We start from the raw sequence: 56,239 nt of genomic DNA, 5'->3' as shown, positions 1-56,239 counted from the left end.
TTGCCTATCACCAAAAGTAATGCAGAAACCAGAAGCACGGTCAGACCGAAGACAAAACGGTCACCCAGCTTGAGGATCGCTGCCAGACGCTCGACCCAGACTAGATCAAGTTGCGCCTGTTGTACCTTGGGCAATTCGGAAAGTTGTTGTCGTAATGCTTCAAGCGCGGGCTTGTCCACCTCGTTCGGGGTCACCAGCACCACGCCGGGCAGCGGGTTTTCCGGCAGCTCCTTCAAGGCATCGCCCAACCCGGACTGCTGCTGGAATTCTTCCAGCGCCTGATCGCGGCCGACATACTCGGCATCAGCGACACCCGGCAGACGCTTGATCTGCTCGCGCAACGACTCGCCTTGCGCCGGGCTGGCATCGAGTTCCAGATACAGGGAAATCTGCGCCGCACGCTGCCAGGAGCCGCCGAGACGCTCGACATTACTTAGCAAAAGTGACAGGCCCATGGGCAAGCTCAGGGCCACCGCCATCACCATGCAGGTGAAGAAACTGCCGATCGGCTGCTTGCCCAGACGGCGCAGGCTGTCCAGCAAGCTGGCGCGATGGCTTTCAATCCAGGCGGCGAACAGCGTAGCGAAATCCGGGCCGTCGTCATCGTCGCGTTTTTTCTTTTGCGGTTGCGGATCGGCGGCTTTTGGCGCCACGCGCTCGGAAACCTTGGGGCTACGTGTCGCGCTCATACGCCGGCCTCCCCGTCACCGATCAATCGACCGCGTTGCAGCGTCAACATGCGGTGGCGCATGCGGGCGATCAAAGCCAGGTCGTGGCTGGCGATCAGCACGCTGGTGCCCAGGCGATTGATGTCTTCGAACACACCCATGATTTCCGCCGCCAGACGCGGGTCGAGGTTACCGGTCGGTTCGTCCGCCAGCAGCAACGCCGGGCGGTGAACGATGGCGCGGGCAATGCCAACGCGTTGTTGCTGGCCGGTGGACAAGTCGCCGGGGTACAGATCGGCTTTATCCGACAGCGCCACGCGTTCCAGAGCCGAATCCACGCGCTTGGCGACTTCGACCTTGGAAAGCCCGAGAATCTGCAACGGCAGCGCAACGTTGTTGAACACGGTGCGATCGAACAGCAGCTGGTGATTCTGGAACACCACACCAATCTGCCGACGCAAGAACGGAATCTGCGCGTTGCTGATGGTGCCGAGGTCCTGGCCCGCCAGCAGCAGCTTGCCACTGGTTGGGCGCTCCATTGCCAGCAGCAGGCGCAACAGCGTGCTTTTACCGGCGCCGGAATGGCCGGTCACAAACAGGAACTCGCCGCGACGGACCCGAAAGCTCAGTTCATGCAAGCCGACGTGACCGTTCGGGTAGCGCTTACCGACCTGTTCGAAACGAATCATGAACGCTCCCGCTCGGCAAACAGTGCCTGGACAAAGGGTTCTGCTTCAAAGGTGCGCAAGTCGTCGATGCCTTCACCGACGCCGATGTAGCGAATCGGCAAACCGAACTGCTTGGCCAGGGCGAAGATCACCCCGCCCTTGGCGGTGCCGTCCAGCTTGGTCAGCGCCAGGCCTGTCAGTTCGACGGTCTGATTGAATTGTTTCGCCTGGTTGATGGCGTTTTGGCCGGTCCCGGCGTCGAGCACCAGCAGCACTTCGTGCGGTGCGTCGGCATCAAGTTTGCCGATAACCCGACGAACCTTCTTCAGTTCTTCCATCAGGTTGTCTTTGGTGTGCAGGCGACCGGCGGTGTCGGCGATCAGCACATCGATGCCACGGGCCTTGGCGGCCTGGACGGCGTCAAAAATGACTGAAGCGGAGTCGGCCCCCGTGTGCTGGGCGATTACCGGAATCTTGTTGCGCTCCCCCCAGACCTGCAACTGCTCGACGGCGGCGGCACGGAAGGTATCGCCGGCGGCGAGCATGACCTTCTTGCCTTCGAGCTGCAGTTTCTTCGCCAACTTGCCAATCGTGGTGGTCTTGCCAGCGCCGTTGACGCCCACCACCAAAATGACGAATGGCTTATTCTGCGAGGTGATCTTCAGTGGCTGCTCGACCGGCTTGAGCATGGCTGCCAGTTCGGCTTGCAGGGATTTGTAGAGTGCGTCGGCATCCGCCAGCTCCTTGCGCGCAACCTTTTGCGTCAGGTGCTGAATGATCACTGACGTGGCCTCGACGCCGACGTCGGCGGTCAGCAAGCGGGTCTCGATGTCGTCGAGCAACTCGTCATCGATGATCTTCTTGCCGAGAAACAGGCTGGCCATGCCTTCGCCGATGCTGGCGCTGGTCTTGGACAGGCCCTGCTTGAGGCGGGCGAAGAAGCCGGCTTTATTTTCTTCGGTGCGCACAGGCTCGACGGCAGCCTCGACCGGCACGGCGAGCGCCGGTGTTGCAACATCAGGCGCGGGAACGGCCGCAGGGGCCTCAGGCTCCGGAACAACGGCCGCCGCCTCGACCACCACAGGTGGCACTTCAACAGGCTCGGGGGCAAACGGTCCGGGCGCCGGGATCGCAGGCGTCACGTGCGGCGCCAGGTCATCCTCGACCAGCGCGACCGGTTCTTCCGCCACGGGCAATGTCAGCCAAGGCTCATCGGCGGGCGTCAGCGGTTGTTCGGCAACGGTTTCAGGCTCGACGACCGGCTGCAGCACAGGTTCGGCATTCGCCAGCACGATCGGCGCAGGCTCTTGCGCGACCGGCTCAGGCGCTGGTTCAGGAAGTGGCTGTGACTGTTCGACGACGGTTTCCTGCGGCTTTTTGCGCAGCCATCCGAACAGGCCTTTCTTTTCACCAGCCGCGGCTGGGGCTTTCTTGTCGTCGTTGGAACCAAACATGGAGGACGGCTATCTCACGGTAGCGACGCGCCAAAGGGCGCCCCGGCAATTGAACATTCGATGCAGAACAGACTGCGATTGACCCAGCTTGTTCACGCGCAACATTTTGTCGAGGTGCAAAAAGCGCCTCAAACGTCGATTAATACGATGGACTGGAACGGCATCGTCGGCGAAAACGCAGAGTTTAGCTGACAAACTCACAGTTTCCGGCAAAAACCTAAACAACCTGCCGACCGATCAAAGGCCGGATAGGCGTGGCCGCCAGTAAAACGGATCAGTATCCTAGCACCCTCTCGCCCGCTGACGCTAAGAACAAGCGGGCAGCCCAACAGGTTTAAAAACGAATGAATGCTCTAGCCCGCCGCGCTGCAGGCCTGCTGCTCAGCACAGTTTGTCTGCCCTTTACAGCCCTTGCTGCCGACCCGCAACCGACCCATGAGTTCACCCTCGACAACGGCCTGAAAGTCGTCGTGCGCGAAGACCATCGCGCGCCGGTGGTGGTCTCGCAGGTCTGGTACAAAGTCGGTTCCAGCTACGAGACCCCGGGCCAGACCGGTTTGTCCCACGCTCTGGAACACATGATGTTCAAGGGCAGCGAGAAAGTCGGCCCGGGCGAGGCATCGCTGATCCTGCGCGATCTGGGTGCCGAAGAAAACGCCTTCACCAGCGACGACTTCACCGCCTATTACCAGGTCCTGGCCCGCGATCGCCTGGGCGTGGCCTTCGAACTGGAAGCCGACCGCATGGCGAGCCTGCGCTTGCCGGCCGACGAGTTCGCCCGCGAAATCGAAGTCATCAAGGAAGAGCGCCGTCTGCGTACCGATGACAAGCCGATGTCCAAGGCCTACGAGCGCTTCAAGGCCATGGCCTACCCGGCCAGCGGTTACCACACGCCGACCATCGGCTGGATGGCTGACCTGGACCGCATGAAAGTGGAGGAACTGCGCCATTGGTATCAATCCTGGTACGTACCGAACAACGCCACGCTGGTCGTGGTCGGCGACGTCACCCCGGATGAAGTCAAAACCCTGGCCCAGCGTTACTTTGGCCCGATCGCCAGACGTGACGTGCCACCCGCGAAAATTCCGCTGGAACTGGCCGAACCTGGCGAACGCCAGATCACCCTGCACGTACAGACGCAGTTGCCGAGCCTGATGCTGGGTTTCAACGTGCCGAGCATTGCCACCGCCGAAGACAAACGTTCGGTCAACGCCTTGCGACTGATCTCGGCCCTGCTGGACGGCGGCTACAGCGGACGCATCCCGACCCAACTGGAGCGCGGAGAAGAACTGGTGTCCGGCGGCTCGTCGAATTACGACGCCTACACCCGAGGCGACAGCCTGTTCACCCTGTCGGCAACGCCGAACACGCAGAAAAACAAAACCATCGCCCAGACCGACGCCGGTCTGTGGAAGCTGCTCGATCAGTTGAAAACCATCGCACCGTCCGCCGAAGAGCTTGAACGCGTGCGGGCGCAGGTCATCGCCGGCCTGGTCTACGAGCGCGACTCGATCACAAGCCAGGCCACGGCCATCGGCCAATTGGAAACCGTCGGCCTGTCGTGGAAATTGATGGACACCGAACTCGCCGACCTGGAAAGCGTTACCCCACAAGACATCCAGAACGCCGCCAAGCTGTATTTCACCCGCGAACGTCTCAGCGTCGCCCATGTCCTGCCTCTGGAGACGACTCATGAGTGAGCGTAAGAAATCACCCTTGTTGCTGGTTGCCTTGGTGGCCGTCGCGGCCATCGGCTGCGCAGCGTTTTACTTCACCCAAACCCGCGAGACTGTCGCCAGCGAGGCCCTCGACAACGCCAAGTCCAGCCAAAAGCTGCAGTCGCTAGCCGAACTCGACGGCAAGGCACCAAGCCGTCGCACCCTGAACGTGCAATCGTGGAACACCGCCGAAGGCACCAAGGTGCTGTTTGTCGAAGCCCGCGAACTGCCAATGTTCGACATGCGCCTGATCTTCGCCGCCGGCAGCAGCCAGGACGGCGACGCACCCGGCCTGGCGGTGCTGACCAACGCAATGCTCAACGAAGGCGTGGCGGGCAAGGATGTGAGCGCCATTGCCCAGGGCTTCGAAGGCCTGGGCGCAGACTTCAGCAACGGCGCGTTCAAAGACATGGCATTGGCTTCCCTGCGCAGCCTCAGCGCCCCGGACAAACGCGAACCGGCGCTGAAACTGTTCTGCGAAGTGGTCGGCCAGCCGACCTTCCCTGCCGATTCGTTCGCGCGCATCAAGAACCAGATGCTCGCCGGCTTTGAATATCAAAAGCAGAACCCCGGAAAACTGGCCAGCATCGAGTTGATGAAGCGGCTGTACGGCGACCACCCTTACGCGCACAGCAGCGATGGCACGGCGCAAACCGTGCCAGCCATTACCCTGGCGCAGTTGAAAGCGTTCCACCAAAAAGCCTACGCGGCGGGCAACGTGGTGATTGCGCTGGTGGGCGACCTGTCCCGTGCCGAAGCCGAAGCCATTGCCGCCCAGGTATCCAGCTCGCTGCCAAAAGGTCCGGCGCTGGCGAAGTTGGCGGCCCCGGTCGAGCCCAAGGCCAGCAACGGCCACATCGAGTTTCCGTCCAAGCAAACCAACCTGATGCTCGCGCAGCTGGGCATCGACCGTGACGACCCGGATTACGCCGCCCTGTCCATGGGTAACCAGATCCTTGGCGGCGGTGGTTTCGGAACCCGCCTGATGAGCGAAGTGCGCGAGAAGCGCGGCCTGACGTATGGCGTGTATTCGGGCTTCACCCCGATGCAGGCTCGCGGCCCGTTCATGATCAACCTGCAGACCCGCGCCGAGATGAGCGAAGGCACATTGAAGCTGGTGCAGGAGGTGCTTGCCGACTACCTCAAGACCGGTCCGACCCAGAAGGAGCTCGACGACGCCAAGCGCGAACTGGCGGGCAGTTTCCCGCTGTCCACCGCCAGTAACGCCGATATTGTCGGCCAGCTCGGCGCCATGGGCTTTTATAATCTGCCGCTCAGCTACCTGGAAGACTTCATGCAGCAGTCTCAGAGCCTGACGGTTGAGCAAGTCAAGACCGCACTGAACAAACACCTGAGCACGGATAAGATGGTCATCGTCACCGCTGGCCCGACCGTACCGCAAAAGCCGTTGCCGGCCCCTACTGACAAACCTGCCGAGCAACCGCTCGGGGTTCCGGAGCATTGATGGCTACCCGTCCCAAGAAACCTGCACAAAACGTGCACAACGGCGTGAATCAGTTGCGCATCATCGGCGGCGAATGGCGCAGCCGGAAGCTGAGCTTCCCCGATGCGCCGGGCCTGCGTCCCACTCCGGATCGGGTGCGTGAAACCCTGTTCAACTGGCTTGCGCCTTATGTGCCAGGTGCCAAGGTCCTTGACCCGTTCGCCGGCAGCGGCGCGCTGTTTCTCGAAGCCCTGTCCCGTGGCGCCGCCAGCGGGCAAGCGCTGGATGCCAGCCATGTCGCGGTGTCCAGCCTGAAAGAACACCTGGGTACGCTGCGCTGCACCAACGGCCAGGTTCAGACCGCTGATGCCTTGCGTTACCTGGAAACGCAGCCTGCAATGGCGTACGACCTGGTGTTCCTCGACCCGCCATTCAACCAGAACCTGTTGCCGGCCGTGTGCACCCTGCTGGAAGAGCGCCAATGGCTGGCGGCCGACGCCTGGATCTACACCGAAAGCGAAAGCGCACCCTCGACGCTGGGTTTGCCGGGCAACTGGCGCCTGCACCGAGAGCAAAAATCCGGGCGCGTTTACTACTCGTTGTGGCAACGTATGGCAGAGATTGTCGGTTAATCGACCGGCCTGAAAGGTGCGCACAGGTTGCGCACCGCTGCATCGAGAACAATCGTGAACCCTGCGTCAGAACGTTTCATCCCCGCCTTCGGCCTCGGCAATCCACACTTGCAGACCTTGTGGGGGCCGCTTTGGCGCAAAACCACCCACATTGAACGTGAACGCGAGCGCTTGTGGCTGGATGATGGCGACTTTCTCGACCTGGACTGGCACGGCCCTCATAACGCCGACACGCCACTGGTGCTGCTACTGCACGGACTGACGGGCTCCTCCAACTCGCCCTACGTGGCCGGCATGCAAAAGGCACTGGGTGACCAAGGCTGGGCCAGCGTTGCGCTGAACTGGCGGGGGTGCTCGGGCGAACCGAATTTGTTGCCGCGCAGTTACCATTCCGGCGCCAGCGAAGACCTGGCCGAAGCCATCCAGCACCTGCGGGCCAAGCGCCCACTGGCGCCTTTGTATGCTGTCGGTTATTCCCTGGGTGGCAATGTCCTGCTCAAACATCTCGGCGAGACCGGCAGCGACAGTGGCGTACTCGGCGCGGTGGCGGTGTCGGTGCCGTTCAGACTGGATCAGTGTGCCGACCGGATAGGCCAGGGGTTTTCCCGGGTCTATCAAGCGCACTTCTTGCGCGAGATGGTCGCCTACGTTAAAAACAAACAGCGGCAATTCCAGCATGACGGGCGCGAGGATGGCCTGGCGAAACTGGCGGCCCTGGGCTCACTCGAAAACATGCGCACCTTTTGGGATTTCGATGGCCGCATCACCGCGCCGTTGCACGGCTACACCGATGCCCAGGATTATTACCGTCGCGCCTCCAGTCGCTACTTCCTCGGCGAGATTCGCACGCCGACCCTGATCATCCAGGCCGCCGACGATCCGTTCGTCTTCCCCCACAGCCTGCCGCAGGCTGACGAACTGTCCGCCTGCACTCAATTCGAGCTGCAAGCCAAGGGCGGGCATGTCGGCTTCGTCGATGGCTCATTCCGCCAACCGGGTTATTACCTGGAGCGGCGTATCCCGCAGTGGCTGTCCGCTGTGGGCCCTGAGTAAGGCGATGGACAGCAGCGCAGAATCGATCCGCTTCTGGCAAACCGCGCCGCTGCCCGGGGTCGAGTTGCTGTCTGCGCGCTACATCGAGCATCGTTTCGCCCCGCATGTGCATGATGGATTCGTGATCGGCATGATCATGGCCGGCGCCCAGCGGTATCGATATCGCGGCGCCGAACACCTGGCCGGCAGTGGCACACTGGTCTTGATCAACCCGGATGAAGTCCACACCGGCCACAAGGGCACGGAAGACGGCTGGCTATACCGAGCGTTTTATCCCGACACCGGAAAAATTCTCTCGCTGTTGAGCGAGCTGGAGTTGCCGACTCACGCCTTGCCCGCGTTTGGCGCCACGCTGTATCGCGATCCGGATCTGGTCACAGGATTCTGCCAACTGCATCGCCTGCTGGAGAGCCCGACGACAGCCCTGCAACAGCAAACCGCATGGCGGGAACTGATGCTCTCGCTGCTGCAACGTCACGCCGCCGTGCCGGACGCTGGTAAACCCGGCAAGGAACACCGGGCCGTGACGCGGGCCAAGGAGCTGCTGCATGAGCGGTTGGCGGCGCCTCCGTCCTTGGAGGAGCTCGCGCAAGCGGTGAACCTGTCACCCTTCCACTTCGCCCGGGTGTTCCGCCACGCCACCGGCATCCCGCCGCACACCTGGCTGATGCAGCAGCGCATCGCCCGGGCGCGGATGTTGTTGCAGGGCGGGTGCCTGCCGTTGGAAGTGGCCACGCAACTGGGATTTGCCGACCAGAGCCATTTGAGCCGGCAGTTCAAGCAGGTTTATGGGGTGGGGCCTGGGGCGTACCGCAGGGCCCGGCAGTTGCCGGGATTCTGATCGCAAAGTTGACCACTGTAGGAGCGGGCTTGCCCGCGATTGCGGAGTGTCAAACAACCTATTGATTGACTGACACAACGCCATCGCGGGCAAGCCCGCTCCTACAGGGATCGGCGGCGGGCCTACTCGCCGCTCGCGATACCCCGCGCCGGATCATTGATCCACTCACTCCATGACCCGGCATACAGCGCACCCAATGGATATCCTGCCAGGCACAGGGCAAACAGGTTATGACACGCCGTCACACCGGAGCCGCAATACGCCACCAGATCGGAAGGCGAGCGGTTGCCCAGTTTCGCCGCAAATCGCTGCTTGAGCTGATCGACCGGGAGGAAACGCCCGTCGCTGCCCAGGTTGTCGGTGAACGCCGCACATTGCGCGCCGGGAATGTGGCCGGCAATCGGGTCGATGGGTTCAACTTCACCCTTGAAGCGCGGCAAGGCGCGGGCATCGAGCAGAGTCATCTCAGGCTGCCCCAGGCGCTGCTGAAGCTGTTCGGCGTTGAGGAGCAGCGACTTGTCCGGCGTGCCGACGAAGCTGCCGCGCTGGATATCCGGCGCGTCCAGGCTCAGTGGCAAGCCCGCCGCATGCCAGGCTTTGAGCCCGCCATCGAGAATGAACACGCCATCACGTTTGCCGAGCCAGGCCAGCAACCACCAGGCTCGCGCCGCGAAAGCCCCCGGACCGTCGTCATAAAGCACCACTTCGCTGTCGGCATTGATGCCCCAGGCCTGTAGACGAGCGATCAACGCGTCAGGGTCCGGCAAGGGGTGCCGGCCGGTCACGCCCTTGGTCACAGCCCCACTCAAGTCGCGCTCGAGGTCGGCAAAGCTCGCCCCGTCAATGTGCCCTTCGGCGTAGCTGCGCTGGCCGTAGTCCGGGTCTTCGAGGGCGAAACGACAGTCCAGGATCACCAGCCCCGGCTGCTCCTTCTTCAGGTCCAACGCTTGCGGGCTGATCAATTGCGCAATGGGCATAACGGGGCTCCAGTCAGGGTCGTTATCGAATCCTACCCCAGTTCCCTAACCCACTTCCTCCAGCGCCTGAGCGAGCGGTACATAAAACTCTTCAAACAGCGCATTGACCTCGGCCCGGGACTGATCCGTGACAAACCCCGCCTCCAGCACCAGCACCTGATAAACCCCGCGCTTGATGGCCTGCTCGCTCAAGTGATTGGAGTTTTCCCGCGTGGTGCACAGGAAACGTACCCATGAAGTGAGGATGATCCAGGCGTTGATGGTCAGGGATTCGATTTGCACCCGATCCATCTTCAGGATGCCAGCCTCCACGAAGCCTTTGTAGATCGCTGAACCCTGAATCACGCAGCGCTGGGAAAAGCGTCGGTAGCGCGCGGCCAGCTCCGGATCGCTGTCGAGCAGGTGCTCAAGGTCACGATGCAAAAAGCGGTAGCGCCACATGGCCGCGAGCAATTCCTTGAGGTAGTAGCGCTTGTCCTCGACCGTGGCGGCGCGCCCCTGGGGCGGGCGTAGAAAACTGTCCACCAGGCTTTCGTACTCACTGAACAACACGGCGATGATCGCCTGCTTGTTGGGGAAGTGGTAGTACAGGTTGCCCGGGGAAATTTCCATATGGGCCGCAATGTGGTTGGTGCTGATGCTGCGCTCGCCCTGCTGGTTGAACAGCTCCAGGCTGTTCTGCACGATGCGCTCGCTGGTTTTTATTCGTGGGGCCATGACTTGAGCTTTAATCCAGAGTGCGTTGACGGGCATCTTACGACCTATCCGCGAGTGGATAAAACAGAGCCGTGTCGGGATGTGATTTGACTTAATAGAGTATAGACTCTAAAAATCTCCTCACCACACTAAAACAAGAGAGAACACCATGACGGCTGACATTGCCTACCTGCAAAACCTGCAGCAGCCTCTGGAAGAACTTCAAAACCTTTTCAACGCCCAGCGCGCTGCCTATGCGGCCAACCCGATGCCGCCCGCAGCGCAGCGCCAGCAATGGCTCAAAGCGCTGCGCGAACTGCTGAGCGCCGAGCGTCAAGCCCTGATCGAGGCGATCAGCCAGGACTTCAGCCACCGCAGCGCCGATGAGACCCTGCTCGCCGAACTGATGCCCAGCCTGCACGGCATTCACTACGCCAGCCGTCACCTCAACGGCTGGATGAAACCTTCGCGGCGCAAGGTCGGCGTGGCTTTCCAGCCTGCAGCGGCCAAGGTTGTTTACCAACCACTGGGCGTGGTCGGTGTGATTGTGCCGTGGAATTACCCGCTGTACCTGGCCATCGGACCTTTGGTCGGCGCACTGGCGGCGGGCAATCGCGTCATGCTCAAGCTTAGCGAGTCCACTCCCGCCACCGGCCTGCTGCTCAAGGAATTGCTGGGGCGGATCTTTCCCGAAGACCTGGTGGGCGTGGTGCTCGGTGAAGCCGATATTGGCGTGGCGTTCTCACGCCTGCGCTTCGACCACCTGCTGTTTACCGGCGCGACCAGCATCGGCAAGCATGTGATGCGCGCCGCCGCCGAGAACCTGACACCGGTCACCCTGGAGTTGGGCGGCAAGTCCCCCGCCATCGTTTCGCGAGACGTACCACTCAAAGACGCAGCCGAACGCATCGCCTTTGGCAAGACACTCAATGCCGGACAAACCTGTGTGGCCCCGGACTATGTGCTGGTGCCGGAGGACCGCGTTGGCGCCTTCGTCGAGGCCTATCGCCACGCCGTTCGTGGGTTTTATCCGACGCTGACGGACAACCCGGACTACACCGCCATTATCAACGACCGGCAACTGGCCCGGCTCAGCGGCTACATCGACGATGCCACCAGCAAAGGTGCGTTGCTGATTCCGATGTTCGATCAAGGGCAGGGTCGCCGCATGAATCACAGCCTGTTGCTCAACGTCAGCGACGACATGGTGGTGATGCAGGACGAGATCTTCGGCCCGTTGCTACCGATCGTCCCATACACCGATCTGGACGAAGCATTTGCCTACATCAACCAGCGGCCGCGCCCGCTGGCGCTGTACTACTTCGGCTACGACAAGCGCGAACAAAACCGCGTGCTGCATGAAACCCACTCCGGCGGCGTATGCCTGAACGACACGTTGCTGCACGTCGCCCAGGACGACATGCCATTCGGTGGCATCGGCGCCTCGGGCATGGGCCATTACCACGGCCACGAAGGCTTCCTGACGTTCAGCAAAGCCAAGGGCGTGCTGATCAAACAGCGCTTCAATGCGGCGAAGCTGGTTTACCCGCCGTATGGCAAATCCATTCAGAAATTGATCCAGAAGCTGTTCATTCGCTAACGATCCGCTGCTCGGGTAATAACAACAATGAACCCAGGCCTGTCCGCAAACCCCGCGCTGTCACGGCGCGGCCTGCTGCAATTGAGTCTCGGCGCGACGGCCTTCCTCGCCACAGCCGGGGTGGGCGCAACCCTGAGTGGATGTTCGTCGGGTATCGCGGCCGACGGTTTTTCGGTGCTGCGCAGCGCCGACCTGCTGTTTTTGCGAGCGCTGGTGCCGGTGATGCTCGACGGCGCCGTGGTTGCCGAAAAAATGCCGGATGCCGTCGAAGGCACGCTCAAAACCCTGGATAACAGCCTCGATCACCTGTCGCCAGAAATGCTCAAGCTGACCCGGCAACTGTTCGATGTGCTGGCCATGTCGGTGACCCGCGGGCCATTGACCGGCATCTGGGGCAGTTGGGAAAACGCCAGCCGGGATGAGATGAGGCACTTCCTCGACCGCTGGGAACACAGCTCGCTGAGCCTGTTGCGCATGGGGCACAGCTCGTTGCAGCAGATGGTGCTCATGGCCTGGTATGGCCGGCGCGAATCCTGGGCGCATTGCGGGTATCCGGGGCCGCCGGTGGTCTGAAAGACCAAGTCGACCCCATCGCGGGCAAGCCCGCTCCCACAATGGCGCTGTGTTCACAAATCCTGTGGGAGCGGGCTTGCCCGCGATGAGGCCCTGATGAACACCACATCCCCAAACTATAAAAACAAGAGAACCCCCAAATGCCCGTACCCGACCCGTTCCGCGAAGGCATGGCCCGTGGCTGGAAAACTCGCAACGCCTCGCAACTCACCGAAGACCTGACGCTGGAAGCCGACGTGGCGATCATCGGCAGCGGCGCAGGAGGTGGCACCACGGCCGAGATTCTCAGCGCGGCCGGTTACAAGGTGTTGTTGATCGAAGAAGGCCCACTCAAGACCAGCAGCGACTTCAAACTGCTCGAAGATCAGGCCTACACCCAGCTCTATCAAGAAGGCATCGGCCGCATGAGCAAGGACGGCGCCATCACCATCCTGCAAGGCCGCGCCGTGGGTGGCTCCACCCTGATTAATTGGGCGTCGAGTTTCCGCACCCCGGACCCGACTCTCGAGCACTGGGCCCGCGAGCACAACGTCAAAGGCCATAGCCCGGTTGAGATGGCGCCGTGGTTCCAAGCCATGGAGCAACGCCTGGGCGTATCGCCGTGGCTGGTTCCGCCCAACGCCAACAACGACGTGATCCGCCAGGGTTGCGAGAGGCTCGGTTACGCTTGGCACGTCATCCCGCGCAACGTACGCGGCTGCTGGAACCTGGGTTATTGCGGCATGGGCTGCGCGGTCAACGCCAAGCAATCGATGCTGGTGACAACGATTCCGGCGACCCTGGAAAAAGGTGGCGAACTGCTCTATCTCGCTCGCGCCGAAAAACTGCAGATCAACGGTGAACAGGTCACGGGCCTGGAATGCGTGGCAATGGACGAGCGCTGTGTGGCCCCCACAGGCAAAATCATTACGGTCAGGGCACGGCATTACGTAATGGCGGGCGGCGGCATCAACAGCCCTGCGCTGTTGTTGCGATCGGGCGCGCCAGACCCACACAAACGCCTGGGCAAACGCACTTTTCTGCATCTGGTGAACATGTCCGCCGCGCTGTTTGATGAAGTGATCAACCCGTTTTACGGTGCCCCGCAGTCAATTTACTCCGACCATTTCCAGTGGCGGGACGGCACTGGCGGAAAAATGGGCTACAAACTCGAAGTACCGCCGTTGCACCCGGCGCTGGCAGCCACGCTGCTCGGTGGTTTTGGCCAGGACAATGCGCAACGCATGGCCCAGCTGCCCCACACGCACGCCATGCTGGCGCTGCTCAGGGACGGCTTTCATCCGGACAGCCCCGGCGGAAGTGTCGAATTGCGTGGCGACAACACGCCGGTGCTCGACTACCAGGTGTCGCCCTACGCCTGGGATGGCGTGCGCCGGGCCTTTCACAGCATGGCCGAGATCCAGTTCGCCGGCGGCGCCAAGGCCGTGATGCCGATGCATGCCGACGCTCGGTATGTGAAAACCCTCGCCGAAGCCCGCCACCTGATCGACAGCTTGAGCCTTGAGTTGTACCGCACTCGCCTGGGCAGCGCTCATGTGATGGGTGGTTGTGCCATGGGTGAAGAGCCAAAAAACGCCGTCACCGACAGCCTCGGCCGGCACCATCAGTTGCGCAACCTGTCGGTCCACGATGGTTCGCTGTTCCCCACCAGCATTGGCGCAAACCCGCAATTGTCGGTCTATGGACTGACCGCGCAACTGGCGACTTCCCTCGCCGAACGTTTAAAAACACCCTGAAAAGAGCGAATATTCCCATGGTCTATAGTGCTTTCTTACCGATCATGCGGCTTGGCCGACCGGGACGGCTGCGATACCATCCGACTCCCCAACGGACTCCCGCCAGGACGACGCGATGAACCGAGTGTTGTACCCAGGTACCTTCGACCCTATTACCAAGGGCCATGGCGATCTGGTCGAACGCGCCTCGCGCCTGTTCGATCATGTGATCATCGCCGTCGCCGCCAGCCCGAAGAAAAACCCGTTGTTTCCCCTGGAACAGCGTGTGGAGCTGGCCCGCGAGGTCACTAAACATCTGCCCAACGTTGAAGTCGTCGGGTTTTCGACGCTGCTGGCGCATTTCGCCAAGGAGAAGAACGCCAATGTGTTCCTCCGTGGCCTGCGAGCGGTGTCAGACTTTGAATACGAATTCCAACTGGCCAACATGAACCGTCAGCTGGCGCCGGATGTAGAGAGCCTGTTTCTCACCCCGTCCGAGCGTTATTCGTTCATTTCCTCGACCCTGGTCCGTGAAATTGCGGCCCTGGGCGGCGATATCACCAAGTTCGTCCACCCTGCCGTGGCGGATGCCCTGACCGAACGCTTCAAGAAGTAAGCCCGCACTTGCCGGAGTCAGGCTGGCTCCGGCAGCGCCAATGCGGCACAATTGCGCCCATTGGTTTATAGCGCCGGGGTTGTCCGCCCCGGCTGGAGTTAGCATGTCCCTGATCATCACCGACGATTGCATCAACTGCGACGTCTGCGAACCCGAGTGCCCGAACGCCGCCATTTCACAAGGCGAAGAGATCTACGTGATCGACCCGAACCTGTGCACCCAGTGTGTCGGCCACTACGACGAACCCCAGTGCCAACAGGTGTGCCCGGTGGATTGCATTCCGCTGGACGAAGCGCATCCGGAGACTGAAGAGCAGTTGATGGAGAAGTACCGCAAGATTACCGGGAAGGCTTAAGTACGCCATCGCGGGCAATCGAGCGTCGACCGGCTGCTCCTACAGGGTCACCAATGCCCCCTGTAGGAGGATCCGGTCGACGCTCGATTGCTCGCGATAGGGCCATCAGCCCCACCAAAGATACTTGCGACTCACTCCCGCTGCTCAAACCCCTCCCCAATGCACCCCAGGCACCGCACGAACGCCGCCTTGCCTGGGTCGACCACCAGCGCCTGTCCCGCATCGCCGACGTTGCCGCCCAACGCAGTGAATGGCAACGACACCACGAACGCCCCCGCACCGATCACGGTAGCCGCAATCAGCAACGGCCGGGCAATCAGCAGGTCGCCAAGCATGGCGTACGCAGGGGGATTCTGGATGGTATAGCGCGGGTCGCCGCTGCCGGTGCTGGACGCCAACGCCGGAATACCGACGCTCAACATCACGACAACGGCAAGGGTTCGAAACAGGTTCATGGCACGGTCCTTCGACTTGGCAGTGAGAACACTGACTATAGACCGTAGGATTTATCAGCTCTGACAGCGCGGACAAAACACGCTGGCGCGCTGCCCGAGCTTGACGTCTCGCAGCTCTGTTCCACAGACCTTGCATGCCTCGCCACCACGGCCATAAACGAACAATTCCTGTTGGAAATACCCGGGCTGGCCATCGCCGCCAATGAAGTCGCGCAATGTGGTGCCGCCTCGTTCGATGGCCATGGCCAGGATACGTTTGATCTCGATGGCCAGCTTCAGGTAGCGCGCCCGGGAAATGCCCCCGGCCGCACGGCGCGGGTCGATGCCGGCCGCAAACAACGCCTCGGTGGCGTAGATGTTGCCGACACCGACCACCACCGCGTTGTCCATGATGAACGGTTTGACGGCCATCGAGCGTCCACGGGACTGCTGGAACAGGCGCTCGCCGTCGAACAGATCGGTCAGCGGCTCCGGTCCCAGGCGAATCAGCAATTCGTGGTTGAGCGGATCGAGGCTCCAGAGCATCGCGCCAAAGCGGCGCGGGTCGGTGTAGCGCAGGGCCAGGCCTGACTCCAGCTCGATATCCACATGTTCATGTTTGGCGGCCGGCATGCCCACCTCCACCAGACGCAAGTTGCCCGACATGCCCAGGTGACTGATCAGCGTACCCACTTCGGCGTTGATCAACAGGTACTTGGCGCGCCGCTCGACCAGCACGATACGCTGGCCCGACAACCGCACATCGAGGTCTTCGGGGATGGGCCAGCGCAGGCGTCGGTCACGCACGATCACCCGGCTGACGCGTTGGCCTTCCAGGTGGGGCGCAATCCCGCGGCGAGTGGTTTCGACTTCCGGCAGTTCAGGCATGATGCTCTCGAATCAGGTGCGCTCGAATCGCAAGCTCAAAGCACTCAATGGTGGGTGCCGAGATCGCGAATCGTTTGTTTGAGGGTTTCGAAGTCATAGTCCGAAAGCCCTACGTAATCGAGCACCAACGGCGCGACGCAGTTCCATTCATGGTCTTCGGCCTGGTTACCCAGCACCCGGTAGGACGCACAGATGTGCTCGGCCATCTTCAGGATCGCCAGCAGGTTTTTCAGCTGGCTGTTGCGCGCCGACTCGTCGCGAAAGATGGCCAGCGCATTGTGATGATTGGCGATGGCGGTGCTGACGTGCTCCGGCAGGCGCCAGGATTTCGCCGTGTAATAACCGACTACGGCATGGTTGGTATTGAATACCCGGTTCTCGGTATCCACCACCCGGCAATCAGCACTCGCGCTGGCGTAGGCGTCTTCCAGGACCGTCATGTAATTGGGGAAGCGCTGCAGCATCAGCGGAATGCCGCAGTCGTGAAACAGACCCAGCGCGTAGGCCTCATCACCCGCCTCAACGCCGATGCGCTTGGCCAGGGTCAGGCAGGTCATGGCCACGTCCTGCGCGGTGTCCCAGAAACGGTTGAGGGTGACGATGGTGTCATCGTTCATTTCCCCCTTGATCGACTGCGCGTTGATCAGGTTGATGATCGAGCGGCTGCCCAGCAGATTCACCGCACGCTGGATCGAGGCGATCTTGTTGCTCAAGCCGTAATACGGCGAGTTGACGATTTTCAACAGGGAACCGGAGAGGCCCGGGTCCTGGGAAATCAGCTTGGCGATCACCTCGAGGTCCGGGTCGGGCATGTACTGCTCCATCTGCAGATCCACCATGATCTGCGGCTGGGCTGGCACGCTGATGCCTTGCAGGGACTGTTGGATCTGTTCGGAAGTCAGTTCTTGGGACATTAGTACACACTCTTGGAGAGACGCCGATTCTAGCTTCTAAATCCTGGATCCGACATATCAAATCTCAAGCCAACGGCTTCACCACATGTCCAGCGCCGAACCCGGCCGGGCCTCAACACGTTATACTCCCGCTCTTTTTTCCGGAGCGACGACATGTCCCTGCCTAGCCTGCGCCTCAAAGCCAATGCCGACCGTCGCCTGCGAAACGGCCACCTGTGGGTCTACAGCAACGAAATCGATGTAGCCGCCACGCCGTTGCACGGCTTCAAGGCCGGTGACCAGGCGATTCTCGAAGCCGCCGGCGGCAAGCCGCTGGGCATCGTCGCCATGAGCCCGAACAACCTGATCTGCGCGCGCGTACTGTCCCGCGACATCAAGCTGCCGCTCGATAAATCGCTGCTGGTGCATCGCCTCAACGTGGCCCTGTCCTTGCGCGATCGCCTCTTCGACAAGCCGTTCTACCGCTTGGTCTACGGGGATTCCGACCTGCTGCCGGGCCTGGTGGTCGACCGTTTTGGCGACATCCTGGTGGTGCAGATCGCTTCGGCGACCATGGAAGCGCATAAAGATGACGTGATCGCCGCGCTCACCCAAGTGCTCAAGCCTAGTGGCATTCTGTTCAAGAATGACTCGGCAGCCCGCGACGCCGAAGGCCTGGAGCGTTACGTGGATACCGTGTTCGGCGTGGTGCCGGAGTGGGTCGCGCTGGAAGAGAACGGCGTGAAGTTCGAAGCGCCCGTGATCCAGGGTCAGAAAACCGGCTGGTTCTACGACCACCGCATGAACCGCGCACGCCTGGCGCCCTATGCCAAAGGCAAGCGCGTCCTGGACCTGTACAGCTACATCGGCGGCTGGGGCGTGCAAGCAGCGGCGTTCGGTGCCAGTGAAGTGTTTTGCGTCGACGCCTCCGCCTTCGCCCTCGATGGCGTCGAGCGCAACGCCGCGCTGAACGGCTTCGCTGACAAGATGACGTGCCTCGAAGGCGACGTCTTCGAAGCCCTCAAGGAACTCAAGGCCAGCGAAGAACGCTTCGACGTGATCGTCGCCGACCCACCGGCGTTCATCAAGCGCAAGAAAGACATGAAAAACGGCGAAGGCGCCTACCGTCGCCTGAACGAGCAAGCCATGCGTCTGCTGACCAAGGACGGCATCCTCGTCAGCGCCTCCTGCTCGATGCACCTGCCCGAAGACGACCTGCAAAACATCCTGCTCACCAGCGCCCGCCACCTGGACCGCAACATCCAGATGCTCGAACGCGGCGGCCAGGGCCCGGACCACCCGGTCCACCCGGCAATCGCCGAGACGCGCTACATCAAGAGCATTACTTGCCGGTTGCTGCCTAATAGCTGACACCCGCTAACCCCTGCCCCTGTAGGAGCGAGCATGCTCGCGATGGACGTCAACGATGACGCTGGCTACCTGACACCCCGCGGTGCCCGGTCCACCATCGCGAGCATGCTCGCTCCTACAGGGATGGCGGGGTTACACATCCTGATGTGCTTTTGTGCAATCGGTTCTGTTTGGGGCGGCTACCGTTTTCTCTTTCAATCATGGAAGAGGACAACGGAATGTCCAGTTCGCCACATGGGCAACGACTGCGTTATGGGCGGCATTCAGAACACGGCCGGATCTATCTGCTTACCGCTGTGACTCACGAACGAAGGCCATTCTTCGCGGATTGGCGTGTGGGTCGTCTGCTTGTGCGTGAGTTCAGAAGGGCTCAGGAAACCGGCAAAGCCACCTCCATCGCCTGGGTGGTGATGCCAGATCACTTTCATTGGCTGGTTGAGCTGCACAATGGGGATTTGCCGAAATTGGTCCAGGCCACCAAGGCCCGAAGCGCTCGGGCCATCAACCTCGATCGGGAAGGACCAACGCCCGTTTGGCAAAAAGGCTATTTTGACCGGGCCCTGCGCTGGGAGGAGGATCTGAAGGCTGCCGCTCGTTACGTGATCGCCAATCCATTACGTGCGGAGCTGGTCGATAAAATTGGCGACTACCCATTGTGGGATGCCATCTGGCTCTGATTTTAACTCTGTAGGAGCGAGCACGCTCGCGATGGTCTTCAACGATGACGCGGGGTGTCAGATGCCCAACGTTTTCGTTAACGTCCATCGCGACGGTTCGACGCCTCGACATGCTCGCTCCTACAGATACGAGGCACCTCCACACGTCTCGCCAACACGCCCACCCATTCCCTCCAGCCGCCAGCCGTGTAGAATCGCGAACATTCATCGCCATTCATCCCCCGGCGGGTTTATGAGCTCAAGCTGAAGCGCGCGGCGATCCCGCAAAGTTATCGGCAGCGTCCGGACACACGGCCATTTCCAGGTGTTCCAGGCGTCAACAGAGGCTCACTTCCCTTTTGATACCTGATTAGCCGCCCGGAGTGCTTCATGCCTGATTACCGCTCGAAAACATCCACCCATGGCCGCAACATGGCCGGCGCTCGTGCCTTGTGGCGCGCCACGGGGATGAAGGATGACGACTTCAAAAAGCCGATCATCGCCATTGCCAACTCGTTCACCCAGTTCGTACCGGGCCACGTCCACCTCAAGGACCTGGGCCAGTTGGTCGCCCGCGAGATCGAACGTGCCGGCGGTGTCGCCAAGGAATTCAACACCATCGCCGTGGATGACGGCATCGCCATGGGCCACGACGGCATGCTCTATTCGCTGCCGAGCCGCGAGATCATCGCCGACTCCGTCGAGTACATGGTCAACGCCCACTGCGCCGACGCCATCGTCTGCATCTCCAACTGCGACAAGATCACCCCTGGCATGCTGATGGCCGCCCTGCGCCTTAACGTCCCGGTGATATTCGTGTCCGGCGGCCCGATGGAAGCCGGCAAGACCAAACTGGCCAGCCATGGCCTGGACCTGGTCGACGCCATGGTCATCGCCGCCGACTCCAGCGCTTCTGACGAGAAGGTTGCCGAGTACGAGCGCAGCGCCTGCCCGACCTGCGGCTCGTGCTCCGGCATGTTCACCGCCAACTCGATGAACTGCCTGACCGAAGCCCTGGGCCTGGCCCTGCCGGGCAACGGTTCGACCCTGGCCACCCACAGCGACCGCGAGCAACTGTTCCTGCAGGCTGGCCGCACTATCGTCGAGCTGTGCAAACGCTACTACGGCGAGAACGATGAGTCGGTGCTGCCGCGCAACATCGCCAACTTCAAGGCGTTCGAAAACGCCATGATGCTCGACATCGCCATGGGCGGTTCGACCAACACCATCCTGCACCTGCTGGCCGCGGCCCAGGAAGCCGAGATCGCCTTCGACCTGCGCGACATCGATCGCCTGTCGCGCGTAGTGCCGCAATTGTGCAAGGTCGCACCGAACATCCAGAAGTACCACATGGAAGACGTGCACCGTGCCGGCGGCATCTTCAGCATTCTGGGCTCCCTGGCCCGTGGCGGTCTGCTGCACACCGACCTGCCCACCGTGCACAGCCGCAGCATGGAAGAAGCCATCGCCAAGTGGGACATCACCCAGACCGATGACGAAGCTGTGCATCACTTCTTCAAGGCCGGCCCGGCAGGCATCCCGACACAGACCGCGTTCAGCCAGTCGACCCGTTGGGAAACCCTGGACGACGACCGTGAAAACGGCTGCATCCGCAGTTTCGAACACGCCTACTCGAAAGAAGGCGGCCTGGCCGTGCTCTACGGCAACATCGCCCTGGATGGCTGCGTGGTGAAAACCGCCGGTGTCGACGAATCGATCCACGTGTTCGAAGGCAACGCCAAGATTTTCGAAAGCCAGGACAGCGCCGTGCGCGGCATCCTCGCCGATGAAGTGAAGGAAGGCGACATCGTCATCATTCGCTACGAAGGTCCGAAAGGCGGCCCGGGCATGCAGGAAATGCTCTACCCGACCTCCTACCTGAAATCCAAGGGCCTGGGCAAAGCCTGCGCCCTGCTCACCGATGGCCGTTTCTCCGGCGGCACCTCGGGCCTGTCCATCGGTCACGCTTCGCCGGAAGCGGCTGCCGGCGGTGCGATCGGCCTGGTTCAGGACGGCGACAAGGTACTGATCGACATTCCAAACCGCTCGATCAACCTGTTGATCAGCGATGAAGAACTGGCCGCGCGCCGAGTCGAGCAGGACAAGAAAGGCTGGAAGCCAGTCGAAGTGCGTCCACGTAAAGTGACCACCGCGCTGAAGGCCTACGCCCTGTTGGCGACCAGCGCCGACAAGGGTGCTGTGCGTAACAAGGCGATGCTTGACGGGCTGTAGGCGCTGCGCAAGCTGCAAGCTGCAAGCTGCAAGCTGCAAGCTGCAAGCTGCAAGTTCGAGCTTGTAGCTTGCAGCTTAAAACTTGCAACTGCTTCTCTTACTGAATCTCCTCAGGCTTGACGATCACCCAGTTCTTGTCCGCCGTCACCGGCAGTCCTTCCTTGGCTTGGGCCGCAGCGTGTTTGGCCATCATGCCGTTGAGCTGGGTCATGTATTTGTCCTTGCGGTTGATCCACAGGTGGATGCCGCCCTTGGCCACGTCGACATCGTGGAACAGCATGTAGCCATCGCTGGTTGGAGTGTCACCACCGACCAGAACCGGTTTTTTCCACTCGTCGATGTAGGTGAGGATCGCCGCGTGTTTACCGGCCATCCAGGTCGCCGGGGTCCAGAGGTACGGGGTCAGCTCCAGGTCGAGGTTGGCCTTTTCGTCATACTTGCCGGCGGTCACCTGTTTGCGCGCAGTGGTCAGCTCGCCGGTCTTGCGATCCTTGAGCAGCAGCGACACGCCGATCACATTCTGTGGCTTGACGTTGTAGCCGTACTTCGGATCGGAGGCGACCATGCGCACCAGCTCTTCGGAGGCGGCGGTCATCACGTAGACCTCGATGCCGTTCTCCATCAGCTTGTTGTACAGCTCTTGCTGGCCGGTGAAGATTTTCGGCGGGTTGACGTCGAGTTTCTTGACCACGTCGCCTTCGTAATAAGTGGCCGGAACCGGTTTGCCGGACGCCATCAGCTCGTCGACATAGCCCTTGAGCTCCTGCAGCGTGAAGCCGGAAAACACCTGGGCGACCCAGGGGTAGCACACCATGTCGTCGAGTTCGCAGAGGCGATAGTAGTAGCTGAACAGGCTTTCCTTGTGGTCGGCCGTGTCCTTGAACGGGATCAGTTTGAGGGAGGGGTCGAGTTTTTCGCGGGTAATCAGGCCCTTGTTTTCCATGAAGGGCAGCAACGACTCTTCGAGGTCATACCGGTAGCTGGTGTTGTCCATGTCGAACACCGCGTAGTTACCCTTGTTGGCATTCGCCGCGATCATCGCGTCCAGTGCCTTGGCCTGATCGGCGGGCCAGTGTTTCAGATCCGTGGCGAGTGCCTGGCCGGCAAGGCCCAAACTCAGACTCAAGCCCAATGCGGCGAGAAATTTCGGTGCTAGCTTCATCGACATCGCTCCCTGTGTGGAAAATATCGACGCTAACAAATAAGTGTGACAGCCCTCGTCTGTCAGCGACCGTACGCGTCCCTTCCGCGTCAGCTGCATCACCGACAGCGACATCCGCTTATTCCAAAAACGACAGTGATCAGTCTTTTTCGGTATTAATTCATTGCAAATCAAGCTGTTAGGCTTTCCGGTTTGCGGCTGCCCGGAAGGCGGCTGGCACAAGTCACTTCGGAGTGTTTATGAATCTGCCGCTGATTCTCAATCTGTTGGTGTTCCTCGCCCTGCTCCTGGGCCTGGCGCAAACCCGTCACACGACATGGAGCCTGGCGAAAAAGGTGCTGCTCGCGCTGGCGCTCGGCGTGGCGTTCGGCATCGCCTTGCATACCGTTTATGGCGCCGGCAACCCGGTGCTGAAAGCCTCGATCGGTTGGTTCGACCTGGTGGGCAGCGGCTACGTGCAGTTGCTGCAAATGATCGTGATCCCGCTGGTGTTCGCTTCGATCCTCAGCGCGGTGGCCCGTCTGCACAACGCCTCGTCGCTGGGCAAGATCAGCTTCCTGACCATCGGCACCCTGCTGTTCACCACCGCCATCGCGGCGCTGATCGGCATCGGCCTGACCAACCTGTTCGGCCTCACCGCCGAAGGCCTGGTGGCCGGCACCCAGGAAATGGCTCGCCTGCAAACCATTCAAAACGACTACGCCGGCAAGGTCGCCGACCTGAATGTGCCGCAACTGCTGCTGTCGTTCATCCCGCAGAACCCGTTCGCAGACCTCGCTCGGGCCAAGCCGACGTCGATCATCAGCGTGGTGATCTTCGCCGCGTTCCTGGGTGTCGCCGCGCTGCAACTGCTCAAGGATGACGCTGAAAAAGGTCAGAAAGTGATCAACGCCATCGACACCCTGCAAGCCTGGGTGATGCGCCTGGTGCGTCTGGTGATGAAGCTGACGCCTTACGGCGTGCTGGCGCTCATGACCAAAGTGGTGGCTGGCTCCAATCTGCAAGACATCATCAAGCTTGGCAGTTTTGTGGTGGTCTCCTACATCGGCCTGGGCCTGATGTTTGTGGTCCACGGCGTGCTGGTGTCAGCGGCGGGGATCAACCCGCTGCGTTTCTTCCGCAAGATCTGGCCGGTGCTGACGTTCGCGTTCACCAGCCGCTCCAGCGCGGCAACCATCCCGCTGAGCATCGAAGCGCAGACCAGCCGCCTGGGCATTCCGCAGTCGGTAGCCAGTTTCGCCGCCTCGTTCGGCGCGACCATCGGCCAGAACGGCTGTGCCGGCCTGTATCCGGCAATGCTTGCCGTCATGGTGGCGCCGACCGTGGGCATAAACCCGCTGGACCCATTGTGGATTGCCACGCTGGTGGCCATCGTCACCCTGAGTTCTGCCGGTGTGGCGGGCGTGGGTGGCGGCGCGACGTTCGCTGCATTGATCGTGTTGCCGGCGATGGGCTTGCCGGTGTCACTGGTGGCGCTGCTGATTTCAGTCGAGCCGCTGATCGATATGGGGCGTACGGCGCTGAACGTGAGTGGTTCGATCACGGCCGGTGCGATTACCAGCCAGATGATGCAGCAGACGGACAAGGCGCTGCTTGAGGCAGATGAACATTCGGCGTTGGCGCACGCCTGACACAAAAATCTCGCGAGCAAGCTCGCTCCCGCAGGGTCCCGGTGGACTCATTGTGGGAGCGAGCTCTTAGGCCTTCTCCCAAACCTCGAAGTTGTAGGCCGGTTTGTCATCCACCGCCGGGTTCTGCACATTGGAAACCAGCTTCCACTCCCGCACATCAAACTCGGGAAACCACGCATCCCCTTCCGGGCTCAGCGCCACTCGGGTCAGGTACAAACGATCCGCCTGGGCCAGGCCTTGCGCGTACAACTGCGCCCCGCCAATCAGCATCAGCTCATCGACGCCCTGCTCTTTCGCCCACGCTTCGGCGCGCACGACCGCGGCTTCCAGCGACGGGTAAACCTCGGCGCCTTCCAGCACCAGGCCCGCCTGGCGGCTGACCACGATGTTCAAGCGCCCCGGCAGCGGACGGCCGAGGGAATCCCAGGTCTTGCGGCCCATGATGATCGGCTTGCCCAGGGTGGTGGCCTTGAAATATTTGAAATCCCCCGGCAAGTGCCAGGGCATGCTGTTGTCGACGCCGATCACGCGGTTTTCACCGAGGGCTGCAATCAGGCTGAGGGGGAGTGATTTAGTCATGCCGGCGAGGATACCAGAGCCTCCCGTACCCCGATAAGCGCCACAGCGGTTATGCTCACAGCTCAATGGAGCGACGGGATGGCGCGTGACTGAACTGAACAACCTCTGGCTGACCGAAACCATCCGCCTGCGTGAAGAGCACGCCGGCCCCCTGGACGATGGGGAAGCCAACCGAGTAGCCCGCAGTGCCGGCGGCGACCTGCCGACCCGGATTGTCCGCCGCGCCCTGTGGCTGGCCGAGCGCGACGGTCTGGCGGATGCGCTGCGCCACTGGCTGCAAGGCGCGCGCCTGGCGGTGCTGGTACTTGCCGTACTCGCGGTGATCAGCGGCGCCGGACTGGCCTTTGCTGCGCTGGGCAACGGGCAAACACCGGTGAATGTGTTCTGGGCCCTGGGCAGCTTGCTGGGGCTCAACCTGATTCTGCTGCTGAGCTGGGCCCTGGGCCTGGTGTTCGCCGGCGAACACGGCGCCACGTTGGGGCGACTGTGGTTGTGGCTCAGCGAAAAACTCGCCCGCGACGCCAAGGCTGCGCAGCTGGCGCCCGCCCTGCTGTTGCTGCTGCAACGGCAGAAACTCAATCGCTGGGCGCTCGGTGTGCTGGTCAACGGTTTGTGGTGGCTGGCGATGCTCAGCGCCCTGGTCATTCTGCTGACGCTGATGGCGACCCGGCGCTACGGCTTCGTCTGGGAAACCACTCTGCTGGGCGCCGACACCTTCGTTGCCATGACCCAGGCGCTGGGCGCCCTGCCCGCGCTGATCGGCTTCAACGTGCCCACGGTGGAGATGATTCGCGCCAGTGGCGATGCCGCACTGAACATCGAAAGTGCCCGTCAGGCCTGGGCCACCTGGCTGGTCGGCGTGCTGGTGGTCTACGGCGTGCTGCCGCGCCTGCTGCTGGCACTGTTGTGCCTGTGGCGCTGGAAACGCGGGCGCGCCAGCCTGACGCTCGACCTGAACCTGCCGGGCTACGCGCAACTGCGCGAACGCCTCATGCCCACCAGCGAACGACTGGGCATCAACGACGCCGCCCCCGAGCAACTGCATCGCGTGGAGAGTACCGTCAGCGAACTGCAAAGCGATGGCGCACTGCTGGTCGCCATCGAGCTCGATGACCAGCGGCCCTGGCCGCCACTCCTGCCGAAAACCGTGAGTGACGCGGGCATCCTCGACAGTCGTGAATCGCGACACAAACTCCTGGAACAGCTCAGCCGCTTCCCGCCGGCGCGCCTGGCCATCGCCTGCGACCCGCGCCGCTCACCGGATCGCGGCAGCCTGGCGCTGATCGCCGAGCTGGCACGTAACGCCAGCGCCACGCGGGTCTGGTTGCTGCAAGCCCCGCCTGGTGAAGCACTGGATGCCGAGCGCCTGAGTGACTGGCATGTGGCACTGGCTCAGCTGGAGCTGCCGTACGCCGACTGTGCGCCGCTGAATTGGCTGGAGACTGGTCATGACTAACGCCTGGAAACCACCCTTGAAGCTTGCCGTGGTCGGCCACACCAATGTCGGCAAGACCTCGTTGCTGCGCACCCTCACCCGGGATGTCGGTTTTGGCGAAGTGTCCCATCGCCCCAGTACCACACGCCACGTGGAGGGCGCACGACTGTCGGTGGACGGCGAGCCGTTGCTCGACCTGTTCGACACGCCCGGCCTGGAAGACGCCATCGCCCTGCTCGATTACCTCGAACGCCTGGAGCGACCGGGCGAACGCCTCGACGGCCCGGCACGCCTGGCGCGTTTTCTCGACGGCAGCGAAGCACGCCAGCGCTTTGAGCAGGAAGCCAAAGTGCTGCGCCAACTGCTCACTTGCGATGCCGGCCTTTATGTCATCGACGCCCGTGAACCGGTGTTGGCCAAATACCGCGACGAGCTGGAGGTGCTGGCCAGTTGCGGAAAACCGTTGCTGCCGGTGCTGAACTTCGTCAGTAGCGCCAACCACCGCGAACCGGATTGGCGCGAAGCGCTGGCGCGTCTGGGCCTGCATGCCCTGGTCCGGTTCGACAGCGTGGCACCGCCGGAAGATGGAGAACGGCGGCTTTATGAAAGTCTGGCGTTGCTGTTGGAAAACGCCCGTGAGCCACTGGAGCGCCTGATCGTCGATCAACAGGCCCAGCGTCTGGCTCGGCAGGAGAGTGCGGCGCGTTTGATCGCCGAATTGTTAATCGACTGCGCGGCCTGCCGACGCAGCGTGGCCAGCGATGCGCAGCAGGAGCAGCAAGCGATCGGCGAACTGCGCAAGTCAGTGCGGCAACGGGAACAACGCTGCGTCGAAGCCCTTCTCCAGCTCTATGCGTTTCGTCCACAGGACGCTGCGGCCAGTGATCTGCCGCTGCTGGACGGTCGCTGGGGCGACGATCTGTTCAACCCCGAAACCCTCAAGCAACTCGGCGTGCGAGTCGGCGGTGGCATCGCCGCCGGCGCGGCGGCCGGGGCTGGCGTGGATCTGCTGGTGGGCGGCATTACCTTGGGCGCCGCCGCCCTGGCCGGCGCCATTGCCGGCGGAGCCCTGCAAACCGCGCGCAGTTATGGCAGCCGCTTGCTGGGCAAGATCAAGGGCCAACGTGAGCTGACTGTGGATGACAGTGTGCTGCGCCTGTTGGCCTTGCGCCAACGGCAGCTGCTGCAAGCGCTCAACGCCCGAGGGCATGCCGCGCTGGACAGCATTCAGGTGGCCACGCCGCAGGACAAGACCTGGCGCGAGGGCAAGTTGCCCGAGGCGCTGAACAAGGCGCGGGCACACCCGCAGTGGTCTTCGTTGAATCCGCAGGCGAGGTTGAGTCAGGCGGAGCGGCAGGAGGCGGTTGAGGGGTTGGCTCGGCAGCTTTGATTTTTGCGGTGTCAGTGCCGGCCTCATCGCGAGCAAGCCCGCTCCCCCCCCTGTAGGAGCGAGCTTGCTCGCGATGAAGGCGACTCGCTCTACGACCTGGCCAAAACCCTGGCCGCCATCCCCTTCAACACCCCTAGATCCATCACCGGCACCCATAGTTGCTTGGCCATCTCATCCCACTGACGCATGCGCAAACTCACCGCACAGAGCGGGTCCTGCTCGAAAGCGTCCGCTTCTTCAGCACTCATCACCCCACCCTGGTACTCCAGAGTTCGTCGGCTCGCTTCGCTCAGGCGCTCGTAGTACCCAGGCTCTTTCAGTGTCAGATAACGCTTGGCCTGCACGTGGTACTCCACCAGCCGTGTCAGGCGCTCGCTGAAACCGGCACGCCGCAGATATTCAGCCCCCAGGCGTTCATGGCTGACGACACCAAAACCGCCCATGTTTGGCGCACTCTCGGCGCAAATGTGGCCGATGTCATGAAAGAACGCCGCCAGCACCACTTCATCGTCGAAGCCTTCAGCGATGGCCAGTTCGGCGGCCTGGGACATGTGCTCGATCTGCGACACGGGCTCGCCGATGTAATCGTGGTCGCCGAAGCGCTCGTACAACCCGAACACCTCGGCGATCACTTGGGCTTGCCGGTCCATCAACACTCTCCCAACAAGGTTGCAACATTACGTTCGGCCATCGCCGGCCCGACGCTCATGCCGACGCCGGTGTGCATCAGCGCAACGCTCAAACCCTCGGCCGGGCGCAAGAACGAGAACGGCCCCGGTCCGCGCGAACCGTAGACACCTTGCCAGCGCTCAACCACCTGCACCTTGCAGCGCAGCGTCTGCTCGGCCAATTCGATCATCCAGTCGTCCACCTGCTCGGCATTGAACGGCGAGGCGTCGCTGCCGTAGTGGTGTGAATCACCGATGATCAGTTCGCCATAAGGAGTCGGGCTGATCAGCAAGTGAATGCCGTTTTCATGCAGATGCGGCTCGTCCCGCAGAATTTGCGCCTGTATCGCGCGAGCTTCTGGCAGATCGGCGAACGCACCGTAGTGCACGCAGCTCAAACCGGTGAGCACTGCGTGCTGCAGGTTGAGATTGGCCTGCGGCCGGGCGCGCAGCATTTGCAGGCGGCAGATCTGCGGCTCGAGTTGGGCGATCGGCTCGGCCAGAAGGGTCTGATAATCGTGACCGGAGCAGACGATGATCTGGCCCGCGCTAAAGCTGCCCGCGGTGCTGTGCAGGCGGCCCGGCTCGACATCGCGCACCAGGGTTGAGAAGTGAAATTCAACATTCAGTTCGCGACGCAGGTACTCGATCAAGGCCGGCAGGGCTTCGCGCGAATACAGTTGCTGGTCATCCAGGCCGTGCAACGCGGCGCGATGATGGCTGAAATGCCCACCGTACAGATCGCGCAGGGCAGCGCCGCGCAGCAGCTCGACGCGGTAATCGTGTTCCAAGGCACGACCGGCGCAGAAGGCTTCAAGCAAGTGCTCTTCGGCTTCGGTGCGGGCGAACAGGTACGAGCCGTTGCGCTTGAGTTGCAGGCCGGCGAGCTGCGTCCACTGGCCCCAGATGTCGCGACTGGCCTTGGCCAGTTCGAGCATCATTCCCGGTGGCTGGCCCGTAACCAGCGCCTGGCCAAAGTTGCGCACCGAGGCGCCGAGCGGCGTGGCGCTGCGTTCGAAAACACGAACCTTGAGGCCACGCCGGGCGGCGGCGTAGGCGTGGGACAGGCCGAGGATGCCGGCGCCGACGATCAGCAGGTCGTTGTGGTGTGTCATTGGGTTTTTTCTCTGAATTCAAGACCGCTATCGCTGGCAAGCCAGCTCCTACAGGGGAGCCAGTGAACACAAAATTTGTGAACACCACCGCCCCCTGTAGGAGCGGCGGTGCGACGACTCGACTTGCCCGCGATGAGGCCCTCTCAGCCGATGAAGATTTACTTGGCCGCCACTTTCTCGGACTTGCCGTCATAGCGCTTGCGCCACTCGGTCAGGATCTCGTCGCGGTTCTTCGAGGCCCAGGCAAAGTCGTTCTTGATCAGGCGCTGCTCGTAATCGGCCGGCAGTTCGGTTTGCGGCTTGGCGATGCCTGGCTGGGCGAGCACGGCGAAGTTCTCTTTATAGAGTTCCATCGCCTCAGGGCTGGCCGAGAAGTCTGCGAGCTTCTTCGCCGCCTCTTCATGTGGCGTGCCCTTGATCACCGCAGTCGCCTCGATCTCCCAGCCCAGGCCTTCCTTCGGCAGGATGATGTCCAGCGGCGCGCCCTGGCGCTTGAGTTGGACGGCCGGGTATTCAAAGGAAATGCCTATCGGGAATTCACCGGCCGCCGCCAGCTTGCACGGCTTGGAGCCGGAATGAACGTACTGGCCGATGTTCTGGTGCAGGTCGTCCATGTACTGCCAGCCCTGCTTCTCGCCGAAAGTCTGCAACCAGGCGCTGACGTCTAGGAAACCGGTGCCGGACGATGCCGGGTTCGGCATGACGATTTTGCCCTTGTACTCCGGCTTGGTCAGGTCTTGCCAGCTCACCGGTTTGGTCAGGCCCTGCTTCTCGGCTTCGACGGTGTTGAAGCAGATGGTCGCGGCCCAGACATCCATGCCGACCCAGGCCGGAGGGTTGGCGGCGTCGCGGTAGTTGCCGCCGATCTTGCCCAGATCCTTCGGCGCGTAGCTTTGCAGCATGCCCTGTTGGTCGAGGATCGCCAGGCTGGATGCGGCGAGGCCCCACACGGCATCCGCTTGCGGACGGGCTTTTTCGGCCAGCAGCTTGGCGGTGATGATGCCGGTGGAATCGCGTACCCACTTGATCTCCACGTCCGGGTTGGCCTTTTCGAAGGCTTGTTTGTAGGTCTTCAGTTGTTCGGCTTCGAGGGCGGTGTACACCGTCAACTCGGTGGTTGCCGCAAAGGCGTTCAGGCTGAAAGCGGTGAGGACAGCGGCGGCCAGGGCCATGGGCTTGAACATGATCTTTTCCTGTTTTTGAGTTGAGGACGGTTGGGGCGAGTCAATGACCGGGCGCGGTCTGCCGCCAGGCCTGGGAGCGGCGCAGCAAGCCGCGCGAAGCACCGGCCAGCAGCAGCGACACGCTGGCCGAGGTGAACAGAATCAGGGTCGACATCGCCGCCGCGCCGCCGACGTTGCCGGCGTCATCCATGTTCAGCACTGCCACCGCCGCAAGGATGGTGTCGGGGCTGTAGAGGAAGATCGCCGCCGAAACGGTGGTCATGGCTGAGACGAACAGGTAGCGCACGATGTCCAGAATCGCCGGCAGACAGATCGGCACAGTGACCCGCAGGTAATGCCGGTACAGCGGCGCCTTGAGCGACAGCGCGGCGGCTTCGAACTCGGCGTCGAGCTGGCGTAGCGCGGTGGTCGCGGTCATTTGCGCGGTGGTCAAATAATGAGCAATGGTGCAGATCACCAGCAGGGCCATCGTTGCGTAGAGCACATGCAGCGGGTTGCCTGGAATGTTGAAAAAGAAAACATAACCCAGGCCGAGCACCAGCCCCGGCACCGCCATCGGCACGAAGCTGAGCAGGCGCAGGGCAAGGTTCAGGCCGCGTTGGCCTTTGGTTTTTTCCATCAGGTAAGCGCCAGTGAAGATCAGCACACTGCCGATCAATGCTGAATACAGGGCCATCTTCACGCTGTTGCCGTAGGCGAGCCAGCCTCCGCCCGCCGTGTCGTTGAACTGGTAATGGTTGAGCGACAGCGACAGGTTGTACGGCCAGAACTTCACCAGGGATGAGAACACCGCCATGCCGAACACCAGCAACAGCGCTGCGCAGATCAACACCACGATGGCCAGGTAACAACCATCCCGACCTTTCGAAGGCGCCGGTTTGAATACCTGCGCCCGACCGCTCATGGAATCGCCGTGACGGCGACGCAACCAGGCATCGACGCCAAAGCTGAACAGCGCCGGCAACAGCAGGACCATGCCGATCAACGCGCCCCGACCGAACTGCTGCTGCCCGACCACCGCCTTGTAGGCCTCCAGCGCCAGCACCTGATAGTCGCCACCGACCACCACGGGCACGCCGAAGTCGGTGATGGTCAGGGTAAACACCAGACAGAACGCGGCGAACACGGCCTGACGCGTGGCCGGCCAAGTGATGCTGCGAAACGCTTTGGCGGGGCTGGCGCCCATGCTCGAGGCGGCATCGAACAGACGCGCATCAGCCAGCGACAGCGCCGACAGCAAAATCATCAAGGCGTGTGGGAAGGTGTAGATGACCTCGCCCACCACGATGCCCCAGAAACCGTAGATGTTGTCCGAGAGCAAACCGCGCAGCATGCCCTGATTGCCGAACAGGTAGACCAGCGCGATACCCGGCAGCATCGAAGGCGCCATCAATGGCAGCAACGAGATGCCACGCCAAAGGCCTTTGCCGGGAATCATCGTGCGTTGCAGGGCGTAGGCAAAAAGGTAGGCCAGCGGTATGACGATGGCCGCGACGCTGAGGGAGACCTTCAGGCTGTTGCCCAGCAGCCAGTGGAAATTGGCGCTGCCCAGCAACTCGCTGGCCGCCGCCAGGCCCCCGCCCTGCCCGGCCTGCGAGCTGAAACCGCGCCAGAAGATCGCCAGCAGCGGCATCAACACTGCCAGGGTCAGCAGCACCAGCAACAAGACCTTGCCACCGACGACAAACAGCCGGTCGCCGATCTCGGCACGGGAAGCTTGCCGAACCCGCTTGCGCGGCATCGGCAGCGCGACGTTGGCACTCATCAGGCAAACACCTGCAGACTGCGGGGTGGCAGCGCGACCATGATCTGCTGGGCACCCAGGCGCGGCATGGCTTCTGGCGCCAGTTCCGCCAGGAGCGCATGGCCGGGCAGTTGATCGAGCTCGAAGCTCATGCGGCATCGGTTGCCGAGAAAGGTGATCTCGCGAACCCGAGCGGGAAACAGGTTTTCTTCGTGCACCACCGGGTTGATGCTGATCGCTTCCGGACGGCAGAACAGGCGGCCGGAGGCGGTTTTCGCGCTGCCATCCTGCAAGCGCATGTTCAACCCGCCGACCCGGGCGTGGCTGTCGCTGCTGCGATGGAATGGCAGCCAATTGCCCTGGCCAACGAATTCCGCGACGAAGGGCGTGGCGGGGCGATCGTAGATTTCCTGGGGCGTGGCGTACTGCTCGACCTTGCCGTTGTTCATCACGGCGATGCGGTCGGCCATCAACATGGCCTCGTCCTGGTTGTGCGTGACCATCAGGGTGGTGATGCCGAGGCTGCGCTGCAATTGGCGCAGCTCGGTGCACAGGTGCTCACGAACCCGCGCATCGAGCGCCGACATCGGCTCATCCAGCAGCAACAATGAAGGTGACGGCGCCAGGGCGCGGGCCAGAGCCACCCGCTGCTGCTGGCCGCCAGACAACTGGCCGGGGTACTTTTTTTCACTGCCGATCAGGCCCACCAGCTCCAGCATCTGGCCGACACGCTGGCGCGATTCCTCCCGGCTACTGCCGGCGAGGCCGTAGGCAATGTTCGCTTCCACGGTCAGATTGGGAAACAGCGCGTAGGACTGAAACAGAATGCCGTAATCCCGGGCCTGGGGCGGCAGGTCCGAAACGTTGCGAGCACCGAGGAACAACTCACCGTCGTCCTGCTTCTCCAGACCGGCGATGCAGCGCAGCAAAGTGGTCTTGCCGCAACCCGACGGGCCCAGCAAACACACCAGCTCACCGGCTGCCACGTCCAGCGAGACGTTATCCAACGCGGTAAATGCGCCGAAGCGTTTCTGCACGCCCCGCACTTTCATCGGTGCGCCGGGAGTGGTCAGGGCAGTTGTGATCGAGTGGTTCATGGACAGGCCTCATCTGGCAGATGAGAACCATCCTAGAGTTGTAATGAGACCGTCATGTGGCAGTGAGGCAAAAACCGCTGATAGTGATATTCGCGGATTTGGGTTGACTGTTCTGGCCCCATCGCGGGCAAGCCCGCTCCCACAGGGGCCGTTCAAACACCACAAATCCAATGTGTGGGAGCGGGCTTGCCCGCGATGGGGCCGGCACAGGCGCCGAAGATCTCAAACCGGCGCCATCTCCTGCGCCACCCCCAGAAAAGCCGCTGGTAACCGCGCGCCCTTGCGCTCCTTGAGGCAATACAGGTACTCGGGAATCTGCGGAGCATTTTCGAGCGTCAGCACCCGCAACTGCGGATCATGGGGCACTTCCTGGCGAGCAATGATGCTGATGCCGATATTGCGCAACACCGCCTCACGAATCGACTCGCGGCTGCCAATCTCCAGCAGCGGGCCGAAATCCACGCCGGCACCGGCCAGCAACTCTTCGGTCAGGCGACGGGTCGTCGAGCCCGCCTCGCGCATCAGCAACGTATGCCCGGCCAGCGCACTGAGCGGCACATGATCGTGCACCGCCAACGGGTGACTGCGATGCACCGCCAGCACCAGCGGATCGCTACCGAGCACCCGGCGAATCAGCCGCGCATCCTCGAGCAACTGGGAAGACGCGGCGACATCCACCCGGTACTCCTCAAGCGCTTCGAGCACCTGTTGGGAATTGCCGATTTCCACCGAGACCTCGACCTGGGGCAGGCGCTCGCGAAAGGTCTTCACCAGGTCGAGGATGTAATACGGCGCCGTCGCCGCAATGCGCAAGGTGCCCTGGACCTGGCCACTGTTGCGCAGGAAAAATTCGATGTCGGCTTCCTGCTGCAAAAGCACCTTGACCATCGGCAACAGCCGCGCGCCGTCATCGCTGACGCTGAGGCGGCGCCCGCCCCGGTAGAACAACTCCACCGAGTACTGGCTTTCCAGCTGACGAATCTGAGTCGTTACCGTGGGCTGGCTCAGCCCGAGTTTTTTCGCTGCCAGGGTGATGCTGCCCAGGCGGGCCACCATGTAAAACGCCTTCAGCTCGGCACTCAGCACAGCCGCCCCTCATCCATTACTTGCGCAACAGGCGCAAACCGTTGAACACCACCAGCAGGCTCACGCCCATGTCGGCGAACACCGCCATCCACATGGTGGCGAACCCGAAGAAGGTTACCGCAAGAAAGATCGCCTTGATCACCAATGCAAGGGCAATGTTCTGTTTGAGGATACTCGACGTGTTCCGCGAAAGACGGATGAACGCCGGGATCTTGCGCAAATCGTCGTCCATCAGCGCGACATCGGCGGTTTCGATCGCGGTATCGGTGCCGGCTGCCGCCATCGCGAAACCGATCTGTGCACGGGCCAGCGCCGGGGCGTCGTTGATGCCGTCGCCCACCATGCCCACCTGATGGCCCTTGGCATACAGCGCCTCGATAGCTTGCAACTTGTCGGTCGGCAACAGATCGCCTTTGGCTTCATCGATGCCCACCTGCGCGGCTATCGCCTGGGCAGTGTGGACGTTGTCGCCGGTCAGCATCAGGGTTTTGATGCCCAGCTCATGCAATTGCTCGATCGCTTCGCGGCTCGAGTCCTTCACCGTATCCGCCACGGCAAACAGCGCCAGCGGGCCGGAGGCGTCAAGCAGCAGCACCACGGATTTGCCCTGTTTCTCCAGCGCGAACAGCTTTTCCTCCAGCGCGGGCGAGCACAGGTTCAACTCTTCCACCAGGCGATGGTTGCCCAAGTGGTAGACCTGACCATTGATTTCGCCGCGCACGCCACGCCCGGCCAGCGCTTCGAAGTTATCCACAACCTGAGGCACCAGACCTTTATCCACAGCCGCATGGGCGATCGCCAGCGATACCGGGTGGTCCGAGCGTCCGGCCAACGCCGCCGCAATCGTCGGTGCCGAGGCTTCAGCCGTAGGGTCGAGTGCCAGGTAATCGGTCTGCACCGGTTTGCCGTGGGTGAGGGTACCGGTCTTGTCCAGCGCCAGGTAGTCGAGCTTGTGTCCGCCTTCCAGGTAGACGCCACCCTTGATGAGAATGCCTTTACGCGCCGCCGCCGCGAGGCCGCTGACGATGGTCACTGGCGTGGAAATCACCAGCGCACAAGGACAGGCAACCACCAGCAATACCAACGCCCGATAAATCCAATCGAACCACGCCGCGCCCATGAACAGCGGTGGAATCACTGCCACAGCCAGCGCCAGGACAAACACCGCCGGGGTGTAGATCTTCGAGAACTGGTCGACGAAACGCTGGGTGGGGGCGCGCGCGCCTTGAGCCTGCTCGACGGCGTGGATGATGCGCGCCAGGGTCGATTGGCTGGCCAAGGCGGTGACCGCATACTCCAGTGAACCGGCCTGATTGATGGTGCCGGCAAACACCTTGTCACCCACCGTCTTCTCCACCGGCAGGCTTTCGCCGGTGATCGGCGCCTGATCGATGGTCGAACTGCCGGACACCACCTCTCCGTCCAGGCCGATACGCTCGCCCGGCCGCACGCGCACCCGAGCGCCCAGTGCGAGGGTCTTGACGTCCTCCTCCAGCCAACTGCCGTCGGCCTGCAATACCGTCGCCCGGTCCGGAGCCATCTGCATCAAGCCGCTGATGGCATTGCGAGCCCGGTCCAGAGACCGGGCCTCGATCAATTCAGCCACGGTGAACAGGAACATCACCATGGCCGCCTCCGGCCACTGGCCGATCAGAATCGCGCCAGTCACCGCGATACTCATGAGCGCGTTGATGTTCAGGTTGAGGTTCTTCAGGGCGATCCAGCCCTTCTTGTAGGTGCCCAGGCCGCCACTGAAGATCGAAATCAGCGCAATGATCGCCACCACCCAATCCGGCGCCGCACTCGTGAAATGCACCACTTCGGCACCGAGCGCAGTTACGCCGGACAGCGCCAGCGGCCACCAGGGTTTTTTCTCAGCGCTTGGCGCCGGCGTTTCGACGCCCTGCTCCAGCGGCTCGGCGTGCATGCCCAGGGACTTGATCGCCTCGACGATAGGCGCCGTGTCCGGCAGCTCGTGGGTCACGCCCAACACGCGGTTGATCAGGTTGAAATCCAATTGCTGCACGCCCGTCAGCTTGCCGAGCTTGTTCTGGATCAGCGTCTGCTCGGTCGGACAGTCCATGGCCTCGATGCGAAAGCTGCTCAGCTTGGCGTTGGCACTGGGGGCTTCGTTCAGTTGCACTCGCGCCGGTGCTGCCGCCTTTGACGAGCAGCAGGAGTCGCCAGGGCCGCCATGGTTGTGTTTATGCACAGGCTGCAGCTTGTGACCGTGCCCATCGTCGTGGGTATGGGTGTGCCGGGAATCGCTCATTGTTCGCGTCCTTGAAAGTGCCTGTTGCCAAGTAAAGACCCTGTAGCCACTATAGGGTCAAGCACCTTTTTGGAGACGACCGTCATGAAGATCGGCGAACTGGCAAAACTCACCGACTGCGCCGTGGAAACCATCCGCTACTACGAGCGCGAAAGCCTGCTGCCGGAGCCGGCCCGCAGCGACGGCAACTACCGCGTCTATACCCAGGCCCACGCCGAACGCCTGACCTTCATCCGCAACTGCCGCACCCTGGACATGACCCTTGAGGAAATCCGCGCCCTGCTGGCCTTTCGCGACAGCCCGCAGGATCAGTGTGAAAGCGTGAATGCGTTGGTGGACGAACACATTCATCACGTGAAGGCACGAATCGACGGCTTGCTGGCGCTACAGGCACAACTCATCGACCTGCGCCGCCGTTGTGGCGAAGGGCCGGAGGTCGATCAATGCGGAATTTTGCAACGCCTGGAAGTCAGTGGCGGCGTGGTGGCGACGGAGGTGGAGCATTCACATGTAGGCCGTAGTCACGGCCATTGAGCTGAGCACACCCCTACCCTGTACCTGTAGGAGCGAGCATGCTCGCGATGGTCGTCAACGATAACGCTGGCTGCCTGACACCCCGCGGTGCCTAGTACTCCATCGCGAGCATGCTCGCTCCTACAGGGGGTACGTCCGGTGTTACACCGCCATCGGCGCCGTCATCGGTGCGTGGTGCTGATAACCTTCGAGCGAGAAATCACTCGGCTCGACCTGTTCCAGCCACTCGGGCTGATAAACGCCCGTCTTGGCGAACTCCGGCACGCGGTCGCTGATCACCAGCTTCGGCATCGGGAACGGCTCACGCTTGAGCTGTTCGTTGAGCATGTCCAGGTGGTTTTCATAGACGTGGGCGTCGCCGATGAAATACGTGAACCAGCGCGGCGTGTAGCCGGTCAGGCGACCGATCAGGCTCAGCAGCGCGGCGCCTTCGGTGAGGTTGAACGGCGTGCCCAGGCCCAGGTCGTTGGAACGAATGTAGAGCGTCAGGGAAATCTCCCTGGTCTCGACGTTCGGGTGGAACTGGTACAGCAGGTGGCAGGGCGGCAGGGCCATTTCATCCAGTTGCGCGACGTTCCAGCCGTGGAACAGGATACGGCGGCTACCCGGGTCCTTGATGATGGTATCGACGCACTGGCGGACCTGATCAATGGCCTTGTACAGCACCACATAAGCCTGGCCGTTTTCTTCGCCTTCGGCGATCTGGCGATAACCCTGGTTCAGCGTCTGCTCGATGGCGGCCGGGTTGCTCAAGGGGATTTGCTTGTACGCCGGCCATTTGCGCCATTGCACGCCGTAGATCTCGCCGAGGTCATCTTCACCTTGGCGGAACGGGTTGGCCAGCCACTGGGCATTTTCGTTGGCGTTCTGGTCCCAGACCTTGCAACCCAGGTCGCGGAATTGCGCGGCGTTGTTCACGCCACGCAGGAAACCGCACATTTCGCCGATGGCGGATTTGAAAGCCATCTTGCGCGTGGTGATCGCCGGAAAACCTTCCTGCAGGTCATACCGCAGCATCGCGCCGGGGAAGCTGATGGTGTTCACGCCGGTGCGGTTGGCCTGCTTGGTGCCGTTCTTGATGACGTGGGCGACCAGTTCGAGATATTGCTTCATGAGTTACCTGTGTCCTTGAACCCGGGGCGCAATCCCCGGGGTTCGAATTTAGGCGGCAGCCGCTGGCGGCGCCGGTGCGCGATTGTAGGCCAGCCAGATCAGGAAGAGGCCACCGACGATCATCGGCACACACAGCACCTGACCCATGGTCAGCCAGTTCCAGGCCAGATAGCCCAGTTGCGCATCCGGTACGCGGACGAATTCGACGATGAAACGGAAGATGCCATAGAACAGTGCGAACATCCCCGACACAGCCATGGTTGGCCGCGGTTTGCGCGAGAACAGCCACAGGATCAGGAACAGCGCGACGCCTTCCAGGGCGAATTGATAGAGCTGCGACGGATGGCGCGGCAATTGAGCCGGATCGCTGAACGGCGGGAAGACCATGGCCCATGGCACGTCGGTCGCCTTGCCCCACAATTCAGCGTTGATGAAGTTACCGATACGCCCGGCACCCAGGCCGATCGGCACCATCGGCGCAACGAAGTCCATCAGTTGGAAGAACGACTTGTCGTTCTTCTTGCCGAACCACAACGCCGCCAGCATCACACCGATGAAACCACCGTGGAACGACATGCCGCCCTTCCACACCTCGAAGATCAGCATCGGGTTGGCCAGGTATGCGCTCAGGTCATAGAACAGCACGTAACCCAGTCGACCGCCGACAATGACGCCCATCGACATCCAGAACACCATGTCGGAAAGTTTTTCCTTGGTCCAGGTCGGGTCGAAGCGGTTGAGCCGGCGCGATGCCAGCAGCCACGCACCGCCGATGCCAATCAGGTACATCAACCCGTACCAGTGGATTTTCAGCGGACCGATGGCCAGGGCCACCGGGTCGATCTGCGGGTAAGGCAGCATTGCGACTCCTCATTAGCGTTAAAACTTTCAAAATTCCCGGCGGACGCTGTCATGCCAGGATTAAGCCAGGATTGTGCGGTGCGTCAGAGCAGGAAACTCAAACCGACGCAGAACAGCAAAGCGGCGAACAGCCTTTTGAGCAAGCGCGGCGACAGCTTGTGGGCCAACCTTGCACCCAATCGAGCAAAGATCATGCTGGTCAGGGCAATGCCCAGCAGCGCCGGCAGGTAAACAAAACCGAGACTATGGGCCGGCAACAACGGATCGTGCCACCCCAGAATCATGAAACTTAATGCACTTGCCAGAGCTATCGGCAAGCCGCAGGCAGATGAAGTGGCCACGGCCTGCTGCATCGGCACACTGCGCCAGGTCAGGAACGGTACGGTCAACGAACCACCGCCAATTCCGAATATCGCCGAGGCCCAGCCGATCACCGTACCGGCGAGGGTCAGACCGACTTTGCCGGGCACCGTTCGGCTGGCTTTGGGCTTGAAGTCCAACGCCAGTTGCACCGCGATCACCAGGGCGAACACGCCGATGATCTTTTGCAGGTTGGGACCGGAGATCGCCTCCGCAGTCAGCGCACCAAAACCGGCACCCAGCAGAATGCCAACGGTCATCCACGCAAAGATCGGCCAGCGCACGGCGCCCCGACGATGATGCTCGCGCACCGCGTTGACCGAGGTAAAAATGATCGTCGCCAGCGAGGTACCGACCGCCAGGTGCGTCAGGATGGAAGCATCGAAGCCCTGCAAGGTGAAACTGAACACCAGCACCGGCACGATGATGATCCCGCCACCCACGCCAAACAGACCGGCCAGCACACCTGCGCAGGCGCCAAGCGCCAGATAGAGCAGAAATTCCATGGGCGATCCCTGTACACCATTAAACCTGCGCGGCATGGTAACGGATGCATGGCACTTGGCTCCACTGTGCAAGCCGATGGAACGATGAGCGATGTCTGCGTAGAGTGGGCAAAAAACACACAAGGACCACCTTATGTGCCTGATTGTCTTTGCCTGGCGCCCGGGTCACGCCCAGCCGCTGATCGTTGCGGCCAACCGTGACGAATTCTACGCCCGGCCCAGCCTGCCGCTGGCGCAATGGGAAGAAAACCCACAGGTTTATGCCGGTCGCGATCTGGAGGCTGGCGGCACCTGGCTCGGTGTCGGCGCCAACAGGCGTTTTGCAGCATTGACCAATATTCGTGACCCTCATCAACCTGCGGCACGCAAATCCCGTGGCGAGTTGGTGGCGCGCTTTCTCGCAGGCGATATGCCCATTGATGACTATCTGGACGACGTTGTCGGACGTTCGCTGGAATATGCCGGGTTCAACCTGCTGGTCGGCAATGCCAACGAACTGTGGCATTACCACGCCCGGGACGCTGAGGCGGTTTTATTGCCGCCGGGCGTCTACGGATTGTCCAATGCCGGGTTGGACACTCCTTGGCCCAAATTGCTCAAGGCGCGGGCGGGGCTGGAGACGTTGCTGGACGATCCCCAACCCGAGAAGCTTCTGGCCTTGCTGAGCGACGCGCAGACCGCGCCGTTCGCCGAATTGCCGGACACCGGGGTGGGGTTGGCGACCGAGTCGCTGCTGTCGAGTGTTTTCATTGCCAGCCAGAGCTATGGGACCCGGGCGAGTACGGCGTTGATCGTGCAGGCGGATGGGGCGCGGCATCTGGTTGAGCGCAGCTTTGGGCCGTATGGCGGGCATCTTGGGGAGGTTGAGGTCAGGATCTAGGCTTTGTGGTGTTTGGGCTGCCGCCTTCGCGGGCAAGCCCGCTCCCACAGGTTTTTTTGGTGTACACACAATTTGTGTTTCACACCGAACACTGTGGAAGCGGGCTTGCTCCGGGCGGCGCTCCGACGATGGGCGCACCGCCGATCTAGACCGCCTTCGCCGCCGCCGGATTGACCATCTTCGCCAATCCAAGGTTCTTCAGCGCCAGTTGCAACGAGCTGTGGATAACCTGCGGGTTGTCGATGGTCATCAGCTCTGCCAGCAGCTCCTTGGCCTTGTCCAGGTTGATCTGGCGCAGCATCCACTTCACCTTTGGCAGGTTGGTGGCGTTCATCGACAGACTGTCAAAGCCCATCGCGGTCAACAGCACCGCTGCCGCCGGATCGCCGGCCATCTCGCCGCAAATACTCACCGGCTTGCCTTCGGCATGGGCATCGCGCACCACGGTTTGCAGGGCTTGCAAGACCGCCGGGTGCAGGTAGTCGTAGAGGTCGGCCACCCGCGGGTTGTTGCGGTCCACGGCGAGCAGGTACTGGGTCAGGTCGTTGGAGCCGACCGACAGGAAGTCCACCTGCCGCGCCAGCTCCCTGGTCTGATACACCGCTGCCGGAATCTCGATCATCACACCAATCGGCGGCATCGGCACATCGGTGCCTTCGTCGCGCACCTCGCCCCAGGCCCGGTGAATCAGGTGCAACGCTTCTTCGAGTTCGTGGATGCCCGAGATCATCGGCAGCAGGATGCGCAGGTTGTTCAGGCCTTCGCTGGCCTTGAGCATCGCCCGGGTCTGCACCAGGAAAATTTCCGGGTGGTCGAGGGTGACGCGGATGCCGCGCCAGCCCAGGAACGGGTTGTCTTCCTTGATCGGGAAGTACGACAGCGCCTTGTCGCCACCGATGTCCAGCGTACGCATGGTCACGGGTTGCGGGTGGAACGCGGCGAGCTGCTCGCGGTAGATTGCCAGTTGTTCCTTTTCGCTGGGGAAGCGCTGGTTGATCATGAACGGCACTTCGGTGCGGTACAGGCCCACTCCCTCGGCGCCACGCTTCTGCGCACGCGCCACGTCGGCCAGCAGGCCGGTGTTGACCCACAGCGGCATGCGGTGACCATCGACGGTCACACAAGGCAGGTCGCGCAGGGAATCAAGCCCCAGCGCCAGCTGTTTCTCTTCCTCCACCACTTCAGCGAACTGCTTGCGCAGTACATCGCTCGGGTTGGTAAAGACTTCACCGCGCACGCCATCGAGGATCATCTCGATGCCGTCGACCTTGGCATACGGCAAATCGACCAGGCCCATCACGGTCGGGATGCCCATGGCCCGCGCCAGGATCGCGACGTGAGAGTTGCCCGAACCGAGGACTGAGACCAGGCCAACCAGCGTGCCCTCCGGCACTTCCCCGAGCATGGCCGGGGTCAGTTCCTCGGCGACCAGAATGGTTTTTTCCGGATAGACCAGGTTCTGCTGGCGCTCTTCCTGCAAATAGGCGAGCAGGCGGCGCCCCAGGTCCTTGACGTCCGAGGCCCGCTCACGCAGGTAGGCGTCGTCCATCAATTCGAAACGGTTGACGTGATCGGTGACCACCTGACGCAAAGCGCCCTGGGCCCACTGTCCGGTCTTTATTACGGTGGTGACTTCATTGCCCAGCGCCGCGTCGTCCAGCATCATCAGGTAGACGTCGAACAGGGCCCGCTCTTCGGGCCGCAACTGGGTGGCCAGCTTGGCGGACAACGCGCGCATGTCGGCGCGCACGCCCTCGATGGCGGTCTTGAACAGCTTGAGTTCCGCGTCGATGTCGACGATGGTTTTGTCTGGCACTACGTCAAGGTCGGCCGGTGGCAGCATGACCACCGCCGTACCGACGGCCGCGCCCGGTGAACCCGGCACACCGACGAACTTGGCTTCCTGAATGCCCTTGCCCTGACGGCCAAGGCCACGGATCGAGCCGGTGGCCTCGGCATGGGCGATAACCCCGGCGAGCTGCGCGCTCATGGTCACCAGGAAGGCTTCTTCACCTTCATCGAACTGGCGACGTTCCTTTTGCTGGATGACCAGCACGCCGACGACGCGGCGGTGGTGAATGATCGGCGCCCCGAGGAATGAGGCGTAGCGCTCTTCACCGGTCTCGGCGAAGTAGCGGTAGCGCGGGTGATCCGCGGCGTTTTCGAGGTTCAGGGGTTCTTCACGCGTGCCGACCAGGCCGACCAGACCTTCGTTGGGTGCCATGCTGACCTTGCCGATCGAGCGCTTGTTCAAGCCCTCGGTCGCCATCAGCACAAAGCGGTTGGTCTCGGGATCAAGCAGGTAGACCGAGCAGACCTGGCTGCCCATGGCCTCTTTGACGCGCAACACAATAATCCCCAACGCCGCCTTGAGATCCTTGGCGGAGTTAACTTCCTGGACGATCTTGCGCAGCGTATTGAGCATGGCTCGGGGTCGAACTCCGTCGTCAGTCGCGCGCTAAAAGGCGCGGGGCAAGCTCTTTGAGAGCGCGTCGATACACCTCGCGCTTGAATGTCACCACCTGGCCCAACGGATACCAATAGCTGACCCAGCGCCAACCATCGAATTCCGGTTTACCGGTCAAATCCATCCGCACCCGCTGCTCGTTGGAGATCAGGCGCAGGAGAAACCATTTCTGTTTCTGGCCGATGCACAGCGGTTGGCTGTGGGTACGGACCAGGCGTTGCGGCAAACGATAGCGCAACCAGCCGCGGGTACAGGCAAGAATTTCAACGTCCTCGCGCTCCAGGCCCACTTCTTCGTTCAGCTCGCGGTACAAGGCGTCTTCCGGCGTCTCCTGAGGGTTGATTCCCCCTTGCGGAAACTGCCAGGCATCTTGATTGATACGGCGAGCCCATAGCACCTGTCCGGCATCATTCGTGAGAATGATCCCGACATTGGGGCGGAAACCATCGGGGTCGATCACGGCAACAACCTCGCAAACGCATGTCGCCGCATTGTTCCACAAAGGTCGTGAAGGCAGCAACGCGCCGACCGACCTTATGTGCACTCTGGTGAAAAGTCCGTATTCTGGGCGCCTTTCTACAGACTTTTCAGCGAGTAACCGCAATGCGCCTGGCTTTATTCGACTTGGACAACACCCTCCTGGGCGGCGACAGTGACCACGCCTGGGGCGATTACCTGTGTGAACGCGGCTTTCTCGACGCCGTGGCCTACAAGACCCGCAATGATGCGTTCTATCAGGATTATCTCGCCGGCCAGCTGGATAACGCCGCCTACCTGAATTTTTGCCTGGAAGTGCTCGGTCGCACCGAAATGGCCACGCTGGACGAATGGCACCTGGATTACATGCGCGACTGCATCGAGCCTATCGTGCTGCCCAAGGCCATGGCCCTTTTAGCCAAGCACCGTGAAGCGGGCGACAAGCTGGTGATCATCACCGCCACCAACCGTTTTGTCACCGGGCCGATTGCCGCACGACTGGGCGTCGAAACCCTGATCGCCACCGAGTGCGAAATGGTCGATGGCCGCTACACCGGGCGCAGCACCGACATCCCATGCTTTCGTGAAGGCAAAGTGACACGCCTGACCCGCTGGCTGGAAGAAACCGGGCATTCGCTGGAAGACAGCTATTTCTATAGCGATTCGATGAATGACCTGCCGCTGCTGGAGCAGGTGACGAACCCGGTGGCAGTGGACCCGGACCCGAACTTGCGCGCCGAGGCCGAGAAACGAGGCTGGCCGGTCATCAGTCTGCGCGACTGATGACCGTCTTCTGCAGGAGCGAGCATGCTCGCGATGGTCGCCAACGATAAAGTTGGCAGCCTGACACCCCGCGGTGTCCGGTCCCCCATCGCGAGCAAGCTCGCTCCTACAGGGAAGGTGCACGCTTCAGACTGGTTTAGCCCCCATCAACCCCGCAATGGCGATAAAGCAGACAAAACTGAACAACGCCAGGGCGAAACTGAACCTGCCCACGCCTCCCGGGGTCTTGCGCAGCTTGTTCAGGCGCACCAGCAACCAGAACCACGCCAGTGCCGCCACGGTGTAGAGCACGCTGGAGGCCAGAAGCCAGGTCTGGCCCAGTGGCCAGCCCACCCGGTGCACCATCGCCCACCCCGTGAAAGGCAAGCTCAACAGCGCCAGCCCCATCACCAGCCAGACAAACACCCGCGGCCGTTGCAACGTGCGGCTGGCCGCCGTGGTGTCCCCTTGGTGCCGCGTGCGCCAGACCCAAATCGCCAGGCCCAGCGCGCAGAGCAACAACAGCGCGGTGGCCACGACATGCGCCATCTTCAGGGCGGTTAATGTTTCCATGGTTCGATTTCCTTATGCCTTGCCCATCAGCGTAGCCGTTCAGCCAAGAAACAGCTGATAGGCCGGGTTGTCGCTTTCATCCCAGTACGGGTAGCCGATTTCCTCAAGCGCCGCCGGCACCAGATGACGCTCTTCGTGGGGCACTTGCAGGCCGGCGACCACACGGCCGTCCGCCGCGCCATGGTTGCGGTAATGGAACATCGAGATGTTCCAGCGCCCGCCAAGCTTGCTGAGGAAGTTGAACAACGCACCCGGTCGCTCTGGGAACTCAAAACGCAGCACCACTTCGTCCACAACCTGGGCCGCGCGACCACCGACCATGTGACGGATGTGCAGTTTGGCCAGTTCGTTGTCGGTCAGGTCCAGCACCGGGAACCCCTGTTCGGTCAAACTGGCGAGCAGCTTGCTGCGCGGATCGTTTTCCGGGTGCGTCTGTACGCCAACGAAAATGTGGGCTTCGCTGCCGGTGTTGTAGCGATAATTGAATTCGGTGATCTGGCGCTTGCCGATGGCTTCGCAGAATGCCTTGAAGCTGCCCGGTTTTTCCGGAATGGTCACGGCAATGATGGCTTCGCGGCCTTCACCCAGCTCGGCGCGCTCGGCGACGTGGCGAAGACGGTCGAAGTTGACGTTGGCGCCGGAATCGATGGCTACAAAAGTGTGCCCGGTGACACCGCGCTGCTCCACGTACTTCTTGATGCCGGCGACGCCCAGAGCGCCGGCAGGTTCGGTGATCGAGCGGGTATCGTCGTAGATATCCTTGATCGCCGCGCAAATTTCGTCGGTGCTGACGGTGATCACCTCATCGACGTAATCCTTGCAGATATCGAAGGTGTGCTGACCGATCTGGGCCACCGCCACGCCATCGGCAAAGATGCCCACGGCCGGCAGTACGACACGCTCACCCGCTGCCATGGCCGCTTGCAGACAGTTGGAGTCGTCGGGCTCGACGCCGATGATTTTGATCTCAGGACGAAGGTACTTGGCATACGCCGCAATGCCGGCGATCAGGCCACCACCGCCCACCGGCACGAAGATCGCATCCAGGCGGCCCGGTTGCTGGCGCAAAATCTCCATCGCCACCGTGCCCTGCCCCGCGATGGTGTGAGGGTCATCGTAGGGGTGGATGTAGACGTAGCCTTTTTCATCGACCAGCTTCAGCGAGAAGGCCAGGGCTTCCGGGAACGAATCCCCGTGCAGCACCACTTTGCCGCCCCGCGAACGCACGCCCTCGACCTTGATTTCCGGAGTGGTCTTGGGCATGACGATGGTGGCTTTCACACCCAGTACTTTTGCCGCCAGGGCCAGGCCTTGTGCGTGGTTGCCCGCCGAAGCCGTCACCACGCCACGGGCGCGCTCTTCGTCGCTCAGTTGCGTGAGCTTGTTATAGGCCCCACGAATCTTGAACGAGAACACCGGCTGCAAGTCTTCACGCTTGAGCAAAATACTGTTGCCCAGCCGCTCGGAGAGCTGGCGGGCAGTCTGCAATGGGGTTTCTACGGCAACGTCATAAACGCGCGAGGTGAGGATCTTCTTGACGTACTGTTCGAGCATCGGAAAGCATCACTGGGCGGCTTGGGCGGAACCGGGGAGTCTAACCCGCATTTCGGCCATGCGACCACACGAATGAAGAGGTTTTAACCCATCATGGCGCTATAATGCGGGCCTTTCCGTCTACCCTTGCCCGCTTTCGGAGCCCGCATGACCCAGGATCAACTCAAACAGGCCGTGGCCCAGGCTGCCGTCGACTTCATCCTCCCGAAACTCGATGACAAGAGCGTCGTCGGGGTCGGCACCGGCTCCACCGCCAATTGCTTCATCGACGCCCTGGCCCAGCACAAGGGCGCCTTCGACGGCGCGGTCGCCAGCTCCGAAGCCACCGCTGCACGCCTCAAGGGCCACGGCATTCCAGTGTACGAACTGAACACCGTCAGCGACCTGGAGTTCTACGTCGACGGCGCCGACGAAAGCGACGAGCACCTGAACCTGATCAAGGGCGGCGGCGCGGCCCTGACGCGCGAGAAGATCGTCGCCGCCGTGGCCAAGACCTTCATCTGCATCGCCGACGCCAGCAAACTGGTGCCGGTGCTTGGCGAATTCCCGCTGCCGGTGGAAGTGATCCCGATGGCCCGCAGCCACGTGGCCCGTCAACTGGTCAAACTGGGCGGCGACCCGGTTTACCGTGAAGGCGTTGTGACCGACAACGGCAACATCATCCTCGACGTGTTCAACCTGCAGATCACCAATCCGGTGGAGCTGGAAGCGCAGATCAACGCGATTGTCGGCGTGGTCACCAACGGCTTGTTCGCGGCGCGACCGGCGGACCTGCTGTTGCTGGGCACGAGCGAAGGCGTGAAGACGCTGAAGGCGCAGTAACCTCAATCCCAATACCCTGTAGAAGCGAGCATGCTCGGGAAGAAATGCACAGGCAACGCTGGCAGCCTGACACCCCTCGGTGCCTGAGCCACCATCGCGAGCGTGCTCGCTCCTGCAGGGGTTCTGTGTTCTTAGGGCTTCTTGAACACATAAAACAGGTTCGGCTCGCTCACCAGATACAGCGTACCGTCGTCATCCATGGCCATGCCTTCCGCTTGCGGCACCGTTTTCGTCAGCCCCTGGCGCCCCTTGCTCAGCGACATCGTGCTCAAAGGGCGACCGTCGACATCCAGTTCCAGAATCAGTCGCGACTCGTCGGACAGCGCGAGTAAATGGCCGCTGCGCTCGTCGTATTGCAGGCTGGAGAGGTCTCGAACGAACATTCCCGCATCCCGCTTGGGGTTGTTGACCACGTGGACGGCGTACGACTTTTCCGGGTTGTAATGCGGGAAACCCTGCACTTCGTAGATCAACATCGGGTCGCGCTCCTTGGCGACAAACAGACGCTTGCCGACCGAATCATAGGCCAGGCCTTCGAAACCCTTGTTACTGCTCATGTGCACGCCAAGCGTCATCTGTTCGGCGTCGGCAGCGTCGAGGAAGGTGGTGTCTTCTTCCAGATGAATCTTGATCAACCGCTGCTGGCGCTCGTCGGTAAGCACGTAGGTGTCGGCGCTGATGAACTCCACGGCTTCAGGATCACCGAAACCGATCAGCGCAATGCGCCGGATGATCTGGCCTTGCAGCGACAGTTCGATCAGCTCCGAGTTTTTGTTGGTGACGGTGAACAGGCTTTTGCGCACCGGATCGAAAGTCAGTGCCGACACATCGTCATCCAGGCCTTCGATGGTCCGGCCTTCGAGGGTGACAAGGTAGCGATCCAGCCCGATGGACTGCGCGCTTTCCGGCTGCCAAAGCGTGTACAGGTTGAACCAGGCGCGCTCGAACAGCCTCAGGTACTGGCCGATGGTGAGCAGGATGAGCAGCGCAATCGCCAGCAGGATCAGAATCAGGGGTTTGGGACGGGCAAATCGACGCATCGGGAAGGCTCGGATATCAGAACAGGTGGATGAAATACCACGGCAGTCTGAATCCAAGCTTAATGGCCATTAGCCCCAGCCTACAACTGAGCGTCGCGCTTCCTACAAAACGCGGATCAGTTCTGCTTCTCGAAACGATAGAACAAGTTGGGCTCGCTGACCATGTACAGCGTGCCTGCCTCGTCCATGGTCACGCCCTCAGCGCGCGGGATGGTCTTTTTCAGCCCGTTGAAACCGCCCAGCACGGTCATGAAGCTCACTTGTTCGCCCTTCTCGTCGAGCTCCAGCAACAGATGAGAGTCAGCAGACAGCACCAGGGTATGCCGGGTTCGAGGATCGATGGCCAGGGCCGACAGGTTGCGGATGTCGAGTTCGTCACTGGCCAGCTTTTGTTTGTCGCCAGTCAGCGTCTGACCGTCGGCACTCTTCCAGGTAAACAGCGCTGCGGGGCGCTCCTCACCCAGCAGCATCTGCTGGTTTTTTGCATCCCAGACGACCGCTTCGAAGGCTTTATTCTGGTCCGCAGAGGGGCCAAGGTCGTATTTTGCGAAGTTGGACATGTTCAGCTCGCGGGTGTCGGCGTCCACCTTGACGATGACCAACAAATGCTGGCGTTCATCGACGATAGCCAACCGACCATTCCCCATGACCGTCACCCCTTCCGGATTGCTCCAGCCCACCAACGGCATCTTGCGCAACACCTCGCCCTGCAAGGTCAGCTCGACCAAGAACGGGTTCTTGCCCATGACCGCGAACAGGGTCTTGGTTTGCGGGTCGTAGGCAAGGTCCGATGCTTCGTCCTTTTCCATCCCCGGCAACGCCTTGGCATCGATCACCACCCGATAGTCCGGCAACCAGATGCTTTCCTGGCGCTCTGCCGTACTTTCAAAGCGCTCCATTATCCAGAGCAGGCCACGGTCATCCCAATGCATCGCAAACGCCAGGCCGTACGCCGCGCCGGCAACCAACAAAAGCCAGGCATACCAGCGCATGAAGAAACGCGGGCGGCGGGCAGTCTTGAGCGAAGGCAGCGGTTGGGTGGCCATCGAGAGATGCGTTCCAGAAATTCAGGCTAGAGGTAATAGCACAGTTGGGCCCGGCTCAGACGCCGTTAATCCACGAATTATCCGGAGAGGATGTGAAAAAAATGGCAAATGGCGGGTTTGCCTTGTTATTCACCACCCCGCCCCTGTAGGAGCGAGCATGTCGAGGCGCTCGCTCCTACAGAAAGCAGATCAGCGTACGCTGCTGGTGAAGCGGCTGGCGTCTGGCAGTTCGAGGACGATTTCGTCACCCACATTCAGCGGGCCAACGCCCACTGGCGTGCCGGTGAGGATTACGTCGCCGGCTTGCAGCGAGAAGCAGGCCGCCATGTGCTGGATCATGGGCACGATCGGGTTGAGCATGGCGCTGCTGTTGCCATCCTGACGCACTTCGCCGTTGATGGTCAGGCGGATGCCGATGTCGGTCAGGTCAGCGAACGTGCTGCCGACCACGAATGGAGCAATCACCGCAGCGCCGTCGAAGGACTTGGCGATTTCCCATGGCAACCCCTTGGATTTCAACTCGGCCTGCTTGTCGCGCAGGGTCAGGTCCAGGGCTGGCGCAAAACCGGAAATGGCGTCCAGCACTTCTTCGCGGCTAGGCTTGGTCGACAGCGGCTTGCCGATCAGCACGGCGATTTCCGCTTCGTAATGCACCGAGCCACGCTCGGTGGGAATGCTGAAACCACCTTCCAGTGGCACCACGCAACTGCCTGGCTTGATGAACAGCAGCGGCTCTGTAGGAACCGGGTTGTCCAGCTCCTTGGCGTGTTCGGCGTAGTTGCGCCCGATGCACACCACTTTTCCCAAAGGAAAGTGGATACGCGTACCGTCGACATACTGGTGCTGATAGCTCATTACCGACTCCTGGTTCATTGATTCAAACAGCGAATATCTTGCCCGGGTTCATGATGCCGTTCGGATCGAACACCGATTTGAGCGCCTTCATGTACTCGATCTCAACCGGTGAGCGGCTGTAGGTCAAGTAGTCGCGCTTGACCAGCCCCACGCCGTGCTCGGCGGAAATCGATCCGTTGTACTGCTCAACGGTTTCGAACACCCGCTTGTTGACCGTTGCGCACCGGGCGAAAAACTCGTCCTTGCCCAGGTCTTCCGGCTTGAGGATGTTCAGGTGCAGGTTGCCGTCACCGATGTGGCCGTACCAGACGACTTCAAAGTCCGGGTAGTCTTCAGCGACGATCTCATCAATTTCCTGCAGGAACGCAGTGACTTTGGACACTGTGACCGAAATATCGTTTTTGTAAGGCGTGCGGTGGGAGATCGTCTCGGAAATGTACTCGCGCAACTTCCACAGGTTCTGCAACTGGGTCTGGTTCTGACTCATCACGCCGTCCAGCACCCAGCCTTGCTCCACGCAGTGCTCAAAGATTTCCAGCGCCAGGTTGGCCACTTCCTCGGTGGTCGCCTCGAACTCCAGCAGCGCGTAGAACGGGCATTCGGTGTCGAACGGCGCCGGCACATCGCCACGCGCCATGACCTTGGCAAGGGCCTTGTCAGAGAAAAACTCGAAAGCAGTCAGGTCGAGCTTGCCGTGGAAGGCGTGCAACACCGGCATGATCGAGTCGAGATCGGCGGCGCCCAGCACCATGGCCGTGAGGTTTTTCGGTGCGCGGTCCAGGCGCATGGTCGCCTCGACCACAAACCCGAGGGTACCTTCGGCACCGATGAACAGCTGTCGCATGTCGTAGCCGGTGGCGTTCTTGATCAGGTCGTGGTTCAGCTCCAGCAGGTCGCCCTTGCCGGTCACCACTTTCATGCCCGCCACCCAGTTGCGGGTCATGCCATAGCGAATAACCTTGATTCCGCCGGCATTGGTGCCGATATTGCCGCCAATCTGACTGGAACCAGCGGAAGCGAAGTCCACCGGGTAATACAGGCCCTTCTCTTCGGCGACATTTTGCAGATGCTCGGTCACCACCCCTGGTTGGCACACGGCGGTGCGGTCGGTCAGGTTCACGTCGAGTATCTGGTTCATGTAGTCGAAAGACACCACCACTTCGCCATTCGCCGCAACGGCAGCGGCGGACAAACCGGTGCGCCCGCCGGAGGGCACCAGCGCCACCTTATGCGCATTGGCCCAACGGACAATGGCCTGCACCTGCTCGATGGTCTTGGGAAAGACAATGGCCGTCGGGGCGGGCGCGAATTGCTTGGTCCAGTCCTTGCCATAGGTGTTCAGGGAATCGGCATCGGTCAGGACCTTGCCCGGCTCAACCAACGTCTTCAGTTCTTCAATCTGGGCAGGACTGGTCATCGACAGAACTCTCGAACAATTCATGGTCATCCTGAGAACGCTTCACGTCGCAGGAACGGGTGTTTAGCGGGGCTCGTATGCTAGCATAACGACCCCGCAGCATAGCGCCCAACGGCTAATCTGCGGAGACGGCTCTCCAGCCGTCCGGGTCAGCGTCTGTTGACCATTTCCTGCCATTTTTCTCCGGGATACAGGTTTACGCAGATGAGCAAGACTTCTCTCGATAAGAGCAAGATCAAGTTCCTTCTTCTCGAAGGCGTCCACCAATCGGCTGTCGACGTCCTCAAGTCGTCCGGCTACACCAGCATCGAGTACCTCACCGGTTCTCTGCCGGAAGCCCAACTGAAGGAAAAGATCGCCGATGCTCACTTCATCGGCATTCGCTCCCGCACCCAACTGACGGAAGAGGTCTTCGATCACGCGAAGAAGCTCGTCGCAGTCGGCTGTTTCTGCATCGGCACCAACCAGGTCGACCTGAACGCGGCCCGTGAGCGCGGCATTGCCGTGTTCAACGCACCGTACTCCAACACCCGCTCCGTCGCCGAGCTGGTACTGGCCGAAGCGATCCTGTTGCTGCGCGGCATCCCTGAGAAGAACGCCTCCTGCCACCGTGGCGGCTGGATCAAGAGCGCGGCCAATTCCTTCGAGATCCGTGGCAAGAAGCTGGGGATCGTTGGTTATGGCTCGATCGGTACGCAGCTGTCGGTCCTGGCCGAAGGCCTGGGCATGCAGGTGTACTTCTACGACACCGTGACCAAACTGCCTTTGGGTAACGCCACCCAGGTCGGCAACCTTCACGAACTGTTGGGCATGTCCGACATCGTCACCCTGCACGTACCGGAAACCGCTGCGACCCAGTGGATGATCGGCGAGAAGGAAATCCGTGCCATCAAGAAGGGCGGCATCCTGATCAACGCTGCTCGCGGCACCGTGGTCGAACTGGACCACCTGGCAGCGGCCATCAAGGACAAACACCTGATCGGCGCGGCCATCGACGTATTCCCGGTGGAGCCACGCTCCAACGACGAAGAGTTCGAAAGCCCGCTGCGCGGCCTGGACAACGTGATCCTGACCCCGCACATCGGCGGTTCCACCGCTGAAGCGCAAGCCAACATCGGTCTGGAAGTGGCAGAAAAGCTGGTCAAGTACAGCGACAACGGTACCTCGGTATCGTCGGTGAACTTCCCGGAAGTGGCCCTGCCGGCTCACCCTGGCAAGCACCGCCTGCTGCACATCCACGAGAACATTCCGGGTGTGATGAGCGAGATCAACAAGGTGTTCGCCGAAAACGGCATCAACATCTCCGGTCAGTTCCTGCAGACCAACGAGAAAGTCGGCTACGTGGTCATCGACGTCGACGCCGAGTACTCGGACCTGGCGCAAGAGAAGCTGCAGCACATCAACGGCACCATTCGGTCCCGCGTGCTGTTCTGATCGCGATGCGAGCAACAAAAAAGGGAGCCTTCGGGCTCCCTTTTTCATGCCTGCGTCATTTGACGTTGACGGTGATCTTCGGCGAGACGATCGGTGGGTCGAACGGCATGTGACCGCTGTCTCCAAGCTCCAGTTGCAGCGTATGCTTGCCGGGCTCCAGCGTCACTTCAGCCTGGGTCTGCGCCTTGCCGAAATGCAGGTGGTTAGCATCGTTCGGGATCGGCTGGCCGGCAGCTGGCAGCTTGTCCACGTCGATCAGCAAGTGGTGGTGGCCGGTGTTCTTGGTCACATCACCGGCAGGCGCCAACGCGATGTTTTCGACCGCAAACTTGACGACGAAGGTCTTGGGAACCGTGGCGCCATCCGCAGGAGAGACGATGGACACTTCAGCACCCTTCGGCGCCGGCGTCGCCGCACTGGCCAGTACCGAAACACCCATCAACAGGCCAGCCAAAGCAGCACGTGACATAAAGGATTTCATTCTCTTCTCCAGTTTTTTCGTAAAATTCGCGTGGTCATGACAACTTCATGACCATTCGTTGTCGAAGGCACTCGACAACCATAGCAAAGCGAGCCTGAATCAAAGGGTCGCCATAAGAAATTCCAAGGAGTGACCATGCGCTTTCTGCCTGGCCTGATCTGCCTGCTACCCCTTCTGAGCCCTTTGGCCCATGCCGAACTGATCGACGACGTAAACGACCGTGGTGAATTGCGTATTGCTCTTGAGGCTAATACACCGCCCTTCAATTTCAAGAACGACGGAAACCTCTCGGGCTTTGAAGTCGAACTGGGCCAGTTGCTGGCCAACGAACTGGATGTACGGGCCGATTTTGTCGTCACCGATTCCAGCGATCTGTTGGCCGGCGTTGAAAGCGGCAAGTACGACATCGCGATCAACCACATAGCACTGACCCCGGAACTCAAGGATCGTTTCGACTTCAGCGAACCTTACGCTCGAGTGGATGGACAATTGCTTGCGCAAAAGGACGAGGAGCCGCGGTCGATACTGCTGGTGCAGTCGTTGGCGGAGGAGAAACCCAAGGCCGCTGCAGAGGTAAACCTGGCGATTCCATTCCAGAAGGGCAATCCGGCGTTCCATGTCAGCCTGGAAAACGCCCTGCAGCGGATCAAGGCCGATGGACGGCTGGAGGCGCTGGAGAAGAAGTGGCTGGCGGGGGATGGGGTCAAGCCCTGAGGCCTGGAGATCACACACCAACAGTGGGAGCGGGCTTGCTCGCGAATGCGGTCGGTCAGTAAATAATGATGTGCCTGACCCACCGCTTTCGCGAGCAAGCCCGCTCCCACAGGGGGGTGTGGTGACCTTTAGTTAAGTGCAGCCAACGCCTGCGCCGCCTCAACCAATTCCAGCTCACTGAACACCCGCACCCCATGGCGCTTGAGCAACGCCGCCGTCACCCCCTCGCCGGTGACCTTCACCCGGTTGAACGTGCCGTCATAGGTCTGGCGGTTGCCGCAGGACGGACTGTTGGCCTTGAGCACGGCGATGCGGATGTCGTGGGCTTGCACCAAGGCCAGCGCCTGATGTGCCCCGGCCAGGAACTGCGCGCTGACGTCCTGGCCCTCGGTGGTGATGACCGATGCCTGCCCATCCAGCACTTGCGCCCCCTGCCCGCCCGGGATTTCCGCTGCTGCCCGTGGCGTCGGCAAGCCACCGGCCACTTCCGGGCACAGCGGAACGACACGGCCTTCATCGAGCCACTGCTGAAGCTGATCAAATGGCCCGCTGGCCCCGCCGTCGTAGCGCACGCGGTGACCCAACAGGCAGCGGCTCACCAGAATCTTGTGCATGATCAGAACGGCTCATTGCCACGGCGCCGGAACCAGCCGGTCAACGACAGGCGATCCCGAGTCGCGGGCAGCACTTCATGGGGCACCTCACCGGACAGGAACACTACCAGGCAGCCGCCGGTGGGCAGTACGTCGTATTCGCCACGGTCCTCGAGGTACATGCGCAATTGCCCGCCCTCGTTCGGCAGCCAGGCGTCATTGAGATACAGCACCGCCGACACCGCGCGCCGGTCATCGTCCCTGAAGCGATCAAGGTGCTTGAGGTAGAAAGCGCCGGGCGGGTACATCGCAAAATGGCACTCGAAATCTTCCAGGCCCAGGTACAGGCCGCGATTGATCGCTTCACGCAGGCTGTCCATGAGCGCCAGGTAGCGGTCGCACGCCTCGGCCTGTCCCGGTTCGATCCACTGGATCTGGTCGCCGCGAATCGCCTCGCGAATCTCCGAAGTGGGCCCGCGCCCGACGGCCGCAGGCGTCAGTTCACCCTCGACCGAACGTTTACGGCACTCAGCCGCCAGCGCTCGGGTCAGATCCAGAGGCAGGAAAATATTCTGCTGCGACCAGCCGTGTTCAGCCAGGTCGTCGACGATACGTAACAGCAGCGGGTGATCAGAGGATATTTGCATGGCGCGCATAGTATTCCTGTACCCGAAATTCCGACAGAGCCACAAGGCGGCTTGATACGAATTCTCGACAAGTCGGTATGCCGCACGGAGAATAGTCGGCTGCTGACAGGAGTCCCTATGCGTCGTTTGCTTTTCTCACTGCTGATGTTCTGCGCTTTGCCCGCCTGGGCAGACGGCCACGACCAGTTGTACAAAGTCGCCGGCTGGCCAGAACAACGCGCGCACTTCAACGATGCCCTGGCAGCCGCTCAGCAGC

At 61.6% G+C, this 56,239-nt stretch carries 54 protein-coding genes (2 of these 54 running past the window's edge); 23 read left to right on the top strand and 31 right to left on the bottom strand.

Annotated features, from left to right (window positions below; translation table 11 throughout):
* The 3 genes in view from ftsX to ftsY are tightly spaced (each overlapping or abutting the next) and all read right to left on the bottom strand, a layout consistent with a single transcriptional unit that may run on beyond the window.
* Nucleotides 1-689, bottom strand: the 5' portion of a protein-coding gene (ftsX, locus tag AB4O36_RS27665; protein ID WP_460120003.1) for a permease-like cell division protein FtsX. The gene continues 334 nt to the left of window position 1, outside the view; the window shows 689 of its 1,023 coding nt (coding positions 1-689); the start codon lies at nt 687-689; its stop codon lies beyond the left edge, outside the window.
* Nucleotides 686-1,357: a cell division ATP-binding protein FtsE gene (ftsE, locus tag AB4O36_RS27660; RefSeq protein WP_460120001.1), complete on the bottom strand. Its 672-nt coding sequence runs from the start codon at nt 1,355-1,357 to the stop codon at nt 686-688. The genes ftsX and ftsE overlap by 4 nt, the downstream gene beginning before the upstream one ends.
* On the bottom strand, nt 1,354-2,790 hold the full coding sequence (gene ftsY / locus AB4O36_RS27655) for a signal recognition particle-docking protein FtsY (RefSeq protein ID WP_460140733.1): 1,437 nt from the start codon (nt 2,788-2,790) through the stop codon (nt 1,354-1,356). The genes ftsE and ftsY overlap by 4 nt, the downstream gene beginning before the upstream one ends.
* 344 nt (nt 2,791-3,134) lie before the next feature.
* Here ftsY and AB4O36_RS27650 point away from each other — a divergent pair, with 344 nt between their 5' ends.
* Genes AB4O36_RS27650 through AB4O36_RS27630 form a run of 5 tightly spaced genes read left to right on the top strand, consistent with a single transcriptional unit; the run spans nt 3,135 to nt 8,478 of the window.
* On the top strand, nt 3,135-4,490 hold the full coding sequence (locus tag AB4O36_RS27650) for a M16 family metallopeptidase (protein ID WP_460140732.1): 1,356 nt from the start codon (nt 3,135-3,137) through the stop codon (nt 4,488-4,490).
* The gene (locus tag AB4O36_RS27645; RefSeq protein WP_460140731.1) at nt 4,483-5,973 is read left to right on the top strand and encodes a M16 family metallopeptidase; all 1,491 of its coding nucleotides are present in this window, start codon (nt 4,483-4,485) and stop codon (nt 5,971-5,973) included. The genes AB4O36_RS27650 and AB4O36_RS27645 overlap by 8 nt, the downstream gene beginning before the upstream one ends.
* Nucleotides 5,973-6,584: a 16S rRNA (guanine(966)-N(2))-methyltransferase RsmD gene (gene rsmD / locus AB4O36_RS27640; protein WP_460119993.1), complete on the top strand. Its 612-nt coding sequence runs from the start codon at nt 5,973-5,975 to the stop codon at nt 6,582-6,584. The genes AB4O36_RS27645 and rsmD overlap by 1 nt, the downstream gene beginning before the upstream one ends.
* 54 nt (nt 6,585-6,638) lie before the next feature.
* On the top strand, nt 6,639-7,637 hold the full coding sequence (locus AB4O36_RS27635; protein ID WP_460119991.1) for a hydrolase: 999 nt from the start codon (nt 6,639-6,641) through the stop codon (nt 7,635-7,637).
* Between the two features lie 4 nt (nt 7,638-7,641).
* On the top strand, nt 7,642-8,478 hold the full coding sequence (locus AB4O36_RS27630; protein ID WP_460140730.1) for an AraC family transcriptional regulator: 837 nt from the start codon (nt 7,642-7,644) through the stop codon (nt 8,476-8,478).
* A gap of 122 nt (nt 8,479-8,600) precedes the next feature.
* On the opposite strand, the gene AB4O36_RS27625 is transcribed toward AB4O36_RS27630, so the two are convergent.
* Together AB4O36_RS27625 and AB4O36_RS27620 are read right to left on the bottom strand one after the other, a co-directional pair.
* A complete protein-coding gene (locus AB4O36_RS27625) occupies nt 8,601-9,455 on the bottom strand; it encodes a sulfurtransferase (protein ID WP_460140729.1) in 855 nt (284 codons plus the stop codon).
* A 45-nt stretch (nt 9,456-9,500) separates the two neighbouring features.
* Nucleotides 9,501-10,172: a TetR/AcrR family transcriptional regulator gene (locus AB4O36_RS27620; RefSeq protein ID WP_460119986.1), complete on the bottom strand. Its 672-nt coding sequence runs from the start codon at nt 10,170-10,172 to the stop codon at nt 9,501-9,503.
* 148 nt (nt 10,173-10,320) lie between these two features.
* Here AB4O36_RS27620 and AB4O36_RS27615 point away from each other — a divergent pair, with 148 nt between their 5' ends.
* The 5 genes from AB4O36_RS27615 (at nt 10,321) to AB4O36_RS27595 (ending at nt 15,010) form a co-directional block, all read left to right on the top strand.
* Nucleotides 10,321-11,751, top strand: a complete 1,431-nt coding sequence (locus AB4O36_RS27615) for a coniferyl aldehyde dehydrogenase (protein ID WP_460140728.1) — start codon at nt 10,321-10,323, stop codon at nt 11,749-11,751.
* Between the two features lie 27 nt (nt 11,752-11,778).
* Complete coding sequence (locus AB4O36_RS27610; RefSeq protein WP_460140727.1) at nt 11,779-12,324, top strand: twin-arginine translocation pathway signal protein; 546 nt, start codon at nt 11,779-11,781, stop codon at nt 12,322-12,324.
* A 140-nt stretch (nt 12,325-12,464) separates the two neighbouring features.
* The gene (locus AB4O36_RS27605; RefSeq protein WP_460140726.1) at nt 12,465-14,060 is read left to right on the top strand and encodes a GMC family oxidoreductase; all 1,596 of its coding nucleotides are present in this window, start codon (nt 12,465-12,467) and stop codon (nt 14,058-14,060) included.
* Nucleotides 14,061-14,175: 115 nt separating this feature from the next.
* Nucleotides 14,176-14,655 (top strand): pantetheine-phosphate adenylyltransferase, encoded by a 480-nt coding sequence (gene coaD, locus AB4O36_RS27600; protein ID WP_045059801.1) that lies wholly within the window; start codon nt 14,176-14,178, stop codon nt 14,653-14,655.
* A gap of 103 nt (nt 14,656-14,758) precedes the next feature.
* Complete coding sequence (locus tag AB4O36_RS27595; protein WP_003195146.1) at nt 14,759-15,010, top strand: YfhL family 4Fe-4S dicluster ferredoxin; 252 nt, start codon at nt 14,759-14,761, stop codon at nt 15,008-15,010.
* A 131-nt stretch (nt 15,011-15,141) separates the two neighbouring features.
* On the opposite strand, the gene AB4O36_RS27590 is transcribed toward AB4O36_RS27595, so the two are convergent.
* The 3 genes from AB4O36_RS27590 to AB4O36_RS27580 are packed head-to-tail and all read right to left on the bottom strand — an operon-like array spanning nt 15,142 to nt 17,192.
* Nucleotides 15,142-15,465: a multidrug transporter gene (locus AB4O36_RS27590; protein WP_460140725.1), complete on the bottom strand. Its 324-nt coding sequence runs from the start codon at nt 15,463-15,465 to the stop codon at nt 15,142-15,144.
* A gap of 54 nt (nt 15,466-15,519) precedes the next feature.
* Nucleotides 15,520-16,332, bottom strand: a complete 813-nt coding sequence (mutM, locus tag AB4O36_RS27585; RefSeq protein WP_460119975.1) for a bifunctional DNA-formamidopyrimidine glycosylase/DNA-(apurinic or apyrimidinic site) lyase — start codon at nt 16,330-16,332, stop codon at nt 15,520-15,522.
* A 44-nt stretch (nt 16,333-16,376) separates the two neighbouring features.
* Entirely contained in the window at nt 16,377-17,192 is an 816-nt protein-coding gene (locus AB4O36_RS27580) for an HDOD domain-containing protein (protein WP_460142182.1), read from the bottom strand.
* Between the two features lie 207 nt (nt 17,193-17,399).
* On the opposite strand from AB4O36_RS27580, the gene AB4O36_RS27575 reads away from it, so the two are divergent.
* From AB4O36_RS27575 to ilvD, 3 genes are all read left to right on the top strand, one after another.
* Nucleotides 17,400-18,596, top strand: coding sequence for a class I SAM-dependent rRNA methyltransferase (locus AB4O36_RS27575; protein WP_460119974.1), 1,197 nt, complete (start codon nt 17,400-17,402; stop codon nt 18,594-18,596).
* 218 nt (nt 18,597-18,814) lie between these two features.
* On the top strand, nt 18,815-19,273 hold the full coding sequence (locus tag AB4O36_RS27570) for an REP-associated tyrosine transposase (RefSeq protein ID WP_460140724.1): 459 nt from the start codon (nt 18,815-18,817) through the stop codon (nt 19,271-19,273).
* A gap of 369 nt (nt 19,274-19,642) precedes the next feature.
* Nucleotides 19,643-21,484 (top strand): dihydroxy-acid dehydratase, encoded by a 1,842-nt coding sequence (gene ilvD / locus AB4O36_RS27565; RefSeq protein WP_460140723.1) that lies wholly within the window; start codon nt 19,643-19,645, stop codon nt 21,482-21,484.
* Between the two features lie 97 nt (nt 21,485-21,581).
* On the opposite strand, the gene AB4O36_RS27560 is transcribed toward ilvD, so the two are convergent.
* Nucleotides 21,582-22,646, bottom strand: a complete 1,065-nt coding sequence (locus AB4O36_RS27560; RefSeq protein WP_460140722.1) for an HAD family hydrolase — start codon at nt 22,644-22,646, stop codon at nt 21,582-21,584.
* Between the two features lie 239 nt (nt 22,647-22,885).
* Between AB4O36_RS27560 and AB4O36_RS27555 the strand changes: the two genes are divergently transcribed.
* On the top strand, nt 22,886-24,277 hold the full coding sequence (locus AB4O36_RS27555; protein WP_460140721.1) for an L-cystine transporter: 1,392 nt from the start codon (nt 22,886-22,888) through the stop codon (nt 24,275-24,277).
* A 66-nt stretch (nt 24,278-24,343) separates the two neighbouring features.
* Here AB4O36_RS27555 and AB4O36_RS27550 read toward each other — a convergent pair whose 3' ends face one another.
* Nucleotides 24,344-24,856, bottom strand: coding sequence for a dihydrofolate reductase (locus tag AB4O36_RS27550; RefSeq protein WP_460140720.1), 513 nt, complete (start codon nt 24,854-24,856; stop codon nt 24,344-24,346).
* 85 nt (nt 24,857-24,941) lie between these two features.
* Between AB4O36_RS27550 and AB4O36_RS27545 the strand changes: the two genes are divergently transcribed.
* Nucleotides 24,942-26,312 carry a DUF2868 domain-containing protein gene (locus AB4O36_RS27545; RefSeq protein WP_460140719.1) on the top strand — a complete coding sequence of 457 codons (1,371 nt, stop codon included), beginning with the start codon at nt 24,942-24,944 and terminating at the stop codon, nt 26,310-26,312.
* The gene (locus AB4O36_RS27540) at nt 26,305-27,681 is read left to right on the top strand and encodes a GTPase/DUF3482 domain-containing protein (protein WP_460140718.1); all 1,377 of its coding nucleotides are present in this window, start codon (nt 26,305-26,307) and stop codon (nt 27,679-27,681) included. Before AB4O36_RS27545 ends, AB4O36_RS27540 begins: the two co-directional genes overlap by 8 nt.
* 89 nt (nt 27,682-27,770) lie before the next feature.
* Here the strand turns inward: AB4O36_RS27540 and AB4O36_RS27535 are convergent, their stop codons facing one another.
* The 7 genes from AB4O36_RS27535 to AB4O36_RS27505 form a co-directional block, all read right to left on the bottom strand.
* A complete protein-coding gene (locus tag AB4O36_RS27535) occupies nt 27,771-28,331 on the bottom strand; it encodes a phosphonate degradation HD-domain oxygenase (RefSeq protein ID WP_460140717.1) in 561 nt (186 codons plus the stop codon).
* Nucleotides 28,331-29,464, bottom strand: coding sequence for a TIGR03364 family FAD-dependent oxidoreductase (locus AB4O36_RS27530; RefSeq protein WP_460140716.1), 1,134 nt, complete (start codon nt 29,462-29,464; stop codon nt 28,331-28,333). The genes AB4O36_RS27535 and AB4O36_RS27530 overlap by 1 nt, the downstream gene beginning before the upstream one ends.
* Nucleotides 29,465-29,622: 158 nt before the next feature.
* Complete coding sequence (locus AB4O36_RS27525) at nt 29,623-30,648, bottom strand: putative 2-aminoethylphosphonate ABC transporter substrate-binding protein (protein ID WP_460140715.1); 1,026 nt, start codon at nt 30,646-30,648, stop codon at nt 29,623-29,625.
* Between the two features lie 40 nt (nt 30,649-30,688).
* Entirely contained in the window at nt 30,689-32,413 is a 1,725-nt protein-coding gene (locus tag AB4O36_RS27520; RefSeq protein WP_460140714.1) for a putative 2-aminoethylphosphonate ABC transporter permease subunit, read from the bottom strand.
* Nucleotides 32,413-33,489, bottom strand: coding sequence for a putative 2-aminoethylphosphonate ABC transporter ATP-binding protein (locus tag AB4O36_RS27515; RefSeq protein ID WP_460140713.1), 1,077 nt, complete (start codon nt 33,487-33,489; stop codon nt 32,413-32,415). Before AB4O36_RS27515 ends, AB4O36_RS27520 begins: the two co-directional genes overlap by 1 nt.
* Before the next feature lie 222 nt (nt 33,490-33,711).
* Complete coding sequence (locus tag AB4O36_RS27510) at nt 33,712-34,575, bottom strand: LysR family transcriptional regulator (RefSeq protein WP_460140712.1); 864 nt, start codon at nt 34,573-34,575, stop codon at nt 33,712-33,714.
* Nucleotides 34,576-34,591: 16 nt separating this feature from the next.
* Entirely contained in the window at nt 34,592-36,847 is a 2,256-nt protein-coding gene (locus AB4O36_RS27505; protein ID WP_460140711.1) for a heavy metal translocating P-type ATPase, read from the bottom strand.
* Between the two features lie 84 nt (nt 36,848-36,931).
* Here AB4O36_RS27505 and cadR point away from each other — a divergent pair, with 84 nt between their 5' ends.
* Nucleotides 36,932-37,381, top strand: a complete 450-nt coding sequence (gene cadR / locus AB4O36_RS27500; protein ID WP_460119945.1) for a Cd(II)/Pb(II)-responsive transcriptional regulator — start codon at nt 36,932-36,934, stop codon at nt 37,379-37,381.
* A gap of 141 nt (nt 37,382-37,522) precedes the next feature.
* On the opposite strand, the gene AB4O36_RS27495 is transcribed toward cadR, so the two are convergent.
* The 3 genes from AB4O36_RS27495 to AB4O36_RS27485 form a co-directional block, all read right to left on the bottom strand.
* Nucleotides 37,523-38,494: a thymidylate synthase gene (locus tag AB4O36_RS27495; protein ID WP_460140710.1), complete on the bottom strand. Its 972-nt coding sequence runs from the start codon at nt 38,492-38,494 to the stop codon at nt 37,523-37,525.
* 48 nt (nt 38,495-38,542) lie between these two features.
* Nucleotides 38,543-39,355 carry a prolipoprotein diacylglyceryl transferase gene (gene lgt / locus AB4O36_RS27490; RefSeq protein WP_460140709.1) on the bottom strand — a complete coding sequence of 271 codons (813 nt, stop codon included), beginning with the start codon at nt 39,353-39,355 and terminating at the stop codon, nt 38,543-38,545.
* Nucleotides 39,356-39,438: 83 nt separating this feature from the next.
* The gene (locus AB4O36_RS27485) at nt 39,439-40,221 is read right to left on the bottom strand and encodes a sulfite exporter TauE/SafE family protein (RefSeq protein WP_460119940.1); all 783 of its coding nucleotides are present in this window, start codon (nt 40,219-40,221) and stop codon (nt 39,439-39,441) included.
* A 133-nt stretch (nt 40,222-40,354) separates the two neighbouring features.
* Between AB4O36_RS27485 and AB4O36_RS27480 the strand changes: the two genes are divergently transcribed.
* Nucleotides 40,355-41,101 carry an NRDE family protein gene (locus tag AB4O36_RS27480; RefSeq protein WP_460119938.1) on the top strand — a complete coding sequence of 249 codons (747 nt, stop codon included), beginning with the start codon at nt 40,355-40,357 and terminating at the stop codon, nt 41,099-41,101.
* Nucleotides 41,102-41,246: 145 nt separating this feature from the next.
* Here AB4O36_RS27480 and ptsP read toward each other — a convergent pair whose 3' ends face one another.
* Both ptsP and AB4O36_RS27470 read right to left on the bottom strand, forming a co-directional pair.
* Nucleotides 41,247-43,526 carry a phosphoenolpyruvate--protein phosphotransferase gene (ptsP, locus tag AB4O36_RS27475; protein WP_460119936.1) on the bottom strand — a complete coding sequence of 760 codons (2,280 nt, stop codon included), beginning with the start codon at nt 43,524-43,526 and terminating at the stop codon, nt 41,247-41,249.
* A gap of 22 nt (nt 43,527-43,548) precedes the next feature.
* Nucleotides 43,549-44,028 (bottom strand): RNA pyrophosphohydrolase, encoded by a 480-nt coding sequence (locus tag AB4O36_RS27470; RefSeq protein ID WP_007897732.1) that lies wholly within the window; start codon nt 44,026-44,028, stop codon nt 43,549-43,551.
* 143 nt (nt 44,029-44,171) lie between these two features.
* Between AB4O36_RS27470 and AB4O36_RS27465 the strand changes: the two genes are divergently transcribed.
* Nucleotides 44,172-44,828, top strand: coding sequence for a histidinol-phosphatase (locus AB4O36_RS27465; protein WP_460119934.1), 657 nt, complete (start codon nt 44,172-44,174; stop codon nt 44,826-44,828).
* A gap of 126 nt (nt 44,829-44,954) precedes the next feature.
* Here AB4O36_RS27465 and AB4O36_RS27460 read toward each other — a convergent pair whose 3' ends face one another.
* Both AB4O36_RS27460 and ilvA read right to left on the bottom strand, forming a co-directional pair.
* The gene (locus AB4O36_RS27460) at nt 44,955-45,380 is read right to left on the bottom strand and encodes a DUF2269 family protein (protein WP_460119932.1); all 426 of its coding nucleotides are present in this window, start codon (nt 45,378-45,380) and stop codon (nt 44,955-44,957) included.
* A 39-nt stretch (nt 45,381-45,419) separates the two neighbouring features.
* Entirely contained in the window at nt 45,420-46,934 is a 1,515-nt protein-coding gene (gene ilvA, locus AB4O36_RS27455; protein WP_460119930.1) for a threonine ammonia-lyase, biosynthetic, read from the bottom strand.
* A 147-nt stretch (nt 46,935-47,081) separates the two neighbouring features.
* Between ilvA and rpiA the strand changes: the two genes are divergently transcribed.
* Nucleotides 47,082-47,756: a ribose-5-phosphate isomerase RpiA gene (gene rpiA / locus AB4O36_RS27450; RefSeq protein WP_460140708.1), complete on the top strand. Its 675-nt coding sequence runs from the start codon at nt 47,082-47,084 to the stop codon at nt 47,754-47,756.
* Between the two features lie 131 nt (nt 47,757-47,887).
* Here the strand turns inward: rpiA and AB4O36_RS27445 are convergent, their stop codons facing one another.
* From AB4O36_RS27445 to AB4O36_RS27430, 4 genes are all read right to left on the bottom strand, one after another.
* On the bottom strand, nt 47,888-48,796 hold the full coding sequence (locus AB4O36_RS27445; protein WP_460140707.1) for an SdiA-regulated domain-containing protein: 909 nt from the start codon (nt 48,794-48,796) through the stop codon (nt 47,888-47,890).
* 116 nt (nt 48,797-48,912) lie between these two features.
* Nucleotides 48,913-49,842 carry an SdiA-regulated domain-containing protein gene (locus AB4O36_RS27440; protein ID WP_460140706.1) on the bottom strand — a complete coding sequence of 310 codons (930 nt, stop codon included), beginning with the start codon at nt 49,840-49,842 and terminating at the stop codon, nt 48,913-48,915.
* A gap of 189 nt (nt 49,843-50,031) precedes the next feature.
* On the bottom strand, nt 50,032-50,697 hold the full coding sequence (locus tag AB4O36_RS27435) for a fumarylacetoacetate hydrolase family protein (RefSeq protein ID WP_460119923.1): 666 nt from the start codon (nt 50,695-50,697) through the stop codon (nt 50,032-50,034).
* A 22-nt stretch (nt 50,698-50,719) separates the two neighbouring features.
* The gene (locus tag AB4O36_RS27430; protein ID WP_460119921.1) at nt 50,720-52,114 is read right to left on the bottom strand and encodes an FAD-binding oxidoreductase; all 1,395 of its coding nucleotides are present in this window, start codon (nt 52,112-52,114) and stop codon (nt 50,720-50,722) included.
* Between the two features lie 204 nt (nt 52,115-52,318).
* Here AB4O36_RS27430 and serA point away from each other — a divergent pair, with 204 nt between their 5' ends.
* On the top strand, nt 52,319-53,548 hold the full coding sequence (serA, locus tag AB4O36_RS27425) for a phosphoglycerate dehydrogenase (protein ID WP_460119919.1): 1,230 nt from the start codon (nt 52,319-52,321) through the stop codon (nt 53,546-53,548).
* 55 nt (nt 53,549-53,603) lie between these two features.
* Here serA and AB4O36_RS27420 read toward each other — a convergent pair whose 3' ends face one another.
* Nucleotides 53,604-54,029 (bottom strand): DUF4399 domain-containing protein, encoded by a 426-nt coding sequence (locus tag AB4O36_RS27420; RefSeq protein ID WP_460119917.1) that lies wholly within the window; start codon nt 54,027-54,029, stop codon nt 53,604-53,606.
* Nucleotides 54,030-54,164: 135 nt separating this feature from the next.
* On the opposite strand from AB4O36_RS27420, the gene AB4O36_RS27415 reads away from it, so the two are divergent.
* A complete protein-coding gene (locus AB4O36_RS27415) occupies nt 54,165-54,743 on the top strand; it encodes a transporter substrate-binding domain-containing protein (RefSeq protein ID WP_460119915.1) in 579 nt (192 codons plus the stop codon).
* Nucleotides 54,744-54,871: 128 nt separating this feature from the next.
* Here AB4O36_RS27415 and AB4O36_RS27410 read toward each other — a convergent pair whose 3' ends face one another.
* Both AB4O36_RS27410 and AB4O36_RS27405 read right to left on the bottom strand, forming a co-directional pair.
* Nucleotides 54,872-55,357 carry a 2-thiouracil desulfurase family protein gene (locus tag AB4O36_RS27410; protein WP_460140705.1) on the bottom strand — a complete coding sequence of 162 codons (486 nt, stop codon included), beginning with the start codon at nt 55,355-55,357 and terminating at the stop codon, nt 54,872-54,874.
* A 2-nt stretch (nt 55,358-55,359) separates the two neighbouring features.
* The gene (locus AB4O36_RS27405; protein ID WP_460119911.1) at nt 55,360-55,992 is read right to left on the bottom strand and encodes a 2OG-Fe(II) oxygenase; all 633 of its coding nucleotides are present in this window, start codon (nt 55,990-55,992) and stop codon (nt 55,360-55,362) included.
* Between the two features lie 108 nt (nt 55,993-56,100).
* On the opposite strand from AB4O36_RS27405, the gene AB4O36_RS27400 reads away from it, so the two are divergent.
* Nucleotides 56,101-56,239: the beginning of a hypothetical protein gene (locus tag AB4O36_RS27400; RefSeq protein ID WP_460119909.1), read on the top strand. It continues 614 nt past the right edge of the window; only the first 139 of its 753 coding nucleotides appear in the window; it begins with the start codon at nt 56,101-56,103; its stop codon lies off the right edge, out of view.

The organism is Pseudomonas sp. S2_E01 (assembly GCF_054668365.1).
The sequence above is the reverse complement of the archived record's forward strand: the minus strand, read 5'-3'. Positions and strand labels throughout refer to the sequence as shown.

Coding starts and splice junctions, on each gene's coding strand:
- ftsE (WP_460120001.1), bottom strand. CDS start 1,357: ATGATTCGTTTCGAACAGGTCGGTAAGCGCTACCCGAACGGTCACGTC.
- ftsY (WP_460140733.1), bottom strand. CDS start 2,790: ATGTTTGGTTCCAACGACGACAAGAAAGCCCCAGCCGCGGCTGGTGAA.
- AB4O36_RS27650 (WP_460140732.1), top strand. CDS start 3,135: ATGAATGCTCTAGCCCGCCGCGCTGCAGGCCTGCTGCTCAGCACAGTT.
- AB4O36_RS27645 (WP_460140731.1), top strand. CDS start 4,483: ATGAGTGAGCGTAAGAAATCACCCTTGTTGCTGGTTGCCTTGGTGGCC.
- rsmD (WP_460119993.1), top strand. CDS start 5,973: ATGGCTACCCGTCCCAAGAAACCTGCACAAAACGTGCACAACGGCGTG.
- AB4O36_RS27630 (WP_460140730.1), top strand. CDS start 7,642: ATGGACAGCAGCGCAGAATCGATCCGCTTCTGGCAAACCGCGCCGCTG.
- AB4O36_RS27625 (WP_460140729.1), bottom strand. CDS start 9,455: ATGCCCATTGCGCAATTGATCAGCCCGCAAGCGTTGGACCTGAAGAAG.
- AB4O36_RS27620 (WP_460119986.1), bottom strand. CDS start 10,172: ATGGCCCCACGAATAAAAACCAGCGAGCGCATCGTGCAGAACAGCCTG.
- AB4O36_RS27615 (WP_460140728.1), top strand. CDS start 10,321: ATGACGGCTGACATTGCCTACCTGCAAAACCTGCAGCAGCCTCTGGAA.
- AB4O36_RS27610 (WP_460140727.1), top strand. CDS start 11,779: ATGAACCCAGGCCTGTCCGCAAACCCCGCGCTGTCACGGCGCGGCCTG.
- AB4O36_RS27605 (WP_460140726.1), top strand. CDS start 12,465: ATGCCCGTACCCGACCCGTTCCGCGAAGGCATGGCCCGTGGCTGGAAA.
- coaD (WP_045059801.1), top strand. CDS start 14,176: ATGAACCGAGTGTTGTACCCAGGTACCTTCGACCCTATTACCAAGGGC.
- AB4O36_RS27595 (WP_003195146.1), top strand. CDS start 14,759: ATGTCCCTGATCATCACCGACGATTGCATCAACTGCGACGTCTGCGAA.
- AB4O36_RS27590 (WP_460140725.1), bottom strand. CDS start 15,465: ATGAACCTGTTTCGAACCCTTGCCGTTGTCGTGATGTTGAGCGTCGGT.
- mutM (WP_460119975.1), bottom strand. CDS start 16,332: ATGCCTGAACTGCCGGAAGTCGAAACCACTCGCCGCGGGATTGCGCCC.
- AB4O36_RS27575 (WP_460119974.1), top strand. CDS start 17,400: ATGTCCCTGCCTAGCCTGCGCCTCAAAGCCAATGCCGACCGTCGCCTG.
- AB4O36_RS27570 (WP_460140724.1), top strand. CDS start 18,815: ATGTCCAGTTCGCCACATGGGCAACGACTGCGTTATGGGCGGCATTCA.
- ilvD (WP_460140723.1), top strand. CDS start 19,643: ATGCCTGATTACCGCTCGAAAACATCCACCCATGGCCGCAACATGGCC.
- AB4O36_RS27560 (WP_460140722.1), bottom strand. CDS start 22,646: ATGAAGCTAGCACCGAAATTTCTCGCCGCATTGGGCTTGAGTCTGAGT.
- AB4O36_RS27555 (WP_460140721.1), top strand. CDS start 22,886: ATGAATCTGCCGCTGATTCTCAATCTGTTGGTGTTCCTCGCCCTGCTC.
- AB4O36_RS27550 (WP_460140720.1), bottom strand. CDS start 24,856: ATGACTAAATCACTCCCCCTCAGCCTGATTGCAGCCCTCGGTGAAAAC.
- AB4O36_RS27540 (WP_460140718.1), top strand. CDS start 26,305: ATGACTAACGCCTGGAAACCACCCTTGAAGCTTGCCGTGGTCGGCCAC.
- AB4O36_RS27535 (WP_460140717.1), bottom strand. CDS start 28,331: ATGGACCGGCAAGCCCAAGTGATCGCCGAGGTGTTCGGGTTGTACGAG.
- AB4O36_RS27530 (WP_460140716.1), bottom strand. CDS start 29,464: ATGACACACCACAACGACCTGCTGATCGTCGGCGCCGGCATCCTCGGC.
- AB4O36_RS27525 (WP_460140715.1), bottom strand. CDS start 30,648: ATGTTCAAGCCCATGGCCCTGGCCGCCGCTGTCCTCACCGCTTTCAGC.
- AB4O36_RS27520 (WP_460140714.1), bottom strand. CDS start 32,413: ATGAGTGCCAACGTCGCGCTGCCGATGCCGCGCAAGCGGGTTCGGCAA.
- AB4O36_RS27515 (WP_460140713.1), bottom strand. CDS start 33,489: ATGAACCACTCGATCACAACTGCCCTGACCACTCCCGGCGCACCGATG.
- AB4O36_RS27505 (WP_460140711.1), bottom strand. CDS start 36,847: ATGAGCGATTCCCGGCACACCCATACCCACGACGATGGGCACGGTCAC.
- cadR (WP_460119945.1), top strand. CDS start 36,932: ATGAAGATCGGCGAACTGGCAAAACTCACCGACTGCGCCGTGGAAACC.
- AB4O36_RS27495 (WP_460140710.1), bottom strand. CDS start 38,494: ATGAAGCAATATCTCGAACTGGTCGCCCACGTCATCAAGAACGGCACC.
- lgt (WP_460140709.1), bottom strand. CDS start 39,355: ATGCTGCCTTACCCGCAGATCGACCCGGTGGCCCTGGCCATCGGTCCG.
- AB4O36_RS27485 (WP_460119940.1), bottom strand. CDS start 40,221: ATGGAATTTCTGCTCTATCTGGCGCTTGGCGCCTGCGCAGGTGTGCTG.
- AB4O36_RS27480 (WP_460119938.1), top strand. CDS start 40,355: ATGTGCCTGATTGTCTTTGCCTGGCGCCCGGGTCACGCCCAGCCGCTG.
- ptsP (WP_460119936.1), bottom strand. CDS start 43,526: ATGCTCAATACGCTGCGCAAGATCGTCCAGGAAGTTAACTCCGCCAAG.
- AB4O36_RS27465 (WP_460119934.1), top strand. CDS start 44,172: ATGCGCCTGGCTTTATTCGACTTGGACAACACCCTCCTGGGCGGCGAC.
- AB4O36_RS27460 (WP_460119932.1), bottom strand. CDS start 45,380: ATGGAAACATTAACCGCCCTGAAGATGGCGCATGTCGTGGCCACCGCG.
- ilvA (WP_460119930.1), bottom strand. CDS start 46,934: ATGCTCGAACAGTACGTCAAGAAGATCCTCACCTCGCGCGTTTATGAC.
- rpiA (WP_460140708.1), top strand. CDS start 47,082: ATGACCCAGGATCAACTCAAACAGGCCGTGGCCCAGGCTGCCGTCGAC.
- AB4O36_RS27445 (WP_460140707.1), bottom strand. CDS start 48,796: ATGCGTCGATTTGCCCGTCCCAAACCCCTGATTCTGATCCTGCTGGCG.
- AB4O36_RS27440 (WP_460140706.1), bottom strand. CDS start 49,842: ATGGCCACCCAACCGCTGCCTTCGCTCAAGACTGCCCGCCGCCCGCGT.
- AB4O36_RS27435 (WP_460119923.1), bottom strand. CDS start 50,697: ATGAGCTATCAGCACCAGTATGTCGACGGTACGCGTATCCACTTTCCT.
- AB4O36_RS27430 (WP_460119921.1), bottom strand. CDS start 52,114: ATGACCAGTCCTGCCCAGATTGAAGAACTGAAGACGTTGGTTGAGCCG.
- serA (WP_460119919.1), top strand. CDS start 52,319: ATGAGCAAGACTTCTCTCGATAAGAGCAAGATCAAGTTCCTTCTTCTC.
- AB4O36_RS27420 (WP_460119917.1), bottom strand. CDS start 54,029: ATGAAATCCTTTATGTCACGTGCTGCTTTGGCTGGCCTGTTGATGGGT.
- AB4O36_RS27415 (WP_460119915.1), top strand. CDS start 54,165: ATGCGCTTTCTGCCTGGCCTGATCTGCCTGCTACCCCTTCTGAGCCCT.
- AB4O36_RS27410 (WP_460140705.1), bottom strand. CDS start 55,357: ATGCACAAGATTCTGGTGAGCCGCTGCCTGTTGGGTCACCGCGTGCGC.
- AB4O36_RS27405 (WP_460119911.1), bottom strand. CDS start 55,992: ATGCGCGCCATGCAAATATCCTCTGATCACCCGCTGCTGTTACGTATC.